Genomic DNA, 57,671 nt, shown 5'->3' with positions numbered 1-57,671 from the left:
GCATATTCCGCAGGGAAGAATTAAGTTGTTCCAAAAATTCATTTTTGTTCATAACAATCACTTTCCTTTATAGAATGATGGATTAAAGTTGAGAATGCTATATTTTGAAAGGGGGATACGAATTACAAAGTGCGTTCCAATTAATGGGTATTCCAATATTTACAAATATATCATTTACTAGTGTTCTTTGCAAGGTACTGTTATGTTTTTAATACTGTGACAAGATGGAAGTTTTTTGTACATTTTTAGAGAAGTTTTAAAAATATTATTTTAGGATAAATAAAGGGTTGTAAGCGCATTCCTTTGCGGTTGTCAAAATAATGTTAAATTCATATTGTTGGAAAAATAATGCATTTGTAATATAATGATAAATAATACTTCACCACGTTAATTAACTAGGTGAAATTAAAAATCTTTATTACACACATTATGAAATAAAGGGATGATTAGTTTGAGTACAGGTGTAAAAGCAAACGACGTGAAGACAAAAACAAAAGGAGCAGATCTTGTTGTTGATTGTTTAATTAAACAAGGTGTTACACATGTTTTTGGTATTCCAGGAGCGAAGATTGACTCTGTATTTGATGTATTGCAAGAAAGAGGACCAGAGTTAATTGTTTGTCGTCATGAACAAAACGCAGCATTTATGGCAGCTGCTATTGGTAGATTAACAGGGAAACCGGGCGTATGTCTTGTAACTTCAGGACCAGGGACATCGAATTTAGCGACAGGTCTTGTTACTGCGAATGCGGAGAGTGATCCCGTTGTTGCTTTAGCTGGTGCAGTTCCACGTACGGATCGATTAAAACGTACGCATCAATCTATGGATAATGCTGCACTATTCGAACCAATCACAAAATATAGCGTAGAAGTAGAGCATCCTGATAATGTCCCAGAAGCACTATCAAATGCATTCCGAAGTGCGACTTCCACTAATCCAGGAGCTACTTTAGTAAGTCTGCCGCAAGACGTTATGACAGCTGAAACGACTGTAGAGTCTATCGGTGCGCTTTCTAAGCCACAGCTTGGAATCGCTCCCACACATGAAATTACATATGTAGTAGAAAAAATAAAATCGGCGAAATTACCAGTTATTTTACTCGGTATGAGAGCGAGCACAAATGAAGTGACGAAAGCCGTTCGTGAATTAATTGCGGATACAGAACTTCCTGTCGTTGAAACATATCAAGCAGCTGGTGCAATTTCGCGTGAGTTAGAAGATCATTTCTTTGGCCGCGTTGGATTATTCCGTAACCAACCAGGTGATATTTTACTAGAAGAAGCAGACCTTGTTATTTCGATCGGTTATGACCCAATTGAGTATGATCCGAAATTCTGGAATAAACTTGGAGACAGAACGATTATCCATCTTGATGACCATCAAGCAGATATCGACCATGATTACCAACCAGAGCGCGAATTAATTGGCGATATCGCTTTAACTGTAAATAGCATTGCAGAAACATTACCGAAACTTGTATTAAGTTCGAAATCAGAAGCAGTGTTAGAACGATTACGTGCGAAATTATCAGAACAAGCAGAAGTTCCAAACCGTGCTTCAGAAGGTGTTACGCATCCGCTTCAAGTGATTCGTACACTTCGTTCTTTAATTAGTGACGATACAACCGTTACATGTGACATCGGTTCACATTCTATTTGGATGGCAAGATGTTTCCGTTCTTATGAACCACGTAGATTATTATTTAGTAACGGTATGCAAACGTTAGGTGTTGCACTTCCTTGGGCAATTGCTGCTACTTTAGTTGAACCGGGCAAGAAAGTTGTTTCCGTGTCAGGTGATGGTGGTTTCTTATTCTCTTCGATGGAATTAGAAACAGCGGTACGCTTAAACGCACCGATCGTACATCTTGTATGGAGAGATGGTACATATGATATGGTTGCGTTCCAACAAATGATGAAATACGGTAGAACATCAGCTACAGAGTTTGGCGATGTCGATCTTGTGAAATATGCAGAAAGTTTCGGTGCAAAGGGTCTTCGTGTTAACACGCCTGATGAATTAGAAGGTGTATTAAAAGAAGCATTAGCAGCAGACGGCCCTGTCATTATTGATGTTCCAATTGACTACCGTGACAACATTAAATTAAGCGAAAAATTATTACCAAACCAATTAAACTAATGGAGGCATGATTGAGATGACTGTTGCACAATTCATTGATATTGATGCAAAAAGAACGAAAACGAGTAATGAAGTATATCAAACATCTACAATGCTTGCGCTATTAGATGGTATATATGATGGTGTAATTAGCTTTGAGGAATTGAAAGAACGTGGTGATTTCGGCATCGGCACATTTGATCAATTAGATGGTGAAATGATTGCATTCGATAACGAATTTTATCATTTACGTTCAGACGGTTCAGCAGAAAAAGTAGAACCGGAAGAAACAACACCGTTTGCGACTGTAACGTTTTTTGAAAAAGAAATGAGTTATACGGTAGAGCGTCCGATGAATCGTGAAGAAGTTGAGGCATTATTACATGAATTAATGCCAAGTAAAAACTTATTTTACGCTATTAGAATGGACGGTACGTTCCGTGAAGTAAGAACGAGAACTGTTCCAAGACAAGAAAAACCGTATACACCGCTCGTTGAAGTGACGAAATCACAACCAATCTTTTCATTTAAACATACAGAAGGCACGCTTGCTGGATTTTGGACACCAGATTACGCGCAAGGTATTGGTGTAGCTGGTTTCCACTTACATTACATTGACGATGCAAGAAGCGGAGGCGGACATGTTTTCGATTATGTTGTTGAAAACTGTACGATCCAAATTTGCCAAAAAGCTCATATGCATTTAGCACTTCCAGAAACAGCTGATTTTATGGCGGCTGAATTATCAAGAGAAAACTTAGAGGATAATATTGCGACTGCGGAAGGCTCGGAGTAAAAAGGAGAGACTGTTCCATTATGGAACAGTCTTCTTTTATTAATATTCCTTGTTGATATCGTTTATTTCCTTGAAACAAACGGATTCCCCTCGTAATAAAAACGCCACGGATAATGTACAGCTTCTTCTGCATAGTCGATGTTAATACGAGGTCCTGCTGTTATTTTATATTGTGATGATAGGTGTTCTTCTTCTGGGACGAGTTCAATATGTAATGTATCACTTTGTAAGGATACACCTCGTTCTTCTAAAGTAATTCCGAGGGCACGGCATAGTTTGCCAGGGCCGTTCGTTAAATTTTTATATTGCGCCTTTGTAACGTCTGTTTTGTTGTAGCGTGCTAATTTTATTTCTTCGATCCCATCTACCGGCTCAAGAGCTCGGATGAGAACACCTTGCGGGGTGCCAACTGGCGCTGTAATGACGTTAAAACAATGATACATACCATAAATCAAATATATGTAAGCATGTCCCGGTGCACCAAACATGACTTCTGTACGGTCCGTTCGTCTACCTCCGTAACTATGCGCAGCTTTATCATCGGGACCTTTGTATGCTTCTACTTCTACAATGATTCCGCTTCGTTTTACTCCGTCTACAATATGTACAAGTTTCTGTCCGAGTAATTTCTTTGCGACTTCTAACGTATCGCCTTCATAAAAGGAAGGTGGTGCCTGCATTGTACTATCTCCTTTGCTAAGTGTATATGTATATAGTAAACCAAATTTTCAGTAGTAATTCTAACTCGTTCTATTTGCTACATTTATTTCATAAATTATGGATAGAGTACAACAGCGAAGAGGGGGAGTGCGACATGATTTATCGCTTACTAGCTCTTAATATAGATGGGACACTACTATACAACAACGGAAAAATTGCAAAAGGATTAAGAGAAACAATTGAATTTGTGAAAAGAAAAGATGTATACGTTACATTATTTACGAGCCGTAATTTTCAGTCCGCTCATAAAGTTGCAAAGGCGTTAAAATTAGATTCTATATTAGTGACACACGGCGGTGCTTTCGTTTCAGCAACGTTAGATAAGCCGTACGTTCAAAGAAGATTATCGGAAGAGAAGACGTTTAACATTGTGCAAGTATTAGAGCACTTTGATTGTAACGTCCGCATTTCTCATGAACGGTTTTCAATCGGAAATCGGGAGAGGAATACACCAAACTTAATTGCGCGTACTGTATTATCAAGTGCAGATCCGTTATTTTATCCGGTTCAGTTTGTAGACTCGTTAGGTGATGCGCTTCGTGATCATCCAGTAGCTGCACCAAAAATTGATGTGATTTTCCAAAGTAAAGGTGAAAAAGAACGAGGGTTAAATACATTACGAAAAGCATTCCAAGATATAGAGTATATTGAGTGTGATTCAAAACGAATAGAAATTTTGCCGCAAAATGTATCAAAATTACGCGGATTACAATTGCTTGGAGAGCATTTAAATATTTCGCTAAACGAAATGGTTGCGATTGGAGATAGTTTAGAAGATCTAGAAGTAATTGAAAATGTAGGGCTTGGTGTAGCGATGGGGAACTCGCCTGTAGAATTAAAGCAAGCAGCAGACTGGATTACACGTTCAAATAGTGAGAACGGTGTAGAGTATATGATTAAAGAACATTTCCGTAAGCAATTCCCGCTTCCGTTTTTGAAAAATCATAAAAATACACCGAAACGATGAAAGAAAAACGTAGCTTTTTGGCTACGTTTTTTTATTGGTTTTATTCGAAAGATGAAAACGTTTTACCAGATAAATTGTGTCTGAAGTTCATACAATTTACTTGAATCCTTTAGAAAACTGTTGTAAAGTGGGTGATGTTGCCAAAATAGTTACACCACATGAAATATTCTTCAGATTAATTTTGTTGAGCTCCATATGCAAAAAATACTTCCGCATGATAGTTTAGTTCACGTATTATCTCAAAAATGAATTGTAGTAATTTTATTAAGCAGTTGTAGAGTCTCTTGTTTTTATTTAAATGGATGATTTTAAGTTATTGTGAGTAAGGCTTGGTACATATGAAAGATGATTTTTTGTTTGGTTTTAGGAAGTTTAAAAGGGGGAATGAATTTTTTGAGGAAATCATTTAATCAAAAAATAAAAAAATTAAGTAGTAGTTTTATAGTTGTGTTACTAGTATGTATGAATTTTTTAATCCATTTACCATATAAAGCAGAGGCAGCTACAACAGAATTAAAAGGTTTAGGTGATGTATCTTATTACAATGCAATCATTTTTGGAGATCATAGTGCAACGAGTGCGGATATTGAGGGTGCGATGGCTGTTCAAAAAAATATGAATGCATCAAGTTATACAGTCTTAGCGGCTGCAACTGGAGCGAATAATTTAGCTGGAGCGACATGGGTAGATGAAGGATATCCGTCATTATTACTAGGCGGTCAATTTACGAAAGCGGGAACAGGACAAGTAATTATCCAAGATGGAACAGTGGCGATGACAAAAGATGGTGACCCAGAAGGTGCAATGAAATCATCATATGACCGTATCTCTTATAAAGAGCAAGCGGAGATTGATGCGAAATTTAAAGAGTTTAGAAAAGATGTTGATAGTGTAATTGAGGATGCGGGCCAATTACACACTGATAAACCAAAATCGGGTATGACCTTTGGGATCGGTGAAGATGTAAATAATCCTAATATTTATGTCTCTTCAGGATTAGAAGGGCAAGAACCATTCAATGTAAAGGATGTTTATCTTCCAAATGTAAATAACAAAGATTTTATTGTTATTCATTCAGATGCGGAAGAAGTTAATTTTGGTGGCGGTGCAATCCTGTATGATACGACAGATAAGGGTGGGTTCACATTAGTTAATACCTCTCAAGCATATGATCCTAATTCCTTTTTTACTGAGTTAGCTAGTAAAGTCATTTGGGTGTTCCCTAATGCTACAAAGATAACAACTAAAGGATATGGTGTAGTAGGAAGTGTATTTGCGCCTAATGCAGTTGTAGAGACAAAGGGTGGCTCTATTAACGGACAAGCCTTTGTTGGTGGATTACACCAAAGAGATGGATTTGAGGTTCATAATTTTAAATTTAACTGGCCAAAGTGGAAAAAGCCGGCAGCTGAAAAAGGAAATTTACAAATTAAAAAAGTTGATGAAAACGATGAAAACATTGTTTTAAAAGACGCAAAATTTGATGTTATAGACAAAGATAATAATGTTGTGGCTACTGTTACAACAAACGAAAAGGGTATCGCGGAAGTTAAAGATTTACCATTTGGTGATTATTTTGTAAAAGAAATTAGTGCACCAGAAGGATATATAAAAGTTGATACACCAGTAAAAGTAACAATTGATAATACAAACATAATTGAATTTGTTATGAAGAATACGAAAAAAGTAGAAAATGGTCAATTTAAATTATTGAAAAAAGATAGTGAATCTGGTCAACTTTTACCAGGTGCAAAATTTGATGTTATAGATAAAGATGGGAACGTTGTCGAAACAATTATTACAGATGGTAAAGGTGAAGCTTTATCAAAACAACTTCCAGTTGGAACATATACATTAAAAGAAGTTGAAGCACCAAAAGGTTACGAGTTATCATCTAGTTTAGTTCATGTTGATGTAGCTGCTAATAAAACAGTGACTGTAGATGTGTTGAATAAAAAAACTGTTGAAAAAGCTACAGGTCAATTTGAAATTGTAAAAGTAGATGCGAATGATAAAGCGAAAGTATTATCAGGTGCAGAATTTACAGTATATAAAGATGGTAAAAAGGTAGCGGAACTGAAAACAGATGAGAGTGGAAAAGTGATGTCACCAAAATTACCATTAGGTGAATATACAGTGAAAGAAACGAAAGCACCAGAAGGTTATAAGCTTTCAAATAAAGAATGGAAAGTAACAATACAAAACGAGAAAGAAGTAGTAAAAGTAGAGGCGGAAAACGAAAGAATCTTAGGTTCTCTACAAATTATTAAGACGGATGATAAAGATCAAGCGAAACGTTTAGCAGGCGCAGAATTTACATTGAAAGATGTGAAAGGAAATGTTGTAAAAGAAGGAATTACAACAGATAAATCTGGAATCGTTAAAGTAGACGGATTAGTGCCTGGTGAATATACGTTAGAAGAAACAAAAGCTCCAGAAGGTTATGAGTTAACAAAACAAGTAATTCATGTAACAGTTGATGGTGAAAAAGTTATTGATGTAAAAGTAACGAACAGTAAGAGCCTTGGTCAATTTGAAATCGTAAAAGTGGATGCAGAAGATAAAGCGAAAGTATTATCAGATGCAGAATTTGAAGTGTACAAAGATGGTAAAAAAGTAGAGACGTTACGAACAGATAAAACTGGTAAAGTAACCTCTAAGAAATTAGAAACAGGGACATACACATTAAAAGAAACGAAAGCACCACAAGGATATAAGTTGTTAAAAGAAGAAATTGAAGTCGTTGTGGAAGCAAACAAAGTAGTACAAGTACAAGTAGAAAACGCAAAAGAACTAGGAAGCTTACAAGTAATCAAAAAGGATGCAGAGAGCGGAAAAGTTCTAGAAGGTGCAGAATTTAAGCTGAAAAATGAAAATGGTCAAGTAGTTGGAGAAGCGAAAACAACGAATAAAGACGGCGTTGTGAAATTCGAAAACTTAGTGCCAGGTAAGTATACGTTAGAAGAAACGAAAGCGCCGGAAGGCTACAAAGCGTTAGAAGTGACGGTAGAAGTAAATGTTGTTGCAAATACAGTAGTAAAACAAGATGTATTAAATGAAAAAGTGAAAGAAAAAATTACTGGTCAAATAGAAATTATAAAAGTAGATGCTAATGATAAAGATAAAAAATTAGCGGGCGCAGTGTTTGAAATTTTGAAAGATGGAACAAAAATAGACACATTAACATCAGATGAAAATGGTAAAGCAACTTCGAAAGAACTAGAGCCAGGAGATTATGTTTTAAAAGAAGTTCAAGCACCAGAAGGATATAGTTTATCTGATAAGGAAATTGAATTTACGATTTCTAATCAAAAAATTGAAGTAGTAAAACATGAATTTACAAATGAAAAAGAAACAAGCAAAGGTCCAGAAAAACCAGGTGAAGAAACAGAAAAACCAGGTGAAGAAACAGAAAAACCAGGTGAAGAAACAGAAAAACCAGGTGAAGAAACAGAAAAACCAGGTGAAGAAACAGAAAAGCCAGGTGAAGAAACAGAAAAGCCAGGTGAAGAAACAGAAAAACCAGGTGAAGAAACAGAAAAGCCAGGTGAAGAAACAGAAAAGCCAGGTGAAGAAATAGAAAAACCAGGTGAAGAAAAAGCCAGGTGAAGAGACAGAGAAACCGGGTGAAGGAATGGTAAACGTAGATAAAGAACAACCTACCTCACCAGAAAAAGGACAAGGTGCGTCTCATGCACAACGCCTTCCAGCCACAGGACATGATATGAATTATCTTCCATTCGTTGGTTTTGCTCTTGTTTTATTAGGGATACGTCTTAGATTTATGATTAAAAATAGTTAATAGTTTTATAAAAGGCATAAGAGAAATGTTATCTCTTATGCCTTTTAGTTTTTCGTTTAAGCTTCAATAACCTTAAGCATTCGATTTAAAAATGCGGCTGATTCAGCACGTGTTGCTGTGCCTTTTGGTACGAATTCATTGCGCTCGTTCCCTTTTACGATGCCGTATGCGTAAACATTTTGTAATGCTTTCTTATCGTATGCTAAATTTTGGTCAGTGAATGGTAATTTCACTTCTTTTCTATAAATCCAGTTATATTCTAATGCACGGTCAATCATGATAACAGCTTCATCACGTGTTATTGTAGCAGTCGGATCAAATTTATTATTCCCACGACCATTAATGATACCTGCGCTAGCTGCACGATTAATTCCGTCTACTAAAGATGGATGTGCTTCGTTTAAGTCTGTAAATTTAGCGTTTCCAGCCGGTAATTTTAAAGCTCGCGACATTAAATTTGCAAACTCTGCTCGTGTTACGAGGCGGTTTGGCCAGTAAGAACCATTTCCATCACCGAACATGATTTTCCTAGCTGCTAATTGACGAATGTCTTGTTCATACCAACCACCTGTAATGTCGTCTTTTTCATGAGGGACTTCTGGCGGTGGCATAACCTCTTTACGATGTTCATTATAGTAAGCGTTCGTGCCTTTTAAGAAAGCATCCCATTGTCCGCGTTGAATCATAAATGCAGGGCAGTTTTTTCCGCTCCAAAATTGATGCTTTTGCACGTGATCTAGAGATATGTTTAATTCGTTCATTAAATAAGCAGCTAATTTTCGGGCATTTTCTACTGCTTTCGTATAATTTCCATCACTATTCACAGCAATTTCAATTCCGATAGATTCATAGTTTCCTGTCTTATTTCCAGCATGCCAACCAACTTCATTTAATGGAAGATGTTGATAAATTTCTTTGTCATCCACTGTAAAATGCCAAGATGCTGAACGATCAGTATTTCCGCGTGCTTGGCTATCTAAGTACTTCGCATGATTTAACGCGTTAGCACCTTTACTTGTATTAGCAGTTTCATGAATTGTAATGTATTTTGGTTCCATTGCGTAGCCAGGACGAATGTTTTCATTCCCTTTTGGAACGATCATTTCTTTAAATGTAACACCATAAACGTTATTTGTAGGCAAATTAGATGGTGTTTTGAAGAAAATTGCGCTTCTCTTTTCGATAGAACCTGCTTTTTCAAATAATGATGCTTTTGTACCTTCGAATGTAGCTGAAGGAGCATAAATCCATTTCTCAGTTCCGTTCAGTTGAATTTTAAACCAATTTCCAGCTTGTTCAGTAGGAGCTACTGTTTGTGGCTGTAATTTCGTTTCCTCTTTAAACGATTGGAAAGGGAATGAATATATTGATGTTTCGTCTTTCACAATTAGTTTTTGATTTGAAAGTTTATGAATCTCTTGTATTTCTAAACTATTATTTTCCTTATTAACCCAACCAGAACCGGATGTAGTTTGTACGTAATATGTATTACCTTTTTTCTTCGTTGCCTTTACTACTGGTTCAGCAATTTCAATATTTGTCTTGGTTTTTAAGTCGTTTGCATCGTATAGTGGAAGTTTTGTTGATAAGTGGAGAAGATATTCACCCGAGATTTCAAGGTCGTTTTCTTCGTCATGTCTATGCTGTTTTGCATGTTCTTCAATGCTTTTTAACGCTTGTTCATCAATAGACAATTCCGCAGTTTTCTCTATATTTTCTGCGAATGAATGGGTAGGTGCTACAAATGTTTGTAATGCCAAAGTTAGTGCCAAAATGTTGTAAAACCTTTTTTTCATAGTTGTTTTTTAACACGTTATAGTATATATGTCGTGTTAACAGTCCTCCTTTGGATATATTTAAATTAGTAGCAAGTACTAATACGTTCTAGATTGTAACAAGAGTATATTACAATGTCTATACAACTAAGAAAAGTTCGTGAAAAACCAATATTCAGTTTGTTTTAAATAGGATATATAAATAAGGTAAAACCTTCTGTATTGACCTACAAACGCCCTTCAAGTAAACTAAAGAGAGTTTGCAAATGAAAAGGTGATAATGTTGTTAATTTCAATTAAAACGTTACAAGATGATCGTTTTTTACGTCCGCTGCAAAATATTGGCGGCTTATTTTTTGAAGATAGTACGATTGGATTTGAACAAGAGGAAGCAAATCTTATCGTTGATATACACATTGAAGAGAATGTGAAAGCATCTGCTCGTTTAACAGATGTTGCTACTGGAAATGTGTATGAAGAAACATTCGCAAAAGATTTATCTGCTTTCACAGATGAAAAAGAGCGTATGAAGCAAGTGAAGCACGTTGTTTCTTATGTATATCTTTCTGTTCTTCAGCAGTTAACTGGTCTTGAACAAAGCTGGGGCATTTTAACAGGAGTTCGTCCGACGAAACTTCTTCATAAAATGCTTCAAAGTGGTATGTCAAAAGAAGAAGCACACCAAGAACTTCGTGAAAGCTATTTAATTCATGAAGAGAAAATTGAACTTCTTCAGCGTATTGTGGATTGCCAATTAGCGGTAGTTCCGGATTTATACCGTTTGAAAGAGGAAGTAAGTATTTATATCGGTATTCCATTCTGCCCAACAAAATGTGCATATTGTACATTCCCGGCGTATGCAATTAACGGACGCCAAGGCTCTGTTGATTCATTCTTAGGTGGTTTACATTATGAAGTTCGGGAAATTGGTAAGTTTTTAAAAGAAAAAGGTGTAACAGTTACGACGATTTATTACGGCGGGGGTACACCGACAAGTATTACAGCAGAAGAGATGGATATGCTGTATGAAGAAATGTATGAAGCGTTCCCAGATGTGAAAAATGTGCGTGAAGTAACAGTTGAGGCAGGTCGCCCAGATACAATTACGCCAGCAAAACTAGAAGTGTTAAATAAATGGAACATTGACCGTATTAGTATTAATCCGCAGTCATACCATCAAGAGACATTAAAAGCAATTGGGCGTCATCATACTGTAGAAGAAACAATTGAGAAGTATCACTTAGCTCGTGAAATGGGAATGAACAATATTAATATGGACTTAATTATTGGTCTTCCTGGTGAAGGGCTAGATATTTTCAAGCATACGTTAGATGAAACAGAAAAGTTAATGCCAGAATCGTTAACAGTTCATACGTTATCATTCAAACGTGCTTCTGAAATGACGCAAAACAAACGTAAATATAAAGTAGCTGGTCGCGAAGAAATTACAGCGATGATGCACGAAGCAGAAGAGTGGACGCAAAAGCATAATTACGTACCATATTACCTATATCGTCAAAAGAATATTTTAGGTAACTTAGAGAACGTTGGTTATGCAATGCCGACGCAAGAAAGTATTTATAACATTGTTATTATGGAAGAAGTTCAATCGATTATCGGACTTGGCTGTGGTGCATCAAGTAAATTTGTTCATCCGAAGACAGGCGCAATTACGCACTTCGCAAATCCGAAAGATCCAAAATCATATAACGATGGCTTCGTAAAATATACAGAAGACAAACTGAAAATTTTAGAAGAGCTATTTGTATAAGAAGAAAGAGGTTGTTCCGAGTTGGAATAGCCTCTTTTTTATATTGTTGTGAGTAAGTGGCTATAATTTCATTTATCAAGAGACCACACTGTTTGTAAAACTATGTCGATAATAATCAGAAAAATTAGTCAAATCATTAGAGGACAATGTCTACTTATAGACGAAATGATAGATTTATGAAAGAGAAAAGGGGGAAATTGTTGGCATGTACATGACGATAGGGAGAATATTTGATTTAGCTGTTGGTAAGTATCCGAATAAAGAGGCGTTAGTAGAGCCGGAAAAAAATATTCGCTGGACATATAAACAGTGGGATGAGCAAATAAATAAAACGGCGCAAGCTCTATTGAAAGAAGGGGTAAGAAAGGGAGATACTGTATCTGTTTACTTATATAATTGCCGTGAATTTGTAAACGTTTACTTAGCTTGTGCGAAAATTGGAGCGATCTTTAACCCGATTAATTTCCGCTTAAAAGCAAAAGAATTATCTTATATCCTCCAAGATGCAACCTCGAAAGTAGTAGTCTTTGAAAAAGCAGTTGAATCAACTGTTGCTATCATTGAACGAGATTTTCCAAATTCGTCTTTTTGGTACGTAGAAGACGATACACCTTCCTATGCTAGTTCTTACCATGAAAAAGTGAATGCAGCATCTTCTGACAAAGTAGATATCGAAATTGATGAAATGGATTATTGTTCTATGCTATATACGAGCGGTACGACAGGTCATCCGAAAGGCGTGCTACATCGCCATCGTGAAATGGCTGAGCATAGTATGATTTGTACGTATTTCTTAAAATATAATAGAGATAGTGCTGGGCTTGTAGTGGCGCCTTTATATCATTGCGGCGAGTTAAATGCTGGAATCATTCCGCGTATTCAAGTTGGTGGAAAGAATGTTATTTTACATCACTTTGATACGGATAGAGTATTACATACGATTCAAGAAGAGAAGATTACGACATTTTTTGCAGCACCGACGATGTGGAATATGTTACTGCAAAAAGATTTAACGCAGTACGATTTAACATCGATGAAGATTGGTATATATGGAGGAGCGGCAATGGCTCCAGCATTAGTGAAGGAATGTAAAGAACGTCTTTATATTGATCTCGTACAAATATACGGAATGACAGAAATGGGACCAGTTGTTGCGTTTCTTGTAGAAGAAGATCAAATTACGAAAGCAGGTTCAGCAGGAACACCGTGCTTTAGTCATGAAATCCGCATTGTAAAACCAAATGATGATGCACCAGCAGAACCAGATGATGTATTACCTCCTTATGAAGTAGGGGAGATTATTTTACGCGGCCCAACTATGATGGCTGGTTATCATAACCGAGAAGAAGCAAATGCAAAATCGATGTATAAAGGATGGTATCACTCTGGTGATTTAGGTTACTTCGATAAAGATGGCTATTTATTCGTCGCAGATCGTGTGGATGATATGGTAATTAGCGGAGGCGTTAATATTTATCCACGTGAAATTGAAGATTTTCTACATAGTCATCCTGGTATATTAGATGTTGCGGTGCTTGGTGAGCCAGATGAATTATGGGGAGAACGTGTTGTGGCTGTTGTTGTAAAGAAAGATGAAGCGATTACAGAAAAGGATTTGGAAATATATTGTAAAGAAAGTGATGAATTAGCAGATTATAAACGTCCACGTCACTATTTATTTGTGGATGAACTGCCTCGTAATGCGAGTGGGAAATTACAAAAATTTGTCCTGAGAGAGTCGTTGAAAGGCGCAAAACAATAGAAACCGATTTATACAAATAAGATTATCTTTTTTAATAAGGAAATAGTGTATATGTAAAAAAGCGGAGAGTATGTATCTCCGCTTTTTATTATTTTTGTAAGCATCAAGTGTACATATTAATTAGTTAAAGTTATAGCGGTACAAAAATACGTTGAAATCTTCTTCCTTTGGTCCAAAATTAACTGCTTTTTCTTGTATGCGTTGGAAGTTTTGTCTATCATAAAATTCATAGTTGCATTCGTTATCTGTATATAAATATAAAGATGTTACGTCTTCTTTTTTCATATATTGGAACAAATCGTTTAGTAAAGACTTCCCAACTCCAAGACCTCTAGATTCTTCGGATACGATGAATAATTGTATACAGCCTTGAAATTGATTTTCTTTTCCTTGAATGAGTTCTTTATATGTTTTTTGTACTTGTATAAATGCTTTTAGAAATTCTCTATTCTCTTTATTCGTTATGAATAGCTTTAGCGTGTTAAAGGCAAAGCTAACAGTGTTATGGAAGCTCTTTAAACGGTTTTTATCTTTTTCAGAATCGCCTAAAATGACACCAATCACTTTATTATCTTTTTCGGCTACTTTACTGAAGGAACTTCCTAAAATACAACTGTGTAGATAAAAGTTTAATACTGAGTTTAAAAATTTTTTATCTGTAATGAACTCATTAAATCCAAATGCTTCACCGATTAAATGTTTTATAGGCTCATAGTCTTCCTTAACAAGACTTCTATATTTTACTGTGTTCATAATTGTATACTCCCTTTATTAATGTAAATGACTTATTATAAATAGTAAGGTCTCCTCTAAGGGGAGAGTCAATGGTTGTATGCGAAAAAATATAAGGGAAGAGATGCAAATGAAAAAAATGTTTTCTATTGGAGAAGTTGCAAAAATAAAGGATATTACGATAAAAGCGCTAAGATACTATCATAAGATGGGGATTCTTATTCCAAAACATGTTGATGAATCAACGGGGTATAGATATTATTCTATAGATCAATTTATTCACATTGATATTATAAAAAGCTGTCGAGAGTTGAACACGAGCATAGTAGAGCTGCAAGAGATTTTTAAGGAACGTAATACGGATAAATTGCTACGATTTTTACAATTGAAGAGAGAAGAAGCGGAAGAGCATATAAAGAAAATGAAAGAGGTAATGGAAACGATTGATGACTTACATGCGAAAGTAGTGAGTTCACAGGAAATATTAAAGAATGATGAAATATCTATTGAATTTTTTGAACAGCGTTATGTCGTTGTTGCGCCTTGTAAAGAAGTAGGGAGTTTACAGGAGTTACTGTATTATTCCGATTTAGAGAAAATCGTGCAAGATTATGAAGAGAAAATGGAAATGGAGATGGGGATTCTCTACAATGTAAATGCAAATTGGGATGTAGAACCGAAGTATGTTTTTAATAAAGTACGAGATGATGTACATATGGAAGAGATGCAAAATATAAAAGTATTACCGGGCGGGAAATATATAACGTTAGCGTATAGTAAGGAGAATGAAGAGGAACGTAGAAATACTATGATTAAATATATGAAAGAAAATAGTATAGAAGTAGAGAGTTTTATTGAAGTGGAGTTAGTTAGTGATATTTTTAATGCGGAGACGTATAGTTGTCAAATTCAAATTTTGATAGGGGATAGTGAGAATAAGAAGTTTTGATGCTATAAATTTAGGGGGACAATCCAAAAAGCCTACTTATTAATAAGAGAGACCATCCCTAAAAAATGGGACGGCCTCCTTAAATCGTATTACTTACGTGAAAATCCTTCTTCATCAAGGTATTCCGCAGCTTCTGGATAAGAGTTGAATGTACCGTCTAAGTTTACACCAGCGTACACGTTCCACATATCGTCCTCTGAGATAAGAGTAAGGATATGACCGTCTTCGTTCTGCCATTCTTCTTCTTTCGCAGGTTCTGCAGGAACTACGATTTCTTCTTGAGATAATAGTTCAATTGATTGCTCAATTACTGAGCGTAATTCATCTGCTGAAAATTCGCGGATGTTAATCATACCTTTATCATCCGTTTTATAACCTTTAATACCATTTGCATATACAAAGCCGTTTCCGTTTGGATGTAAATGATATACAACGTTCTTTTTATCTAAACGACTTTCTTCAAAGTGAAAGTTCACGCGTTTTAATGATACGTTCTTTCTTTCTAATTCTGGGAAAGATTCAATAATCGATAATTTTTCTTCAAAAGTTAGCATAGTGCCTCCAAATATATAATAAAAGATTTAATTTGTTCATTATAACATAGTTATAATAGTTTCCAAAGATGCGGCGGAAGTTTACAATTGAATGCGTTTACGTCACGATACTGTAAAAAGTGGGCTAACGAATATATTCTTTTAGGTGTACAATGGAACGTGGACTTAATGTGAAGGTGGTTATTATATGTTTCAAAAAATAGCAAAGGAATGTTTAGCAGGTTTTACTGTTGCGATTGTTGCGTTGCCACTTGCCATTGCATTTGGTATTGCTGCAACGGGAACATCTGAGGGGGCACTAGTCGGATTGTATGGTGCGATTTTTGCAGGTTTATTTGCGGCGTTATTTGGTGGTACACCTGGGCAGGTAACGGGGCCAACTGGACCGATTACGGTTATTGCAACAGGAGTTATTGCGACGCACGGATTAGAGGCGAGTTTTATAGCCTTTATGATGGCGGGACTGTTTCAAATTTTATTTGGTGTATGTAAGCTTGGCTCTTACGTTCGATACATTCCGTATCCTGTCGTTTCAGGATTTATGAACGGTATCGCATTGATTATTATTTTAGGTGAAATAAAGCATGTGCAAAATAGTTTTCTACTCGTAGTATTAACGATTATTGTAATGATTGTTTCTGGAAAATGGATTAAGGCCATTCCGTCTAGTTTAGTTGCATTAGTCGGTGTAACGGCTTTGCTTCCTTTATTTTCTTCTGCGTTAGAAGGGCTTACAGTGAAGTTACCGATTATCGGAAACTTGTCATTAAATAAGGTGATTGAAAAAATTGGGACGATTCCAGAAGCGATGCCGACGCTTCATATTCCATCTTTAAGTGGAACAGGGATTGCAGAACTTATTTTACCAGCGCTTAGTATTGCTTTATTAGGATCGATTGACTCGTTGTTAACATCGGTCGTAATGGATAATGTGACAGGTACACGTCATAAAAGTAATAAAGAACTGGTCGGACAAGGTATCGGTAATATGATGAGCGGGTTGTTTGGCGGATTAGCAGGGGCAGGGGCGACTGTACGGTCTATCGTTAATATAAGAAGCGGTGGTAAAACGGCGCTTTCAGCAAGTATGCATAGTGTTATATTATTTATTTTCATTATGGGACTTGGATCGGTCGTACAATACATTCCGCTTGCTGTATTATCAGGTATTTTAATTTTAACTGGTATTGGAATGTTTGATTGGGAAAGCATGAAGAAAATGCATGTAGCACCAAAAGGTGATGTCATTGTTATGCTCGTAACGATGATTGTCACAGTGAAGTTCGATTTAATGATTGCTGTTGCGTTCGGTATTATTCTTTCGTTCATTATATACATGGTGAAATGTAAAGAACGTAAAGCTTCTATTGTAAAAGAAAAAGACGCGACATATAAAATTAAAGGCCCACTTTCATTTTTAACAGTGGATCGTATTTTTTATGCTTTACAAGACGTAAAGTCTCCGGTTGTTTTACGTATGAAAGATGTGCGCTATATGGATGTATCAGGCGCAATGGCGTTATTTAATTTCATTGAGCAGTCGGATAAGTCAGGAGTGAGTGTGACGCTAGAACAAGTGCCTACTCATATTGAAAAAACGTTAGTAACGCTGGCGAGTAATGAGCAGAAAGATAAATTACAGTTTGTAGAAGCTAGTGCTATGTAAGGAAATGCCCTCGTATGAGGGTGTTTTTTATTGTGTTTAATATCTTTATATCGTGATATTTTTATGTTATTGACATTTATTAATCTTAGCAGTATAGTAACATTCTAGATTAGGTATGTGCTATTATAAGAAGGTATATGAATTTTGAGATTCCTTTATATTCAGAAGGAAGAGCTGTAAGCTGGAGGGAATATTTGATGTACAAACAGTTACCACATGGAGTGAAGATCGGGATTACGCGATCAATTGTTGTTTCTTTTGAGAAGTATATGAAAGAAATTGAATGGCATGAAGAAAAATTTGATATGCAGCAATTTGTTGAACAGTGGAAACAGTATTTATACACAAAATCAACTTGGATTAATAAAGTAGACGAAGAGTTGAAAGGACATCCAGATTTCCATCAAGCATTAGCGATGAAAGTGAATGAAAAAATTAACGAGTTTATTAATGAAAAACCGACCGAAGAGCAAGTGGAGCAATTAAAGAGAAATAAAGTGAACCATGCAGATGAAATGTGCAAATTAGAAGCTGAATATCATATTGAACGTTTATTAGTAACGAAGTAAATTTTACATAAAGAATAAGCCTGTCCAAGGAGGTGTGATGACCATCTTTTTGAACAGGCTTTTTTGTACGAAAAAGAAGAAGAGAGGTAGCTTTGGAAGCAGCCTCTCTTTATTATTATTAGTCTTGTGGTACAAATGCTTTCCAAGAAGATAGATCCATATCTTCTTTTAATATAGATGAAGCAGGGAAGACAAATGACCACGGTTTTGTAGTGTTCGTTTTAATTTCAAGGTTCGGTAATGTGAAAGCACCTTTAACAACAACTGCACCTGCTGCATCTTCAATGTGAAGAGGAAGTTGCTCTAGTTGAATGTCGTCTTTGCAACCGTTACGAATAAGAAGCGTTGTATGTAAATCACCGTTTTCTTTTCTTGCAGCTTGCAGACCTAGGAAGTTAATTTCACCATCATTTGGAGGTGTTAAATTGTCTACGAAATTACGTAAAGCTTCTTTGCTTGCTTCAGGTAACTGAGCTTCCCAAGATGGGTCTAAATCTAATACATGCTTACTTTCAAGTTCAAACGCTAATTCCCAATCTGTTTGCGATAATTCGGCACCTGTAATTGTTTCTTGCTCAAATGTAAAGATGAATGGCATATTTACATTTGCAGGAATATCTCCTAATGCAGAAAGGTTAAATGTTTTGCGGGCACATAGTTTCTTCTCTTTATTTAGAAGGATTAATGTAACCTCTTCGAAAGAAATTGGTTTCGGAACAGTGCTACGAATAAATACAGCTACGTCATAACCATTATCACGTTTTTCAATCTCAATTCCAGATAAAGAAATTTGATATTCTTGTAAACGTGTTAGTTCTTTATGTAAAAATTGATAAATGTATTTTTGTTCTTGTGCTACTGCACCCCAGCTAGGGTGGAAGTAAAGCGTTGGTTTTACTGTTTTATTTTCAGTATTTGTTTCTTCTTGTCCGAATAATTGATTACTAGAGACAGTCGTATCTTTTCCGCTTTTCTTAGCTCTTTTTAGGAATGATAACATAATCTTTCACCTCGTTATTGTACGTTTTCAGGAACACCTAAATGTCTTGCAACATAGCGGCACATTTCTTTTTCGAAATTACCATATGTGTATAAAAAGATATCTAAGCCTTCTTTTTGATAAAGACGAGTAGGGTCTTCTTGTTGATATTGTCTTAGCCCGATGCCTTCTTTTAAGTGAGTCATTGCATCTAAGTGATTTACCCAGTTCTGATCTAGGAAATGAAGGGAAACATATCGTAGCGACTGCTGTAAATCAGTATGGCTATTTAGCTCATTTACACGCTCTTTATAAAGAGATAATGTTTCTTTCAAAACGGATTGTAAATCTTCCGGTGAATGTACATTATTCGCTGATAGTGATGGCATGTTTTCTACTGGTAAAAGTTCATTTATATTTGCTGTTAAACTAGCGAAATCCCATTCTTCTGGAAGCATACCTTCCAAAAGATATTGCTTAGAAATGGCTTCTACAGCATGATCAATCATTGGAATAATAATTTCAATCATATTTATATCTTCTTGTAACAAGTTATTACGTAATTTATAAATAACGTTACGTTGGTCATTTATTACATCATCTAACTTTAAATTGTACTCACGCATTGAGAAATGGCTACCTTCACAAATTAATTGTGTACGGTTCACGAAGTCATGAACTTTAGAAGTTAGAATAAGTCCTGTTTCATCTGACTTCAGTGATTTATTTAATTTCTCCATTTCTTCATGTGCGAAACGTTTTAACATTTCATCTTCTAAAGAAAGGAAGAACTGAGAACTACCTGGATCTCCTTGACGACCAGCACGACCCTTTAACTGATTGTCAACGCGTCTTGATTCATGGCGTTCTGTCCCGATTACATGTAATCCACCAAGTTCGTGAACACCCTCACCTAGTATAATATCAGTACCTCGTCCGGCCATATTCGTCGCAATTGTAACTTGTCCTTTTTGTCCAGCTGTTGCAATTAAATCGGCCTCTTGTTCTGCGCTTTTCGCATTCAATAATTGATATGTAATATGCGCTTCATCTAAGTAACGCGCAACGATTTCAGATTGTAAAATAGACATTGTCCCAATTAAAATCGGGCGTCCTTGTTTATTGTGCTTTAGAACATCTTCACGTACAGCTTTATATTTAGCATCGGCTGTTACGTACACGACGTCATTTTTGTCTTCACGAATGATAGGACGGTTTGTCGGAATTGGCATAACTTCCATGTTATATACACGGTTAAATTCTTTTTCTTCCGTTTTTGCTGTACCTGTCATACCAGATAATGCTGGATACATACGGAAGAAGTTTTGAATTGTAATGGATGCTTGCGTTTGGTTTTCTTCAGTGATTTCTAAACCTTCTTTTGCTTCAAGAGCTTGGTGTAAACCGTCACTTAAAGAGCGACCATCCATAACGCGGCCCGTGAAAATATCTACAAGTAGAATTTTTTCATCATGTACAATATAGTCAACATCACATTGGAAAGCGACATGAGCTCGTAATGCTTGGATCATATAATGATATAAAGTTTGATGTTCTAAATCATATAGGTTATCGATATCAAATAAATCTTCTATTTTTGTAATACCGTCTTCTGTAAAACTAGCAGATTTTGATTCTGCATCGTACGTGTAATGAAGAGTATCCTGGAATGATTTAATAACTTTTGCACATAAATAGTGTAAATCAGTGCTGCTTGATTTCTTACCCGCGATAATAAGAGGCGTCTTCGCTTCATCAATTAAAACGCTATCAATCTCATCGATAATAGCAAAATGATAGGGACGTTGTACCTGTTCATTTTTTGAAGAGGCCATATTATCACGTAGATAGTCAAAGCCAAATTCTGTTCCAATACCATATGTAATATCAGCTTCGTAAGCAAGTTTCTTTTCGGTAGGATCGATTTGAGGAATATTCAATCCAACCGTTAAACCTAGAAATTCATGAACTTGGCCAATTAATTCTTTATCTCGTTTTGCTAAATAGTCATTTACAGTAATAACGTGAACGCCTTTTCCTTCAAGAGCACGTACGTATGTTGGAAGAGAAGAAACTAATGTTTTTCCTTCGCCAGTTGGCATCTCTGCAATATTACCTTCTAATAGTACAAGGCCACCAATTAACTGCACATCGTAGTGTCGTAATCCAAGTACACGCTTTGCTGCTTCACGTACAACAGCGAACGCCTCTACTTTTATATCATCCACTGTTTTTCCATCATGTAGCATGTTTTTAAATATAATAGTTTTATGACGTAATTCTTCATCAGATAAATCAGATAGTTTTGCTTCTAGATTATTAATGTCTTGAACAAGTTGTTCATATTTTTTTAGTTTTCTCTTTTGAGAATCTCCTAACAGCTTTTTTACCGAATTCAGCATGTTGTAAACACTCCTCTTACTGACAATAGCTACATTATAGCACATGTTTATCTGGAATAAGTAGAAGTAGTAAATTGAAGAAAAAACTGGATATAAATAAGGTGTTATTGCACATGCTATATTTGAAGGGCATAAAGAAAGAGAGTATTCAATGTATAAGAAATTTGGTATGATAGCTAAATGAGATAAAGTGAAAATTTTCAAAAAAGAGAAGAATATAGCTATCTCGTTTTATGATGTAATAAGTATTTAAATTATATATTGAAAGAAAAGAGCTAGAAGATGAATAATAAGTTTGTGAAAGGCGCTGCGATTTTAACGATTACAACGTTTCTATCGAAAGTGTTGGGAAGTTTTTTTCAAATCCCATTACAAAATATAGCAGGAGATGAAGTGCTTGGGATTTTCCGCCTTGTTTTTCCTGTATATATGATAGCTTTAACTTTATCAGTAGCGGGAGTACCGCTAGCTATATCACAGTTAATCGCTGAACTTCATGAGAAGAATGACCAGGGCGGGATTGCCAAACTATTTACGTCAGCATCTATTATTGGAGTAATATTTGGGGTGCTTGGATTTTCGATTATTATGATTGGATCAAGTATGTTTGCAAATATGCTTGGTGGACAAGATACGAGACTCCCATTAATTGTCACTTCGTTTGCTTTATTAATCGCACCATATATGGCGGTATATCGAGGGTATTTCCAAGGTTTTGGAGATATGATTCCTACCGGGGTGTCACAAGTGATTGAGCAGTTCATTCGTGTTTTCTTTATGTTAGCAATTGCATTCTTATTCGTATCTTGGAATAAAGATAGTGATGTTGTAACAGGCGGCGCAATGATTGGTTCTTGCCTTGGGGTAATTACGTCACTTATCTATTTGAGATTGAAGTATGTAAAAAGTATATATCGTTATAAAAGTAATACATATTCACTGCAAGACTTTAAAGAAAATGCAAAAAAGATACTTCAGGTTTCGATTCCAATTGCGATTGGAGCATTATCGATGCCGTTGTTAAATTTAGTTGATTCTGTAACGATTCCACATATGTTGCATGAATCCACTACAACGATTCAAGAACAATTTGGTATATATAGTCGTGGCTTTGCGTTTACACAATTAATTGTCGTGTTTGCAAGCGCGATGGTATTTCCGTTAATCCCGTTGTTAACTGCTGCATTAACAAAGAAAGATATAGCGTTAGCAAAACACACAATTGAACGAACAAATGAGCTTGCTCATGTTTTAACAACGCCGATAACAATCTGGCTCATGGCACTTACAGTCCCGTTAAATGTTGGGTTGTTTACAGATGCTAAAGGGAGCGGCATGTTAGCTATTTTAATTGGTAGTTCGTATTTCACATCACTTATGGTATTATCAATAGGAATTTTGCAAGGAATTAACCGTTCTAAGCAAGCGGCGTGGATAGTTGTTGGAGCGAGTTTTGTAAAAGTCATATTAAATATAGTACTCGTAAGTCAATTTGGCATAACTGGTGCGGCTTATAGTACACTGATCATATATATCATAATTTGTATCGTAAATTATATATACATTCGAAAAGAATTGGCTTATTCAATTCGCATGGGGAGATTTTTTGCTGTAATCGGAGTATCTAGTATAGTAGGTATAGGATTATATTTCACATCTACTGTAATAAATGTGGTAGATTCTAGATTTATTGCAATGATGTATAGTGGTTTAGCATTTTGTGTGGCCTTGTTCATATATGGCATATGCGCATTAAAGTTGAACTGGATATCCAAAAAGCAAATTCCATTTTTAAGTAAGTAAATTTGTCTATAAATGAGTATGGCTATGTATATGTTTGTGAAAGAAATCAATTTGAAGTTATCCAACTTTTCTTATTAAAGAGTTGATAGCAATTTGTTGAATGACAAAAAGTTGATTGCGAAATGTTGGAGGAGATTAAGAGTGCGGTTAGTTTTATCAGGATATTATGGTTTTTATAATGTTGGGGACGAAGCAATTTTGCAATCAATTATTAAAGCGCTACATGAAGAGAATCCTACTCTTGAGCTTGTTGTACTTTCGAATGACCCCGACTATACAAGAAAAATGTACGGTGTAGAGGCAGTAAATCGCTGGGATATAAGAGCAATTTATAAGGAAATAAAGAGAAGTAACGGTTTAATTAGCGGAGGGGGAAGTCTCCTTCAAGATAAAACGAGTATTAAAAGCATTTTGTACTATACAGGTATTATGCGGATTGCTCGTTTTTTGAAGAAGCCGTATTATATTTACGCGCAAGGAATTGGTCCAATTACGAAAAGACAAAATCGTTTATTAGTGAAATGGCAAGTATCAAAAGCGGCATATATATCAGTTCGTGATGAAGATTCATTTTTGTATTTAAAAGAAATGGGTATTAAGAAAGAGATCGAACTAGTTCCAGATCCAGTATTGGCATGTCAACCAGAAGGAATGAAGTCGGATTGGCTGCAAAAACATTCGATTCAAGGGAAAGTAATTGCAGTTAGTGTGAGGTATTGGGACGCGAAAGAAGATTATATGAAGAAGCTAGCAGATACGCTGAAAAAATTTAAGCGTGAAGGATACCATATTTTATTCGTACCAATGCACGGACCATTTGATCAAAATGCATCACGCGATATTATTAACTTAATGGGAGAAGAAGCTCATATGCTTCCGTATAAGCTGGATATTCATGAGAAAATTTCAATTTTGTCGGAATGTTCGCTTCTAATAGGTATGAGACTTCATGCGCTTATATTATCAGCGGTTGCTAATATTCCTATGGTCGGTATTTCATATGATCCAAAGATCGATTCATTTTTACAACAAGTAAATCAGCCGATTATCGGAAACGTAGATGGTGACTGGACGGCTGAAACTTTGTATAACGTGGCAACGAAACAACTGGAACAAAAAGAATATGTACAAGAAACATTGGAACAAAGAGTAGAAGAATTGAGAGAACAAATTTCAACAGCGTCTCGCTACATCATAAGTGACTTGAATTCAAAAGAGTTCGAAAAAAGGGGAATGTAATCTTAATTTAAGAGGACATCCTCTTTTTTTATTAGTTGAAAAATATAAAATGTCGAAAGAAAATAAATATTTGCAGAAAAATGTCGAATTGTATAAATGATTTTAAATGTATGCTCATAAAAAAGAAGTTTGAGAGATAAGATGTATGTTTGATAATCCTAACATTCTTATATAAAGAATGTTAGGATTTTACGTTTTACTTGGTAAATTATAAGAAAATAGGTTTGGTAATTTTGAGAGATGAGAAGGTAATAAAAATGTCGAAGTATATAAAAATAAGCTGTCGATTAATGTCGTAATATCTTTATAGTTAAATATTGAAATTGAAAACGTTTTTCTGTTATAGTTGTAAATGGTTATAAGAAGATTGTTAAAAATGTAATTCTGACGTGTTTTTCTGTTTATTTTAAATATTATGATTTTATAATCTGGATATTTTAAAATGAAAGTCGAAAAACGACCATTCAGAATTTCGAAAATTCACTTTTTTGTCGAATTTGAGATTTTAAATTGGACGAAAAGGGTGTATGATTTCTTTGTGCTTCCGTAGTACATAATATTCTATTATTATGTACAAAGAATACGTTAACCACATTTATATCTACTAGTTTCAAAAATAAATAGAACATCTATTTAAAAACTTATGGAACTAGTATTACATTCCTAAGGAGGAAATATATAAAATGGCAAAGACTAACTCTTACAAAAAAGTAATCGCAGGTACAATGACAGCAGCAATGGTAGCAGGTGTTGTTTCTCCAGTAGCAGCAGCAGGAAAATCATTCCCAGACGTTCAACCTGGTTCTTGGAGTGCAGAGTACATTGATTATTTAGTAGCAAAAAAAGCAATCGAAGGTAAGCCAGACGGAACATTCGCTCCAACTGAAGCAATTGACCGTGCTTCTGCAGCGAAAATTATGGCAATTACATTAGGTTTAGAAGTTAAAGAGGGTGCAAAACCATCTTTCAAAGATGCTCAAGATTCATGGGCTGCTAAATATATCGCAGCTGTTGAAAAAGCTGGTGTGATTCAAGGGGATGAAACTGGTAAGTTTAATCCAAACAACCAAATTAATCGTGCTTCTATGGCAACAATGATCGTAAAAGCATACAAATTAGACAGCAAAGTAAGCGGAGAATTAGAAACTAAATTCTCTGATTTAGAAAAGCACTGGGGTAAAAAAGCTGCTAACATTTTAGTTGCTTTAGGTATCACTAATGGTACTGGTAATGGTTGGGAGCCAGATAAATCTGTAACTCGTGCAGAAGCTGCTAAATTCATTGCTAAGACTGACAAAGAGTTCGGTAACGAAGCAGTAACAGTTGAATCTGCTAAAGCAGTTACAACTCAAAAAGTAGAAGTTAAATTCAGCAAAGCTGTTGAAAAATTAACTAAAGAAGAAGTTAAAGTAGCTAACAAAGCTAACAACGATAAAGTATTAGTTAAAGATGTAAAATTATCAGATGATAAAAAATCTGCTACAGTTGAATTATATAGCAACTTAGCAGCTAAACAAACTTACACTGTAGATGTAAACAAAGTTGGTAAAACAGAAGTAGCTGTAGGTTCTTTAGAAGCAAAAACGATCGAAATGACTAACCAAACAGTTGTAGCTGGCGTAGACAGCGAACTAAAATACACAGTTAAAGATGAAAACGGTACTGAAGTTGTTTCACCATCAGGTATTGAATTTGTATCTCCAGCTAAAATTACAGATGGTAAAATCAAGTTAGAAAAAGGTACTTCAACTACTGTAAAAGCTATTTACAAAAAAGACGGTAAAGTAGTAGCTGAAAGTAAAGAAGTAAAAGTTTCTGCTGAAGGTACTGCAGTAGCTTCAATTTCTAATTGGACAGTAGCAGCAGATAAAGCTGATTTCACTTCTAAAGATTTCAAACAAAACACTAAAGTTTATGAAGGTGATAACGTTTCTGTTCAGGTAGAATTAAAAGACCAATTCAATAACGTGGTGAAAAACGTTCAAGCTGAATATGAGTCATTAAATACAGAGGTAGCTGTAGTAGATAAAGCTACTGGCAAAGTGACTGTACTAGCTGCAGGAAAAGCGCCAGTAAAAGTAACTGTTAAAGATGAAAATGGTAAAGAGCTTGTTTCAAAAACAGTTGAAATCGAAGCTTTCGCTCAAAAAGCATTAAAAGAGATTAAGTTAGAAAAAACTAATTTAGTGCTTTCTACAAATGATGTAACTGACTTAGCTGTAAAAGCTCCAGTTTTAGATCAATACGGCAAAGAGTTCACAGCTCCTGTAGAAGTGAAAGTACTTGATAAAGATGGTAAAGCAGTTCAAGACCAAAAATTAAAAGCAACTCATGCTAATAAAGAGTTAGTTTTAAATGCAAATGGTCAAGCGGCTGGTAAATATACTGTAGAATTAACAGCTAAATCTGGTAAAACAGAAGTAAAATCTACATTAGCTTTAGAATTAAAAGCTCCAGGCGTATTCTCTAAATTTGAGGTTCGTGGATTAGAAACTGAATTAGATAAATATGTTACTGAAGAAAACAAAAAGAATGAAATGGTAGTTTCTGTTCTTCCAGTAGATGCTAATGGTTTAGTTTTAAAAGAGAAAGAAGCAGCTACAATTACAGTTACTACTACAGATAAAGATGGTAAAGTAGTAGATGCAACTCCAGGTCAAGTAGCTGTAAATAATACTACTGGCACAATTACTGTAGGAAATGAAGCAAAAGCCGGTGAAACATATAAAGCAACTGTAGTAGCAGACGGTAAGCTAATCACAACTCACTCATTCAAAGTTGTTGATACAGCACCTGCAGCTGAAAAATTAGCAGTAGATTTCACAAGCACATCTCTTAATGAGGTTGCTCAAGGTAGCGAATTAAAAACTGCACTTCTAAATATCTTATCAGTTGATGGTGTTCCAGCAACAACTGCGGGTGCAACTGTAACTGACGTGAAATTCGTTTCTGCAGATACAAATGTTGTAAATGAAGAAACTGCTAAGTTTGGTACAAAAGGTTCTACTTCAATCTTTGTAAAAGAACTTACTGTTAAAAAAGGTGAGCAAACACAAAAAGTTGAGCTTGATAAGCCAGTACGAGTAGATGTTTCTATTAAAGAAGCAGCAAAAAACTAATTTAAAATCATTTGATACATGAAATGATTAATAAAAGCCTATGAGAAAATAGACAAAAGTCTATGAGTATCATAGGCTTTTTATTTTGATTTTATTTCATGTGCATTTGAGGTTGAAAAGAATAGTTTTATTGAGAAATAAATAGAGAACGCTTTCAAAAATAGAAGGATACCTCACCGATATGTAAATTATTTGTAAATTCACACCTTTTTTTGTTAAAAAAACATTCGAAAAGAAGAATAAAATGTCGAAATTCAATAATTTTAGTCGAATGCAGTCTGAAAATTGTATTTATTGTAAAAAACATTTAAGTGATGAAGTGGAAATATGTGCTATAATTCCAATTGTGTATTCGATATGAAAAATATACGAAGCGCAGTGAGAGTGGTTTATAGGAAAACAGTTTGTTCATTTCTATATTTGAGTATTATTAATATACTAATAATACAATGAAAAGACTGAATTATCAGAATGTGTCGAATCTTCTTTTGATAAAGTTCTTGATAACGAATGGTTTTGTATAGTATGATGAACTTGTTTCAAAAAATGGTATTTAAACCTTATATTTACATTTAACGGTTTGTATCATTTTATTATATGAACTACTTTTCATTATAGTATTTTTGTTTGTGCTTTTATTGTTTTATGGTTTTTCTAACTAGCTAGTTTTCAAATTTAATATGATATGAAACTAGTAGCATATTCCTGAAGGAGGAAATTTATAAAATGGCAAAGACTAACTCTTACAAAAAAGTAATCGCAGGTACAATGACAGCAGCAATGGTAGCAGGTGTTGTATCTCCAGTAGCAGCAGCAGGAAAATCATTCCCAGACGTTCCAGCTGGTCATTGGGGATTAGATTCTATCAATTACTTAGTAGATAAAGGTGCAATCGAAGGTAAGCCAGATGGTACATACGCTCCAGCTGAAGAAATTGATCGTGCTTCTGCTGCGAAAATTATGGCAATTACATTAGGTTTAAAAGTTGAAGAGGGTGCACAACCATCTTTCAAAGATGCTAAAAATCATTGGGCTTCTAAATACATTGCAGCTGTTGAAAAAGCGGGTGTTGTTAGAGGTGATGGTAAAGAAAACTTCTCTCCAGATAAAAAGATTGACCGTGCTTCTTTCGCTTCTATGATAGTAGGTGCTTATAACTTAAAAGATAAAGTTAACGGCGAGTTAGTTACAAAATTTGAAGATTTATTAGATCATTGGGGTGAAGAAAAAGCAAACATCCTAATCAATCTTGGACTTTCTGAAGGAACAGGCGGAAACAAATGGGAGCCAAATAAATCTGTATCTCGTGCAGAAGCAGCTAAATTTATCGCAGTAGCAGATAAAAAATATGGCAAAAAAGATAATGCACAAGCATATGTAACTGATGTGAAAATTTCTGAACCAACGAAATTAACATTAACAGGTACTGGTTTAGATAAGCTTGCTGCTGATGATGTAACTCTTGAAGGAGACAAAGCTGTAGCAATCGAAGCAAGTGCCGATGGTAATTCTGCAGTTGTAACACTTGGTGGTAAAGTGGCTCCAAATAAAGATCTTACTGTAAAAGTGAAAAATCAATCATTCGTAACGAAATTCGTATACGAAGTGAAAAAATTAGCAGTAGAAAAACTTACATTTGATGATGATCGTGCTGGTCAAGCAATTGTCTTCAAATTAAATGAGGAAAAAGGTAACGCTGATGTTGAGTACTTAAACTTAGCAAACCATGACGTCAAATTTGTAGCAAATAACTTAGACGGTTCACCAGCAAACATCTTTGAGGGTGGAAACTCTACTTCTTCTACAGGTAAACTTGGTGTTGGTCTTTCACACGGTGACTATAAAGTAGAAGTACAAGTTACAAAACGAGGTGGTTTAACAGTTTCTAACACTGGTATTATTACAGTGAAAAACCTTGATACACCAGCTTCTGCAATTAAAAACACTGTATTTGCGGTAGATGCTGATAAAAACGGTGTAGTATACGGTAATAAACTGACTGGAAAAGACTTCAAGCTAAATAGCCAAACGTTAGTTGTTGGTGAAAAAGCACAAATTCATAACGTAGTTGCTACAATTGCTGGAGAAGATAAAGTTGTTGATCCAAACTCAATCAGCATTAAATCTTCAAACCACGGTATTATTTCTGTAGTAAACAACTATATTACAGCTGAAGCTGCTGGTGAAGCTACACTTACTATTAAAGTAGGCGACGTTACAAAAGATGTTAAATTTAAAGTAACGACTGATTCTCGTACATTAAAATCAGTAAAAGCTAACCCAGATAAATTACAAGTTGTTCAAAATAAAACATTACCTGTTACATTCGTAACAACTGACCAATATGGCGATCCATTTGGTGCTAACGTAGCTGCAATTAAAGAAGTTCTTCCAAAAACTGGTGTAGTTGCAGAAGGTGGATTAGAAGTAGTAACAACTGAGTCCGGTTCAATTGGTACAAAAACTATTGGTATTACAGGTAACGAAGTAGGAGAAGGTACAGTTCACTTCCAAAATGCTAACGGTGACACTCTAGGTTCATTATATGTAAACGTAACAGAAGGTAACGTTGCATTCAAAAACTTCGAACTTGTATCTAAAGTAGGTCAATACGGCCAATCACCTGATACAAAACTTGACCTAAATGTTTCTAACACAGTTGCATATCAATTATCTAAGTACACTTCAGATCGCGTATACTCTGATCCTGAAAACTTAGAAGGTTATGTAGTTGAATCTAAAAATCCAGCTGTAGCTGAAGCTAAAATTGTTGGAAATAAAGTTGTTGTTAAAGGTTTAAAACCAGGTAAAGTTGATATCCACTTAACGAAAAATGGTGCAACTGCTGGTAAAGCGACAATCGAAATCGTTCAAGAGAAAATCGCTATTAAATCTGTAAACTTCAAACCAGTTCAAACAGAAAACTTCGTTGAGAAGAAAATCAACATCGGTACTGTATTAGAACTTGAGAAGAGTAACCAAGATGATATCGTAAAAGGTATTAACTTAACGAAAGATACACAACATAAAGTACGCGTTGTGAAATCTGGTGACGACCAAGGTAAACTTTACCTTGATACAAATGGAAATGCTCACTTCGATTTATTCGATCAAGAGCTTGGTCATGTAACAGTATCTCAAACAAGTGATTCTGCACTTCCAAACTTCAGTGCAGACATCTACAATACTTTAACTACTAAGTACACTGACAAAGGTACATTAGTATTCAAAGTATTAGGTGAGAAAGATGTTCTAACAAGCGAAATCGGTTCACAAGCTGTACACGTGAATGTGCTTAACAACCCAAATCTATAAGTTGATTATAGATAAAATGAAAAATCAGTGGGGATTTATCCCGCTGATTTTTTTCGTAAATATCGAAAAGAAGCCTCTTGTAAAAATTACAAGAGGCTTCTTTTATTGCTTAAACTTAAACATATCCCCACTCAAATTTGAATCACTATACACGAACAATACCATGTTAATATTGTTGTCTTTAATGTATTGATATACATCTTTTTCGTGATAGTGACGCAGGTCGAGGATAGATGTGTGTTTGAAGCTTTGTGCTAAGTGTGGCACGATTGCGTTTGCGAATGAGTCTTTTAGGACTAAGGCGCGTACTTCATTTGGTGCATTGTTATTTTCGGTGACGATTTCTGGATAGTCGTCCGTGTAATATCCTGCGTATGATGTTGTATCTTTTTGTTTTTCCACGCCGTATATGTCATCTAAGTTTTGATGAACAGTACCTTTCACATCTTTTGCGGTTACGCTTGTGAAGTTGAAACCGTCTTTCGGTGTGTAGTAGCACAATTTTTCACCAGTTGCATCGATGAGTTGGTATAGTTGGTTGTTGAAGCTTCCGACTAAATGTTTATTTTGCGCACATGTACGAGTGTAGGCTTCTTTTTTTATTTCTTTTCCTTTATATATAGAAGACTGTTGCCCGATTGTGTTCATTATATATTGGTAGCCTAAGAAGGCGCCGTCCATATTCCAATGATGATCTGTTTTGAAATACATGTCCTGTATTTCTTCGTTCGTATAGTTCTGTTTATAGTGTTCCATAAGTTTTATTGGCTTTACGTCAGCTGGAAGTTTTGTTAGAAAGTAATTTAAATTGTCCTGTGCATAAGTGTGAATATGAGAAGGTAATTTAAATGATAATGCATTCGTTTTTGACGGTGGTAAAGCAAAGTAAAACTCGACGTTTTGTTCTTTTAAAAACTGAGATAAGTCGTTTATAGCAGGCATGGATTGGTCAATTTCGTTATATTTTGTCGTCCACGCCGGGTTTTTTAGGAGCCATTTATCATCAGTTAAAATAATGTCGTTAATGAGAGACTTGCCCATATTAATTTGGGCAATCGTATAGTTTTTAATAAGCTCATCTCGTCCGATTAATTGATCATTTGTGTATGTTTCAAAATCTTTAAAGAAGCTACCAGTTAGGAGAGCTTCTTTCGTAAGTGCTGGTTTTTGAGCGAGCGGCCGATTTTCAACTGGTGAAATGTCTCGGTCTGTTTTGAGTAACGATAATATGCCAAATGAAAAGATAATGGTGAGAAAACCGATAAACAGGATGAGGTTCCCCAATTTTTTCATAATAACTTTTCCTTCCTACATCAGTTAAAACCTGAAATAAATAAATGGATTATATGTTGAGTTAATCAAGTACATAACCGAAATCATAAATAATGTTAGTAATAATATAGGACGTACAAATTGCGTCGTGAACATATACGTTTTTGGCGCAAGTTCTAGTATGTTTTTCATTCGTTTTAAAATTGGTGTCGCTGCGATAAAGGCAATGAGAAATACGATAATGTATTCATGTACGTATAACATTGTATTGTCATCGATGAAAGAGTGCCCACCTATGCCGAACATCGCTTTTAAATATTGGAACGAGTAAGCGAAGTTGTCAGCTCGGAAGAAGACCCAACCGATCATAACGATTAATAATACGTATGCATGTTGCAGCGGTTTCCATAGTTTGTTTAATATTTTTTCGAATCCAGCTTTTTCAATTGAAATAATAAAGCCGTAATATAAGCCCCAGGCGATAAATGTCCAGCTCGCCCCGTGCCATAAACCAGTTAATCCCCATACGATGAAGAGGTTACGATAATTCACTAGTTTTGAAACGCGGTTTCCACCGAGCGGGATATATATGTAATCGCGGAACCAAGAACCAAGTGTAATATGCCATCTTCTCCAAAACTCTGAAATAGATTTAGAGATGTACGGGTAGTTGAAGTTTTTCGGGAAATCAAATCCGAACATTTTTCCAATTCCGATTGCCATATCAGAGTACCCTGAGAAATCGAAATAAATTTGGAGAGTGTAGGCGATAATACCAATCCATGCCGTTCCAACACTTATTTCAGATGGTGGTAAGGCAAATATTTTATCGGCGACAAATCCTACTTGGTTGGCGATTAATATTTTTTTTGCTAGTCCGAGAACGAAAATTTGAATACCTTCTGTGAATCGTTCAAAAGAATGGATGCGCGTTTTAATTTGCTCAGCGACGATATTGTAACGAACAATTGGTCCGGCAATAAGCTGAGGGAAAATAGATATATATAGCGCTAAATTAAGTGGATTTTTTTGAACATCCCCATCTTTACGGTATATATCGATGACATAGGACATCGCTTGGAATGTATAAAATGAAATTCCGATTGGTAGTGGAATAGGTTCCACATGAATAGATAAATGCAATGATTTGTTTAAAATGTCTGTGAAAAATGAAATATATTTAAAATAAGAAAGTAATAAAATATTTCCGACCACAGCCATAACTAAAAATGTGACTTTCATATTTTTTCGTTTATCATAATGATGCACAAGTAGGCCAAAGCAGTAGTTTAATACGATGGAAAAGAGCATTAAAAGAACGAAACGCGGTTCGCCCCATGCATAGAAAATTAAACTAAATGCAAGTAATACGAAATTACGTAGCTCGGCACGCACTATAAAATAGAGAAATAATACGAGAGGTAAAAAGATAAATAAGAAAATCGAACTACTAAATACCAAAGGACTCTCCTCACTTTTTTCGAAATACATTTCGTGCAAAAAAAACCGACATATCTATTATATATTCTTTTATATAATAGTGCCTTTAATATTTTATCATGTTAATAATTTGATTAAAATAATTATTCTATATAAGTAGTTTCTCATTTCATACATAAGAAAGGTGTGACATTAAGTGTTTTTTTTATGGAAATTATTAATTTTGAGATAAGAGAAGTGGCATAATTAGGGGGAGAAGAATGAGTAAATTCGGATTGTATGGTAAGTTTATTGTGGAAGAACGTAATCGGGAAGAATTAACGAATATTTTGCTAGAGGCTGCGGAATCGATGAAAGCACTTCATAGTTGTGAGGTATATATTGTAAGTACTTCTGATGACGAGCCAAATGCTGTATATGTTTTTGAAGTATGGAGTAATGAAGAAGCACATAAAGCATCTTTAACGTTAGAGTCTACACAAAATTTAATAAAGCGAGCAAAACCAATGATTACTGGAGCAGAAAGAATTAGCACTTTGAATGCTAGAGGCGGTAAAGGGTTGGAATAGAAAGAAGCAGCATCCAGATGGATGCTGCTTCTTTCTATTCTATTTCTAAATCAACAATTAAGTAAGCGAGTATCACAACAAAGAAAATGCTAACGGCTGGTGCTGTTAATACGTGTCCAGACATAAAGCCGATACCGAGCGATAAGACGAGTGTGCTAGCTAGTAGCATATGTTTTACGCTAAATAGTTTCTTGAAGTTTGTGATGATGCGAATGAATATTTTTATACCGAAATAAAGAAGTGGCAGTAAGTACATAAGGAAGCCAACAATTCCGAATGCGAAGAATAGGTCGTGGAAATCCATTTCGACTAACTTCATTTTCGTTGTATAGTTACCAGCGTACCCCATTCCAAATAGTTTTTGAGATAGTGGTGCTTCTTTATAGTATTGTTTATATACTTTTAAAAACTTGTCGCGATCACTGTAAATTAAACTTTTCATTTCAGAGTCTGTTAGTTCGCCTTGCTCATGTTCTTCTTCTGTAACTACTTTTCCTTCTTTTCGGTCTTTTTCTTCTTGTACTGATTTTTTGTATTCATATATTTGTAAATGGATGGTCATGTTTTTTGCGATAGGAGTTTGCGGTGTAAGTACGAGTAACCCTCCTAATACGACAGCAGCAACAACTGTATTTACAAGATATGTGAATCCTTTTCCTTCTTTTTTACGATGTATCATATATTCAATGAATAAGAAGAAAAGGGCGATACCAAGTGTAATAACGATGGCACCATAGCCTACTTTCGTTCCGATCATAATGCTTGCATACATTGCAACTACAGTTGGAATCCAGTAATACGCTTTTGAGAAAGAAGTTGTTTTATGAACTGAGTATAAGACAACGATTGGGAACATAATTGCAAAAATGGAACTTAAATCATTTCCAGCAAAGAACCATCCTCTTGAACCGATCTTTGAGTTCGGATAGCTTGGGAAATCTGTACCAGTTGCCATAGCCGCGATGATTGAAATACTTAAAATTAACGTTGCATATAAGAAATACGTAATGATTTTATGAAACGCGTAGTCGTTATTTTTTAATTCTTTTAGTGCGATAATATATCCAAACAGTAGTACTATTGGATATACACTTTTCAAAATAAATTTCACTTCTTCTCCAAATGAAACTGGAGATTTGACCATTAAATTATTCACAAGGCCAATTGCGAGTACAATGCCAAATAGACATAAATAAAGAATATACTTTTTCGCGCCTTGTTGTTTATGATGAAGAAGTAGATAACCTAATGCAAGAAGCATAAAGGCGAAACGGACTACGATTCCGACTGTTGCGCTCATGTGTAATACATAGATTGAAAAAGACGTTAACAAATCTAAAATTGGTTGAAACACAATGAATAGCAGTAGGAAATGCGGGAAGTAGTTATCCGTCTGTTTGAACTTAGTAACCATATGTTCCTCCATTTCTTCATTCCTTTATTTCAGAACCTCTATATAAATAGGAAGGAGAATGAATTTCTATATTTAATTTTTATATCAGACTTAAGAATACACCATTTCATTGTAATGGTAAATAGATGAAGAGAGGTGATAAACCGACTTTAATTTCTATATTTTTCAACGGAATTGTTTGTTTTATACAAGGTCATATACAAATTACGAGATTATTAGACAGAAAATTGAGAAAAAAGAAGGGTTTTTCACCACCTTTCTATAATTATATAAGTATAATCTTTATGTAGAAAAGAGGGGTATATATAATGGAAGTAACAAGTAAAACAGAATCTGTCGTTGTGAAATATGAAGGGCACGTTGCAACCGTTATGGTCAATCGCCCAGAGGTGTTAAATGCATTAGATGAGCCAACATTAAAAGAGTTATTACAAAAATTGAAAGAAGTAGCGGAGAGTTCTGCACACATTGTTGTGTTATGCGGAAGTGGTCGTGGTTTTTCTGCGGGTGGAGATATTAAATCGATGCTTTCAAGTAATGATGAAAGCAAGTTTGATGGCATTATGAATACCATTTCTGAAGTTGTTGTAACTTTATATACGATGCCGAAGCTTGTTATTAGTGCGATTCATGGACCAACTGCTGGTCTTGGGTTAAGTATTGCGTTAACAGCTGACTATGTGATGGCAGATATATCATCCGTTATTGCGATGAACTTTATTGGAATCGCTTTAATTCCAGATGGTGGCGGCCATTTCTTCCTTCAAAAGCGTGTCGGTGAAAATATGACGAAGCAAATTATTTGGGAAGGAAAGAAATTATCAGCAACAGAAGCGCTTGATATCGGTTTAATTGATGAAGTAATCGGTGAGGATTTCCAAACGGCTGTGAAGCAAAAAATTAGTGAATGGTCACAAAAGCCGATTAAAGCGATGATTCAAACGAAGCAAATTTTATGTGAAGTAAATCGCTCCAATTTAGAACAAACGCTGCAACTTGAAAAGCGCGGCCAATATGCGATGAGACAAACAGCGGATCATAAAGAAGGCATTGCTGCATTTTTAGAAAAACGTTTGCCTGCATTTAAAGGGGAATAAAGTGAAATTTGAATTAATAGTAGTTTTACTGCCGGTTAATTTAAGGTAAAGGGGAGAAAGTGCTAACACATTTTAGTATAATTGTGTTAGCACTTTTTTTTAGGAGTAATATATGAAGAAAATTATTGGTGTTATCGGCATGATTGTAATAGCATATTATACTTTGCATAGTACACCATCTATGGCTGTGCGAACTGCGTTGTTTTTTGAAGGACATCCAAGCGTTGCGTTTTCTGGCGAAGTGACGAAAGAAAAAGATGTGAAAAAAGAAGCAATTCCAGCTGAGTACCAAACTCTATATGGTAAGGAAGAAGAATCAGAGCACTATTTCTTTCCTCACGTAAGGGCACATGGATCAGGAATTGATATGCTTAGTGCGTGCGTGAAGAAAAAATGGTTTTTCTATAAAGCAGAGCTCGGATGTTATTAAACATAGGAGGATGAATGATGTCAGCATATAACAAGTTAGTAAGAGATCGTGTTCCAGAGAAGATTTTAAGGTCTGGAAAAACATATACAGCACAAAAATTAACAGGACAAGCATACATACAAGCTTTAGCGAAAATTGGAACGGAAGAAATTCGTGAATTTGCTTCTATGAAAGAGCGTGAACATGCGCTAGATTCTCTTGCGGATGCACTGGAAGTGATCATTTCATTAGCGCGTGCAGAAGGTGCAACAATTGAAGATGTAGAACGTCTTCGTAAGAAAAAAGAAATAGAGCGCGGTGGATTTGAAAGAGGCATTTATTTGTTGGATGTTTCAGAAGAATAGTTTCGTAGGGAAAGCATAGCGTTAGTGAGTAACGCTATGCTTTTTTGTTGCAATTAAACTAATAATGAAGAAGATAACTGTTAATACCCAGCCAATTGTAATAGAAGTAGTAGTGTGAACTGCATAAGAAACTTGTAAACAAAATAATGATGCTAAAAACCAAATGAGTGCAATGTGTATATATTTTTTTGATATATTCATATTTTATAACTCCTTTTGTATACTAAAAAGAATTTTACCGCAATTTAGAAAATTAAGCTATATGAGTAGAGGATTTATAGTAAATTCGGTATACTAAATAATAGAGAAAATGAGGAGGGAACGACAATGGCACATCATGCGAAAGAAACGATGGAACTTATTAAGGAGCTTGTCTCTATTCCAAGTCCATCTGGAAATACAGAGAAAATCATTCGTTTTATTGAAAACTATGTAAGTGAGTGGAATGTAGAAACGAAGCGTAACAATAAAGGCGCTCTCATTTTAACGGTAAAAGGGAAAAATGATGCACAGCACCGTTTATTAACGGCACACGTTGATACGTTAGGGGCGATGGTGAAAGAAATTAAGCCTGACGGTCGTCTAAGTCTTTCTATGATTGGCGGATTTCGCTGGAACTCTGTAGAAGGAGAATATTGCGAAATTGAAACATCAAGCGGTAAGACGTATACAGGAACGATTTTAATGCATCAAACATCTGTGCATGTATATAAAGATGCAGGTGAAGCGAAACGCGACGAGAAAAATATTGAGGTTCGTATTGATGAGCGTGTCTTTTCAGCTGATGAAGTACGCGAATTAGGAATTGAAGTAGGAGATTTCGTTTCATTCGATCCGCGCGTTCAAATTACAGAAAGTGGATACATAAAATCACGTCATTTAGATGACAAAGTAAGTGTTGCGATTCTATTAAAATTAATTAAGAGATTACAAGATGAAAACATAACATTACCATATACAACTCATTTCTTAATTTCTAATAATGAAGAGATTGGATACGGTGGTAACTCTAACATTCCAGAAGAAACGGTTGAATATTTAGCAGTTGATATGGGAGCGCTAGGTGATGGACAAGCATCTGACGAGTATACTGTATCTATTTGTGCAAAAGACTCTAGTGGTCCGTATCATTATGCACTGCGTAAACATTTAGTAGAGCTTGCGAAAACGAATCATATTGAATATAAAGTAGATATTTATCCGTACTATGGATCGGATGCATCAGCTGCGATTCACGCTGGATTTGATGTGAAACATGCATTAATTGGAGCAGGTATTGATTCTTCTCATGCATTTGAGCGTACACATGAAAGTTCGATTGCTCATACAGAAGCACTTGTTTATGCATATGTATTATCAGAGATGATTGCAGAATAAGAAAAGAAATAGGCTACCTTTAGTGGCCTATTTTTTGTTTGCAGAGAAATCGACTTTATTTAACAAAAAGTAAATTAATTATATTTTATTTTACAATATTAAGAAAGTAGGTTTACTACATAATTCGAGTATTATAAAATGATAGAGGCGCATTAATTTTTTTTGTTCGGATTTATTGAAATTTATATATTAAGATTACGCGTTATTAAAAGGTGATTGTCGAGAGGAGTATTATTTTTTATGAAGTATCGTGCAGTCGCGGCAGGTATTTTAGCCGCAAGTTTATTATCGTCTCCAGTAAGTAGTTTCGCAGCAGCGAAGAAGTTTTCGGATGTTCCTACATGGGCGCAAGAATCAGTTAATTATTTAGTAGGAAAAAAAGCGCTTGATGGAAAGCCAGATGGAACGTTTTCTCCATCTGAAGCAGTAGATAGAGGATCAGCTGCAAAAATCATAGCAGTCGTTCTTGGTTTACCGATTGATCCAAAAGCAAAACCATCTTTTAAAGACGCACAAAGCCATTGGGCAGCACCGTACATTGCTGCAGTGGAAAAAGCAGGTGTAATTAATGGAGATGGTACTGGTAAATTTAATCCATTCAATAAAATGAACCGTGCATCTATGGCATCTATGTTAGTACAAGCGTACTCATTAGATAAGAAAATTATTGGAGAACTTCCAACACAGTTTAAAGATTTGGAACCTCATTGGGGTAAGAAACAAGCTAATATTTTAGTAGCCTTAGAGATTTCTAATGGTACGGGAAATGGCTGGAATCCTGAAGGAACTGTAACTCGTGCAGAAGCAGCTCAGTTCATTGCGATGGCTGATAAAAATAAAACAAATACATCAAAAAGAATGTATATGAACAGAAACTTTATTACATATCATCAACCATCATTATCATCTGGTATTACTGACGTTCAGCATAAGCCACAAATGGTTGAAGTGAAAGAGCAAAGAGCAGACGGCTGGTTGAAAATTGTAACAAGTAAAGGTGAGAAGTGGACACCTTTACAAGAAAAAACAGAAACAATTAATGAAGGATTTACTGCTTATGAAAAAGCTTCACATAGTTCTCAAGTGCTAGGTACATATAATGCACAAACAGTAACGATTATGGAAGAGAGCGGCAGCTGGATTCGTATTCGCGTAGGCGCTGGATTCCAGTGGGTTGATAAAAATCAATTAAACCCAGTAAAACAAGAGAACTTCTTAGAAGGTAAAGCGATTATTATTGATCCAGGTCATGGTGGAATGGACTCTGGTAATCCTGGTTATTATGAGAAAGAAAGTGAAACTGTATTAGATGTATCATTACGATTAAAGAAAATATTTGAGCAAAGAGCACCATTTACTGTGATGTTCACTCGTACAGATGATACACGCCCAGGAACAAGTGGTCCTGATTCATTAAAGAAACGTGTAGAATTTGCACAGGAACATAATGGAGATATTTTTGTAAGTATCCATGCTAATGGTTCTGAAAAGAAAAATGGACAAGGTACAGAAACATTATATTATCAGTCAGCAAGAGCAAAAGTAACGAATCCACATGTAGAAGACAGTATTTTATTAGCACAAAAAATTCAAGATCGTCTTGTAGCAGCACTTGGAACAAAAGATCGTGGTGTGAAACATCAGGACTTATACGTAACTAGAGAAAATACAATGCCAGCTGTATTAACAGAATTAGCATTTGTAGATAATAAAAGTGATGCAGATAAAATTGCTACACCAAAACAGAGACAAGCTGCAGCAGAAGCGATTTATCAAGGTATTTTAGATTATTACGAAGCAAAGGGTAAGAAAGTATCTTCTTTCCGTTAATAAATAAAAAGAGATTGCCAATAGGCAGTCTCTTTTATTTATTAACGTTTCTCTTTATTTCCGGCATGTGATATCATTTAATTTTACGTAAAAAAGATATTCGAATAATTGTAATCATAATAATTTTAAACGATAAAGGATGATAATAGATTGAGTAATCATAGTACAACACCTGCATGTATATATACGTATGCGTTTCGTGAGGAGGAGCGTGCTTTATGTTACTTGGAAATGCGCTCGTTCTTTGGAAGGGAGTCTCACGTTAATATTTTGAAAAGTGATGTCAAAATTGAACCGAGTAGAAGTGCATTTATTAAAGAGCGCGTTGAAGTGATGTATGAAGGAGACGACTTAGAAAGCATTTTAAAACAAGTGGAACAAATTGATTTGGCCGGGGCGTCATTTAAAGTTATCTTCGTTAAAATCAATGATCTTGGGAAAGAAAATAAAATTGAATATGGGGAAAGACGTCTCATTGAACGCGACCTCGGTATGCATATTGAAGGAGAAGCTGATGTTCGTAATCCAGAGCGCGTATTCGGGATTGTTCCTCTTGGAGGACGCTGGTACTTCGGACACTATGTAGAAAGTGAGCCAGTTTGGTATCATCACATAAAAAAACCGCATAGTTATTCGACATCTCTTAGCACACGTGTTGCGAGATCAGTTGCAAATATTGCTGTACCAAATCCAGAGGGAGTACGAGCAATTGACCCGTGCTGCGGTATTGGAACAGTAGTAGTAGAAGCACTTTCTATGGGGATTAACATCGTTGGTAGAGATATTAATCCACTTGTGGTGCTTGGAACGAGAAAAAACATCGCACATTTCGGTTTTGAAGGAACAGTAACAAAAGGTCCAATCGAGGAAATTACTGAGAACTACGACGTTGCGATTATCGATATGCCGTACGACTTATTTACGCATGCAACACCAGAAGACCAGTTCTCCATTCTTTCAAGTGCGCGCCGCATCGCTAAAAAGGTAGTCGTTGTCACGATGGAAACAATGGACGACATGATTCATGAAGCAGGATTTGAAATTACAGATCGCTGTATTACAAGAAAAGGATCATTTTCTAGACAAATTCTTGTTTGTGAATAAGAAAGGAAGGTCACCCGTTTGGGTGACCTTTTTTGTTTGTATTGATGTGTGATTGGTTGGTAGTGTAGATAGATGAATTAGGGGGATTTGTCGGTAAGTCGATATCCTATGTCGAATCGCCGATATCGTTAAATTAGCATATTACTGTTCTTTTAATTTCTCTTGTTGTGCAAGTAATAAATTGCGTAAGACGTGCCCGCGGTAACTTTCTAGTTTTCGTCCTTCAAGATAGCGCACGCCTAATTTTTTTAGTTCGGCTACGTACCAGCCTTTCGTTCCGTAATACATTAGATCACTTCCTTTTTGCTTTTGAACAGTATATGTGGCGGGGGGAGAGAATTTTCTTTTTTATTCAGTATTAGGGCTACAAAATTGAAAAAACATGTAAGAAGAATACGGTATCACTTCTATTTCTAGTTTATTAAAATAGGCTTTATAGTAAGAATTTCTAAAAATATAAAGGGGGAATATGCTTTGTTTCCAGGTACTTTATATGAAACACATGTTAAAACAAGAAATTTAGAAGTAGCAAAAGAATTTTATACTAAACTTGGATTATTTCATGCTCGCACAATTGAAGAACGTCGTGTAGCATTCTTTTGGTTTGATAAAGATAATAAGAAGGAACAAATGCTGGGCATTTGGGAGGTATCAGAAGAAGTATTTCATACAAGTCACTTTGCATTCAAGGTTAACTATGAAGAAATTATTCATGCAAGAGAATGGCTTCTTAATAAAGGAATAAACCCAAGGGCCGCTTTCGGTCTTGAACCGTCTGAGCCTATGGTTCAGACGTGGACACCTACTACAAATCTTTATTTTTATGATCCTGACGGCAATTCTTTAGAATTTCTATGTTTACTTCCTGAAAAGAAAAACGTAAAACAAGATGTCATGCATTTAAGTGAGTGGGAAAAATTTCCGAGTGAAATATAAATTTGATTTTGGCTCAAATCCCGCAAACCTATTTGAAAAGGAACTATAACCTTGCCTATGCGGCATCCCACCCTGAGTTTTCGGGGTTTTTTGTTTTTGATTTGGTGAGTGCGGGACTGATTGGAAATTAATACTTACCGACTGTCTGTTGTATAAAAAAATAGACAGTAGTGTATGCTTTTTTAAACAATGTATACAAATTTATCCCCTATGCGTTGGCATGATATTTGCAATAAAAATAGTATCAACATATAGGGGAGAGATAGAAATGAAGGTTAGTAAAGTGTACACGACAATTGATGCTCACGTAGCTGGGGAACCGCTTCGAATTATTACAGGCGGCGTGCCAGAAATAAAAGGGGAAACGCAACTAGAAAGACGCGCGTACTGTATGGAGCATTTGGATCATCTTCGCAAAGTTCTTATGTATGAACCGAGAGGACATCACGGTATGTACGGTTGTATTATTACTCCACCTGCAAGTGCACACGCTGATTTTGGTGTATTATTTATGCACAATGAAGGCTGGAGTACGATGTGTGGGCACGGCATTATCGCTGTTATTACAGTCGGAATTGAAACAGGTATGTTTGAAGTGACAGGTGAGAAACAAAAGTTCATTATTGATAGCCCTGCTGGGGAAGTAATTGCATACGCAAAATATAAGGGGAGCGAAGTAGAGTCCGTATCATTTGAAAATGTTCCTTCATTTGTATATAAGAAAGACGTTCCTATTAAAATAGATGACTATGAATTTCAAGTAGATATCGCGTTTGGCGGGGCTTTTTATGCAGTAGTAGATAGTAAAGAATTTGGTTTGAAAGTCGATTTCAAAGACTTAGCTGCTATTCAAACGTGGGGTAGTAAAATTAAGCACTACATTGAGAGCCAAATGGAAGTGAAGCACCCACTTGAAGAAGGATTAAAAGGAATATATGGCGTTATTTTCTCAGATGAACCGAAAGGGGAAGACGCTACGTTACGAAATGTAACGATTTTCGCTGATGGGCAAGTAGATCGTTCTCCTTGCGGCACAGGAACTTCCGCAAGAATCGCAACTCTTTTTGAAAAAGATGCTTTACAAAAGGGAGAAATTTTCATCCACGAATGCATTACTGACGGGAAATTCGAGGGGGAAGTATTGTCGCTAACCGCAGTAGATACATATGAAGCTGTCGTTCCGAAAGTAACGGGGAATGCATTTATTACAGGATTTCATCAGTTTGTTGTAGACCCGAGAGATGATTTGAATAGGGGATTTTTGTTAGAGTAGAAGGAGGAGGTGGAAAGATATGCTAGTCATAAGCGCGAACGAACAACGAAACTTAGTAAATATGAACGAAGTCATTAAATATGCGGCGTTTGCTTTAAAAGAGTTTTCCGCAGAAAGAACAATCACACCAATTCGCGGCTCATTACCATTTGCGAACGAGCAAAATACGGCATTAATTATGCCTTCAGTAGCGGAAGGACTTGAGGCACTTGGCTTAAAAGTAGTAACAGTAGTCCCCGAGAACAAAAAGATAGGAAAGAAAACGATAAACGGGATTGTGATGCTATCAGACTTTCAAACGGGAGAACCGCTGGCGCTTTTAGAAGGATCCTACTTAACAATGATTCGAACAGGCGCCCTATCTGGAGTAGCGACAAAACATTTAGCTCGACATAACGCAAAAACGTTATCCATTATTGGGACAGGAGAACAGGCGAAGGGAATCGCCGAAGCTGTATTTGCAGTAAGAGACATCGAAAAAGTCATTTTATACAATCGAACAGAAGAAAAAGCGTATGCATTCTCGCAATATATACAAGAGAAATTCAATAAACCTGCATATGTTCACACAAATGCAAATGAAGCAATAAGCGAAGCAGACATCATCGTCACAACTACGAACGCCTCCACACCAGTCTTCTCAGAAATCTTGCAAAAAGGCGTCCACGTAAACGCCGTCGGCTCATTTAGACCGAACATGCAAGAACTACCATCCCACGCCATCGCGGGCGCAAACAAAGTAGTAGTCGAATCAAAAGAAGCAGCATTAGAAGAAACGGGGGACCTTCAAGTTCCAATACAGGAAGGTTTATTTGAAGCAAACAGCATCCACGCCGAACTCGGTCAAATTATAAGCGGAGAAAAAGCCGGCCGCGAAAACGATGAAGAGATTACCATTTTCAAATCAGTTGGTTTGGCGGTGGTAGACATTATTGTTGCGAAGTATTTGTATGAGAAAGCGGTGGAGCGCGGCGTGGGGAATAAGATTGAGTTTTGAGGGGCTGCCTTTTTGGTGGTCTTTTTTTGTTGCGTGTAAGGTGCGAGATTCATTGGTAGAAGGGGGATTACGAGTGTGCGATACAGTGGGAGTAGCTCGTAAGCAAGGGAGTAAAAGCATTAATTGTATAAACGTTATTCAATTAATAGATGATATTCATGACTATTCTTTTTGAGTATCTGTTAAATGTGATGCAGTACTTTTAAGATCTATACTAATAAATGTTATTTGGATTTCTTTCCCTATTCCTAATGTTAATAAAAAAGCACAACAACGATTGAGGGATATAGTAGTATATTAGTTTATTGGATGTATTAAAATAACTTGGGTACGTATAGTGAATTAGGAATATTATGGGGATTTCAAAGGGAGTACGGAACTACTAAAATTAAGTTTTTATAAATAATAAACCGTTCATTAGGTATTAACGATATTTTGTATGTGATTTACTTTTAAAGTAACTATTGATTTATCAAAAAACTTTCATGCTTAAATTTTATTAAATTTAATTAGATTTTCTGCGCCTAAAAGTAGAACATTAGTTCTGTTTTGTGGTAAAATATTCATATAGGGATTGAAAAATGGAAATATTAATTTGATAGGTAAAATGATAATTTATTATTAGAATACGAGTGTAATACATAATAGTAAGAGCTCCTTTTTAAAAACAAATTTATAGAGTGAAAGATAAATTTGTTTTTAAAAATTGATATTAACTAGTCAAAGCGAAAGAAGAAAATTGAGGTCGATTAATAATTTTAGTGGTTCTATTAGGCGAGTCCATATTTATATTGAATGAGCCAAATACAGATGATACAACACAATAGAAGATGAAGTGTTTAGCTCCAATAGCTCATCCAAATGGTGGCTAGCAATGCGCGGAATATTATTAGCATTTAGAATGACATCGTTTTGAATAGAGCGGTGTCATTCCTACTTTTAAGAAGAATTTCCTATTTATATTTAACCAAAAAGTAAAACTATATGAAAAGATTTATAAGTAATATGTTGAATATGGGGGATTGAGATGAATAAACAAGAATTAGCTAAGGAAGTAGTCAAACTATGGTTAAAAGAGGGAAGAAAAATTAATACAGAGGATATTCTAAAGGCGTGTCTATCTAGAGTATATATAGAAAAAAAACAATAGGTAGCTTTTTTCGTCTAGGTTTAATCGATCTGTAGAATTAATACATAGTCCATAAAAAATATAGGGAATTTATATAAAAAAGACTTGAAATAAACCTTAGGTTTATTTAAAATTAGAGTATGGATAACGGAAGGGGGAAATGATTTGGAAAAATTAAAACAAAGAAGAGTGGAAACGGGACGGACTTGTGAAGAGGTTGCTAATAAAGTTGGGATAACAAAGTTGCATTAGCGGTATATAGAAAATAGTAAAAGCAATCTAAAAATAGATCTGGTAGTAAAAATTGCAAAAGCGTTTGAAGATGATCCGAAAGATCTTTTTTTTAAAAAGAATTAGTAAACTTAAGGTTTATCAAAGCGGAGGTATATATGGCTAGCACTAAAAGAAGAGAAGGTATAGTTAATGATTTGGTATCGAAGGAAGGAAATACAATCGTAACGGATAGCTTGATTGTTGCTGACATGTATAAGGAGAATCAAAATTCTGTAATAAGTACTATTATAAATCCGATTCAAAACTTAAATGTAATTAATAAGGTTAATTTTTTATCAGATAAATTTATTAAGTCAACTTATTCAATGAAAGGCATAGACTACCCTAAGTTTAAACTGAGAGAAAGTACATTTGCATATAGAAAAATGGGAAATATAAATGCTTTAAAGGTGAAGGATGGATTCTTAAACGATTTTAAACATGTAACAAAAAAACATCAGAATCTAGACAAAATACAAATCAAGGTTTTATTTAGAATTCCACAATTGGAGAAAGAGGTAAGAACTATAGAACATTGTAGTAATACTCTTGTTAATCTAAATACAGAAAGTTGTCTGCAGCAACGTTTAAATAAAATGATTCGGCTTTTAGCTTTTAGCAAAGATGTTAGCTTTCAAAAGGCATGGAGAATATTTAGATCGATGTATAACAGAACATATAGGACAAATTTAAAATTAAAAATGTATCACTATAAAAAAAAGAATAAATTGAAGCGAATAACAGCTCCGCAATATTTAGCGGTTAAAAATCAATTAGAAAATGCAATAAGGGTAGCTGATGTACTGTTACATAAAAAGAATATGACAGCATAAAAAAGAAATTTACAAAGGATTTCTTTCAGTATGTATATATAAGAAGAGAATTCAATTGTTAAAGTGCGTGTATATTATATGGATTTTAATAAGTTACTAGATATTTTAATGAATGGGGGAAATTGTAGTTGATAGAAAATCCAATGATAGATAGTAAATGTATGGATTCCGGAGAGAAGGATTACTTGGAATATTGCGAAGCTTGTCAGGGTGAAATTTATTTTGGTGAGCATTATTATGACTTTGATGGAGATTATCTTCATTGTGAAACACAATGTATAAAACAATTTATTGAAAGTTATTCTATAAAGAAAGTAGCAGGTGAATAAAATGAGCTTAGATGACAAATTTAACTTAGAAAAAAGGATTTTTATACGATTAATTGAAAACCATAAACAAAAGCGGGATATTTTTTCAACAACAATGGTTCTTGCATATGAACATGGTTTACAAGTATTAGAAGAAATATATGAATTAAGCAAACAAGAAAAAGAAGAGGAGTACCCTTTTTAAATGAAATAAATAGATTGGCAGATGCCTAAAGTTTTATGAATTTTAATATTCGGTAATTACCGAATATTAACGAAATGAATATCTTTATAAGGTTTAATAATATAAGGGAGGGAAGGAGAATCAATGGAATTTATTGATAAACGAGGCGGCTTTTTTATGATAGATAATGAAGTTATAGATAATGGTGAATTGGATGTTTATGCGTTTAAAACTTATGCTGTAATTGTTAGATATGCAAATAAAAAAACAAAATCAGCTTTTCCATCACTGAATACACTAGCTAAAAGGGTTGGATGTGGCAAGAAAAAGGTTATTGAGTGTATCAAGATTTTGGTGGAAAAGGGATATGTATCAAAAACTTTAAGGAAAGATAATAAGGGCGATCACCTTTCTAACTTATATCATCTTTTACCTACATCTAATATTTCAAAAAAGCAAGGTACGATATCAGAAAGAGAGAAAGAGAGTGCTTTAGAGAAAAAAGAGGTAGTAACTGGAGGAAGCACAAATAAAGTTAACTTTAACAAGGTTGAGATGAAGAATATTCAAAATTTAAGTGCAGGGTATTCAGAAGAATTTGAACATGTATGGGCGTTATATCCTAAAAAAATTGATAAGAAATCAGCTTATAAATCATTTAATATGGCTACTAAAAAACATTCTTTTGAATTGATAAATTTGGGAACACAAAGATATGCTGAATATATTAAAGGAAATTGTGTAGAAACAAGATATATAAAACATGCCACTAATTTTTTCAACAATGAATGCTATCTAGAATATGCTGAAATGAAAAAAGAGAAAGAAACTTCAAAGGTATTTAGCACACGTAATTTCTCTATAGATCGTTTATTAGATTGAGGTGAATTTAGTGAATAAGTATCAGGTGCATTATGAAAATGAATGTTATATTCTTGGAATGATGATTCATGATAATAGTTTAATATATGAAACAAAGTTAAAGACTAAACATTATTTAAATAAATATAATAGAAATTTATTTAAAATTATGAAAGAACTTCAAAGTAATGATAAACCTGTTGATATGATGTCACTTTCTCAAATTGGCGAAGATAAGATGGCTACATTTGGTGGAGTTAGTACGTTAAGCAATCTATATGAATTAGGGATTTTAACTCATAATTTTAAATATATAGAAGATAAAATGATTGAATTTATTGCAGTAAATGAAGCTCTCCTTACATTCGAAGGTTTTAAAGAAAAATCGAAATTCACACATAGCTACCAACAACTTAACAAACTTTTATCTGAAATAAATAATATTCCAGGTACTACAATGAAATCACAACCCTCGTTTAAAGAAAAATTAGAGAACCGTATTTTAATGCATAGTCAAATGCCTTTAAATGGAATAAGTGGAACCCCTACGGGTTTTAATATCCTTGATAAAGGTTTAGATGGTTGGCAACCATCAGATTTAATAGTAGTAGCAGCTCGTCCATCTGTGGGGAAAACAGCATTTGTATTGGAAAGTATGCGACGTGGAGCACATCAAAGCCAGGAATATATGGGAACATTTTTCTCATGTGAAATGGATGAAAATAAGATTATAGATAGATGGATTGCTGCAGAAGGAAAAATTCCAGTTGCGACAATGAATAACCCAAATAAATTTTTTCATGAAAAACAAAAATATTGGGAGAAATATCACAAAGCATGTGGTAAATTAGCGGAGCTCTCCATTAATGTTCGTCCAGAAAAAAATATTGATCAAATTCGAACAGTAATTCGCCAAGTAGTAAAAGAAAACCCAGATAGAAAACACTTCTTTGCTATAGATCATTTAGGACATATTGATGTAAATGAGTCGTTTCAAAATAATCACCTTAAATTTACATACATCATGAAACAACTAAAAGAAATACAAAAAGAACATAGTGTGCCAATTATGCTTGTAGCACAATTAAATCGTAGTGTAGAGGGAAAGCAAGACAAAGCACCTACAATGGCTGATATTCGTGAATCGGGAAGTATTGAGGAGATTGCTGATCTTATTATTTTTCCCCACCGTCCAGCATATTTTAATAGAGAGCAACAAGAAGAGGAAATTCATGATGTTGAATTAATTATTGCGAAAAATCGAAATGGATTTGTGGGAACACTCCCTTTCCAGTTCGTTAAAAAAACAAATTTATACCTTGAAAAAGGAATTTAGTACTATGACAATATTAGAACTTTATACAGAGGCAAAGAAAGATGGGGTAGTAAGTGTTTGGTTATTAATTGAATATCTTGTGTTTGAGCGGAAGGTATTGACTTTTGAAGATCGGGTTAACGGTCTCGATTACTATTTTGAATTTAGATTTAGACACTCTATGAATCAATATTTAAAGAAATATATGAGAAAGCGGAATATTGCTATGTATAAGCAATTTTTAGATGTTGAAAGTTATATGAAATAACGGATATATAAACTAGCTTTAATATAGTAATAGGTTAAATAGTAAATCTCTATATAAATATATTGTAATTTTAATATTTTTGGGTTTAGGTGAACAAATGACAAGAAAAGACGAGTTAATTTTGTATTTAATTAAGAATGGAATATACAAGTTTAATAAATATCAACTATGGGAACTTAGTAAAAAACAATTAGAAAAATTAATAAAGAAGGTAGATGAACGAGATCAAGGACTCGAAGAGAGAAAATGATTATAAAATTATTTTCTAATCATTTTGATTGAGTATATTTTAGTGCTAAAAATACTGTTTATGGATTAAAAAAGGTTAATAGGAGGAGTAATAATGGAACAACTTTTACTTAAGGACTTAGCACAGGAAATAGATATGTTGAAGATTCAAATACGAGACTTAGAGATAGAACATAAATTTTTGATGAAAAATATGACTATGAACGCTCCGAAATTTAATGGTGTGGTGGATTATACAAAAGAACGTGTTCAAGGTGGAGAAATACCGTTAGATTTAGTAGACATTTATACTAGGCATAATAAGATTGCTGGTAAAATTAATGTATTAACGGAGATGGTACAGGAGAAACAACAGGTAATGAATCAAGTTAAAGACGTAATGGCAAGTATGAAAGACTTAGAAAAACGTATTATGTATTATCGAGATGTAAAAGGAATGAATTTGAAACAAATTGCTGTAGTACTAAATTATAGCCATAGTCATATTAGAAGAGTAAGTAGTAAAATGAAACGATATGATATGAAAAATGTGGTTCATTAATTATATGTAACAATACAGGTTGTTAGAGAGAATGAAAAAATATTTATACAGATTTATCCCGCTTTAATGGGCAGTAAGACCCCCACCTCAAAATTCAGCGAAAGCAAAGAATTTAGGTGGGGGATCAACTGCCCATAAGAGTCCGATTGGTGAGGGCTAATAATCAGTGGGGATGAAGAAAACCCCCACTGATTAAAGTTTCACTTTATTACAACAGTGGTATTTTTAAATTTTTATTACTTCCGGAATGTTTTTTCTCATGTTTAAGAGGTAACGATTTTAGCGTAAAAGGTTCTGTTGCAAAGTTTAACAAAACATAAACAGGTTGATAAATGCAGAACAATGTTTAGAAAATAACTAGTGATTTTTGAATTTCATATTACGTTGAAAAGGCGGGGTCTCTTTAGGGATTTCGCCTTTATATGTTTTATTGTACGTGAAACAGATAAAGAGATATTGGATTGTACAATGGGTGTAGTTTTGTAAAATACTTGTTTTCTTAAATTGTACATAGCATTAACAAAGGTTATGATATGTTTCTGGAATAGGCAGTTTGGCTCTTTTGAATGTTTAATTTTACTTAGTAATTTTTGGTGAATATTTCTTGTTAAGTTATTTTTATTAAAATTAGTATTGTTATCGTTTCCTTCAGAAACTACCTCTAGTTTTTCTGAGATACTCACCCAGTTTTTCTCAGACAATATATGGTTATTCTAAGATGCTAGAGAAATCATTTATTTTCTCTCTTTCTTTCTTTCTTTCTTCATACTGATTACACACCTTTTATAGATTAATACTATTGGTACGTCCCCGCTAGATATATTACTTTCATATATTTCAAAGCCCTTACAACTGCAACCCTTATTGTATGTTTTTTTTATGTAATGGGGCAAACACTCATTATCTAAATCTTTCCTTGTATAGTTTATAGAGAAATTACATTAGTTATTTATTAAAACCATCATTAAAAAATTCCTAATTATTTGATTTATTCTACTTTTGTTTCACTTAATAAAGTAAGGAGCTAAATTACTAGATAACTTGATTAAGTAAAGATTTCCCAAAGTTATGTTAATAATTAAGTTCCATTAATACAAAGAAAAACTATAACATTTCAAGGAGGAAACAAAATGGCAAGTTATATTCACGGTGGTTACGATAATTACACTTCAGGCGTATCTGGATGGACAGATGCAAGTTATTATGGATCGGGAGCTACAACAGTAGATTTCAAACAAATTAACAATGTTCCGGGTGCTACATGGAATTATAAAATTGAATTGCAGCGTCTTGTTGATGGAACCCCTGTAACAACTGATACTTTATCAGGCAGCTTTAAAAATAACGTGACACGCTCTTTCAATATCACAGATAATCTACCGGGCGATTACCGCGTATTGGGTACATTATGGGTTGGATCTGGAAGCCGCTCTAAAAATCGTACAGACATCTTCAAGATTTACCGATAAAAATAAAAGAGAGAACCTCGTTTTCTACCAAATGGGGTTCTCTCTTATGCCTATCAAGCAGTTGTCATCGTAGGATTAACTACAGATCAATGTGTTTCGACTACAACTAGAAAGGCTGGCAATCTTGGATTTAAAACGTATGTTGTTTTAGACGCAACAGCTACATTTAAGTGTACTGGATATAACGGAAAATATTAAAGTGCAGAGGATATTCATGAAATTGCTTTAGTTAGTCTGCATGAGATATTTGCTACTGTAGTTAAAACTGAAGATTTACTTGGAGATACTTAGTGTTATATTTGATAATTAGTTTAGTAAAGTTTTTGGTTATTAAGGGTGATAGAAAATGGTAGTGTATAAATTAAATTATGAGTAATAGAAAAAAGAATCAACTCTTGATAGAGTTGATTCTTTTTTGTTTCATAAATAACATTTGAAAGTAAATATTTGAAATATTATTTATTTACACGGATATAATTTGTTAATTCGCCTTTTCGGTGATCGTTGCCCCAATCTGATGCTACTTTTACATCGTATAAACCTGCTGGAATATCATATGTATAGAAGTGAACAGTGAATCGTCCCCCATCGTTTACATCGATACGTCTATAAAAGCCATTATCTTTGCCGTATAATTCAACAACACCACCATCACTAAAAGGCATATTTCCACTTACATCGATAGATGTAGCGCCTCTACCGTAAACATTAGCATCCGTAGAGAAGCTAATACTACCTTTTGAACCCATTGCAAATGCATCAGAAGTACCAAAAAGAAGTCCACTTGAAATAATAATACCAGCTAAAAGAGTTTGTACAAATTTCTTCATTTTTTTCATCCTTTCAAAATTAAAATGTGATATTAACATGTAAAACTATACCATATATTTTAGTATTTCCCATAGTTAAATACCGGAATATGTATAATTGCATATTTTGGTAAAAAACTAATTTCTTTCAAATATATTTTAATTGATTTTTGGAATAGAAGTTTATTGAGTGTATGGGAGCGAAACCCTACGGTTTGAAACGTATCAACATGTTTGATAAGAACTATTTTTGAACGAATAATCGAAGCGGTTCAGTTTGTATACTTGCTTATCTAATCCGAAAACCATTGCATTACTTTTTATCTATTTTAAAATGTTTTTTTGTTTTTTATTTTTATTTATTCTACTTTCCTCTCACTTAATAAAGTAAGAGCTTAATTTAAGTAGACTTTGAACTACATCGTTAAATTAAACCCTACTAATAAAAATAATAAAAAGAGAGGTAATTAAGATGGATCAAATGGTAAAAGAAGCACAAGAATGGGTAAACAAAACCTATACAGGTAGAGCTGGTTATCAAGAAATTAAAGTAACTGGAACAACAGGTTGGTCTACAATGTGGGCTTTAACACGAGCATTACAATTAGAACTTGGAATTACTGAAACATCTACAACCTTTGGCGATGGTACATTAGCAGAAATTACAAAAAAATGTCCAATTAGTACAACATCTAATACAAATGCAAATATCGTAAAAATTATTCAAGCTGCTTTATACTGTAAGGGGTATGGGCCTGGTGGTATTACAGGCACATATGGATCTGGTACACAGGCTGCTATTGCTTCTATGCAAAAAAATTTAGGCTCTACATCAGCTGATGGTGTAGTAACTCCTAAATTATTCAAAGCACTTTTAACAATGGATGCGTACGTATTAGTTAATAACGGAAGTGAAAAAATTAGAAAGATCCAACAATGGTTAAACAACAAATATATCAATCGTGCTGACTTTTTCTATATGCCTTGTGATGGTCATTATTCACGTGATGTACAAAAAGCTTTAATGTTTGCTATTCAATATGAAGAAGGACTAAAAGATGGTACAGCTAATGGGTACTTTGGCCCAACAACACAAGAAAAAATTAAACCAGTCGTATTAAAAGAAGGTTCAACAGGTGCTTTTGTGTACCTATTCCAAGCGGCCCTTATTTTCAATGGTTACGATGTACCGTTTGATGGTACTTTTTCAACATTTATGACTACACAATTAAAGCAATTCCAAAACTTCGCATTATTGAAAGCGACTGGCGTTTCAGATTTTCAAACATGGGCTTCTCTATTAGTAAGTACAGGGGATCCAGAACGTCAAGGTAAAGCTTGTGATTGTATTACAGAAATTACTCCTGAACGAGCAAAAACATTAGTCGCAGCCGGTTATGAAACAGTAGGACGTTATTTAACAAACGCTAAAGTAACAAATGCTAAAAATAAAAAAATTCAAGGCGGAGAAATGCATAACATTTTCAGAGCTGGACTTAGTATTTTCCCTATCTACCAAACAAACGGTGGAGATAAAAACTATTTTAATGCTTCCCAAGGTAAAGGAGATGCAATTGATGCTTTTCAAGCCGCTTTAAATTATGGATTCCCATATGGAACAACCATCTATTTCGCAGTAGATTTTGATGCAACAGGTGACGATATTAAGGACAAAATTTTACCACACTTCCAAGCAATCAACGAACAAATGAAAGAATTAGGAAGTTATTACAAAATTGGCGTATATGGTTCACGAAACGTATGTATTCAAGTATCAGACCAAAAATACGCAACATACAGCTTCGTCTCTGGTATGTCTACTGGTTTTAGTGGAAACCTAGGATTCCCATTACCAAAAAATTGGGCATTTGATCAAATTAAAGAATACGCAATTGGAAGCGGAAATGGTTCTATTGCAATTGATAAAGATATTAAGTCAGGAAGAGATTTAGGTTATAAAATTTCAGAAAAAGAATTCAATCAATATGAATGTATTGTAGTTTCAGCAAAAGAAGGACCAGAAAGAGGATTTAGATATAACTTTATTGAACCAGCAATCAAAAAAATTCGAGATCTTAAACAAAAATACGATAATCATAAAACCCACGTAACTTGGATTATTGAAAGAAACCTATATTCAAATGAAGAAATTTTCAATTTTGCAGAAACCGCAACACATTGGTCAGTAGATGTTGTATTTGTTGATAATAAAGATCAGTTAATTAATTATATTAATACACAATCTACTAGTGGTACTGGAAAACGTTTAAATAAAATTATAGATTTTTCATGGTTTGGTCATGGTCATAGAGGATATCTTGATTTTGGAGCTCAATATCAAGCTGACGCAAAATATAAAGGGCATTTCCATAAAGAAGATATTCAACGTTTACAAACAGACGCCTTTGCACCAGGAAATATAGCAGATTCTTATGCTTGTAATACAGGAACAAACGTCGAAGGTATCAGCTTTGCACAACTTTGGGCCAATAAAACTAAAGGGATTATGACCGCTTGTGCAGACGGTCAAACTGTTTATAATTACATTACAATTTGTGATAAAACATCTCCTATCCAATGGTTAAAAGAACGTGATGCAGCAGAAAAAAATAGAGCTAGAACAGGATATTCAGAATATGGTTCCCTTAGATATCCTGAAACTGGAGATATAAGTGAAGAAAATCCGAATCCACATTGGGTAGTATTTAAACCAAAAGCATAATAAACCAATACATTAGTAATAAATAAAAAAAGTAACCTTTGAACTGCACCCCAATTGTTAGACACAGTCTAACAATTGGAGGTGCAGTTTTTCTATGGCTAAATTTACAGCTGATGAAAAAATACAAATCGTTCTACGTTATTTGAACGGAAATGAAAGTTATCGAGAAATGGGTAGATCGATTGGTATAAGTGACACAATTATTTTGAATTGGGTAAACCAATATAAACAGAATGGTGTGGAAGCTTTTCTAAAACGATGTACAAATTACACACAACAATTTAAACTAGACGTACTAAACTTTATGATTGAAAACGGTATGTCCTTATTTGAGACGACAGCTATCTTTAACATTCCTGCCCCTTCAACGATTTCTGTTTGGAAAAAACAGCTCGAAACACAAGGAATTGATGCCCTTCAATCTAAGAAAAAGGGGCGTCCATCCATGAAAAAAGATTCAAATAAACAATCAAAACAAACACCAGTTGAAGGTTCAGTCGAAGCACTTGAAGCACGTATTCAACAGCTTGAAATGGAAAATGAATACTTAAAAAAGTTGAATGCCTTAGTTCAAAATAAGGAAAAATCACGAAACAAGACAAAGCACAAGTAGTCTATGAATTAAGGCATAAATATTCGGTGAAGGCACTCGTGGAGCTAGCTACTATTCCTCGAAGCATGTATTATGATTTAGTAAAGAAAATGAATCGTCCAGATGTAGATGTCGATTTGAAAGCAGAGATTAAAGCGATTTATGAGGAAAATGAAGGTCGTTATGGTTACCGTCGCATTCGTGATGAATTAACGAATCGTGGTCAGAAAGTGAATCACAAGAAGGTTCAGCGCATTATGAAAGAGCTTGGATTAAAGTGTGTTGTGCGTATGAAGAAATATAAATCCTATAAAGGAAAAGTCGGTAGAATTGCACCTAATATTTTAGAGCGTAATTTTCATACAGATGCACCGAATCAAAAATGGGTAACAGACATCACAGAGTTTAAATTGTTTGGAGAAAAACTGTATGTATCGCCTGTATTAGATTTGTATAATGGTGAAATTATTACCTATACAATTGGTTCTAGACCGACGTATTCACTTGTTTCAGAGATGTTAGAGAAAGCATTGGAACGTTTACTTGAAATCCACCAGCTACTGATGCATTCGGATCAAGGATGGCATTATCAAATGAGACAATACGTCCGTACACTTGAATCAAGAGCTATTGTACAGAGTATGTCTCGAAAAGGTAACTGTTACGACAACGCAGTAATAGAGAATTTCTTTGGGATTATGAAGTCGGAGTTCCTCTACATAAAAGAATTTGAAAGTGTAGAGCATTTTAAAATAGAATTAGAAAAATATATAGATTATTATAATACGAAACGGATTAAGGCAAAATTAAAAATGAGCCCGGTACAATACCGGACTCATTTTGATCAAGCTACCTAATGAAATAACCGTGTCTAACTTTTAGGGGTCACTTCACCTTTTAATAAAAAGTTACTCTTTTTTATTTTCTTATTCAAATTCATTTAATTACTTAAAATCTCTAAATTTTTAAAACCAAAAGAATAACAAGGGAATGCTT

Annotated in this window: 48 protein-coding genes and 3 pseudogenes (1 of these 51 running past the window's edge); 38 read left to right on the top strand and 13 right to left on the bottom strand. The window is 34.7% G+C overall.

Annotation, left to right across the window (positions count from 1 at the left end):
* Positions 1–52: the beginning of an HAAS signaling domain-containing protein gene (locus tag DM800_RS00245; RefSeq protein WP_147786171.1), read on the bottom strand. It extends 509 nt beyond the left edge of the window; the window shows 52 of its 561 coding nt (coding positions 1–52); its start codon is at positions 50–52; its stop codon lies beyond the left edge, outside the window.
* A 399-nt stretch (positions 53–451) separates the two neighbouring features.
* Between DM800_RS00245 and alsS the strand changes: the two genes are divergently transcribed.
* Positions 452–2,140, top strand: a complete 1,689-nt coding sequence (alsS, locus tag DM800_RS00240) for an acetolactate synthase AlsS (protein WP_147786170.1) — start codon at positions 452–454, stop codon at positions 2,138–2,140.
* A 16-nt stretch (positions 2,141–2,156) separates the two neighbouring features.
* Positions 2,157–2,915 carry an alpha-acetolactate decarboxylase gene (gene alsD, locus DM800_RS00235; protein WP_147786169.1) on the top strand — a complete coding sequence of 253 codons (759 nt, stop codon included), beginning with the start codon at positions 2,157–2,159 and terminating at the stop codon, positions 2,913–2,915.
* A gap of 62 nt (positions 2,916–2,977) precedes the next feature.
* Here alsD and DM800_RS00230 read toward each other — a convergent pair whose 3' ends face one another.
* A complete protein-coding gene (locus DM800_RS00230) occupies positions 2,978–3,595 on the bottom strand; it encodes a DNA-3-methyladenine glycosylase (RefSeq protein ID WP_147786168.1) in 618 nt (205 codons plus the stop codon).
* Positions 3,596–3,729: 134 nt separating this feature from the next.
* Here DM800_RS00230 and DM800_RS00225 point away from each other — a divergent pair, with 134 nt between their 5' ends.
* From DM800_RS00225 to DM800_RS29490, 3 genes are all read left to right on the top strand, one after another.
* Positions 3,730–4,602, top strand: a complete 873-nt coding sequence (locus DM800_RS00225; RefSeq protein ID WP_147786167.1) for a Cof-type HAD-IIB family hydrolase — start codon at positions 3,730–3,732, stop codon at positions 4,600–4,602.
* Positions 4,603–4,995: 393 nt separating this feature from the next.
* Positions 4,996–8,211, top strand: coding sequence for a SpaA isopeptide-forming pilin-related protein (locus tag DM800_RS00220; protein WP_370512857.1), 3,216 nt, complete (start codon positions 4,996–4,998; stop codon positions 8,209–8,211).
* Positions 8,192–8,404: an LPXTG cell wall anchor domain-containing protein gene (locus DM800_RS29490; RefSeq protein ID WP_255446919.1), complete on the top strand. Its 213-nt coding sequence runs from the start codon at positions 8,192–8,194 to the stop codon at positions 8,402–8,404. Before DM800_RS00220 ends, DM800_RS29490 begins: the two co-directional genes overlap by 20 nt.
* Positions 8,405–8,460: 56 nt before the next feature.
* Here DM800_RS29490 and DM800_RS00215 read toward each other — a convergent pair whose 3' ends face one another.
* Positions 8,461–10,200 carry an S-layer homology domain-containing protein gene (locus DM800_RS00215; protein WP_147786166.1) on the bottom strand — a complete coding sequence of 580 codons (1,740 nt, stop codon included), beginning with the start codon at positions 10,198–10,200 and terminating at the stop codon, positions 8,461–8,463.
* Positions 10,201–10,459: 259 nt separating this feature from the next.
* Here DM800_RS00215 and DM800_RS00210 point away from each other — a divergent pair, with 259 nt between their 5' ends.
* Positions 10,460–11,950 carry a coproporphyrinogen III oxidase gene (locus tag DM800_RS00210; protein ID WP_002007015.1) on the top strand — a complete coding sequence of 497 codons (1,491 nt, stop codon included), beginning with the start codon at positions 10,460–10,462 and terminating at the stop codon, positions 11,948–11,950.
* Positions 11,951–12,155: 205 nt separating this feature from the next.
* Entirely contained in the window at positions 12,156–13,712 is a 1,557-nt protein-coding gene (locus tag DM800_RS00205) for a fatty acid--CoA ligase (RefSeq protein WP_088062120.1), read from the top strand.
* Positions 13,713–13,832: 120 nt separating this feature from the next.
* On the opposite strand, the gene DM800_RS00200 is transcribed toward DM800_RS00205, so the two are convergent.
* Positions 13,833–14,465: a GNAT family N-acetyltransferase gene (locus DM800_RS00200; protein ID WP_088062123.1), complete on the bottom strand. Its 633-nt coding sequence runs from the start codon at positions 14,463–14,465 to the stop codon at positions 13,833–13,835.
* A 79-nt stretch (positions 14,466–14,544) separates the two neighbouring features.
* Here DM800_RS00200 and DM800_RS00195 point away from each other — a divergent pair, with 79 nt between their 5' ends.
* Positions 14,545–15,393, top strand: a complete 849-nt coding sequence (locus tag DM800_RS00195) for a MerR family transcriptional regulator (RefSeq protein WP_147786165.1) — start codon at positions 14,545–14,547, stop codon at positions 15,391–15,393.
* An 89-nt stretch (positions 15,394–15,482) separates the two neighbouring features.
* On the opposite strand, the gene DM800_RS00190 is transcribed toward DM800_RS00195, so the two are convergent.
* Entirely contained in the window at positions 15,483–15,947 is a 465-nt protein-coding gene (locus DM800_RS00190; protein ID WP_147786164.1) for a hypothetical protein, read from the bottom strand.
* 187 nt (positions 15,948–16,134) lie between these two features.
* Between DM800_RS00190 and DM800_RS00185 the strand changes: the two genes are divergently transcribed.
* The gene (locus DM800_RS00185) at positions 16,135–17,613 is read left to right on the top strand and encodes a SulP family inorganic anion transporter (protein WP_098201055.1); all 1,479 of its coding nucleotides are present in this window, start codon (positions 16,135–16,137) and stop codon (positions 17,611–17,613) included.
* 197 nt (positions 17,614–17,810) lie between these two features.
* Positions 17,811–18,182 (top strand): hypothetical protein, encoded by a 372-nt coding sequence (locus DM800_RS00180; RefSeq protein ID WP_087985747.1) that lies wholly within the window; start codon positions 17,811–17,813, stop codon positions 18,180–18,182.
* A 118-nt stretch (positions 18,183–18,300) separates the two neighbouring features.
* On the opposite strand, the gene DM800_RS00175 is transcribed toward DM800_RS00180, so the two are convergent.
* On the bottom strand, positions 18,301–19,182 hold the full coding sequence (locus tag DM800_RS00175) for an accessory Sec system S-layer assembly protein (protein ID WP_088062128.1): 882 nt from the start codon (positions 19,180–19,182) through the stop codon (positions 18,301–18,303).
* 14 nt (positions 19,183–19,196) lie between these two features.
* Positions 19,197–21,563: an accessory Sec system translocase SecA2 gene (secA2, locus tag DM800_RS00170; protein WP_147786163.1), complete on the bottom strand. Its 2,367-nt coding sequence runs from the start codon at positions 21,561–21,563 to the stop codon at positions 19,197–19,199.
* Between the two features lie 282 nt (positions 21,564–21,845).
* Here secA2 and DM800_RS00165 point away from each other — a divergent pair, with 282 nt between their 5' ends.
* From DM800_RS00165 to DM800_RS00150, 4 genes are all read left to right on the top strand, one after another.
* Positions 21,846–23,366, top strand: coding sequence for a putative polysaccharide biosynthesis protein (locus tag DM800_RS00165; RefSeq protein ID WP_147786162.1), 1,521 nt, complete (start codon positions 21,846–21,848; stop codon positions 23,364–23,366).
* A 141-nt stretch (positions 23,367–23,507) separates the two neighbouring features.
* On the top strand, positions 23,508–24,605 hold the full coding sequence (gene csaB / locus DM800_RS00160) for a polysaccharide pyruvyl transferase CsaB (RefSeq protein ID WP_088062132.1): 1,098 nt from the start codon (positions 23,508–23,510) through the stop codon (positions 24,603–24,605).
* 683 nt (positions 24,606–25,288) lie between these two features.
* Complete coding sequence (locus DM800_RS00155; protein ID WP_147786161.1) at positions 25,289–27,724, top strand: S-layer homology domain-containing protein; 2,436 nt, start codon at positions 25,289–25,291, stop codon at positions 27,722–27,724.
* Between the two features lie 726 nt (positions 27,725–28,450).
* Positions 28,451–31,039: an S-layer homology domain-containing protein gene (locus tag DM800_RS00150; RefSeq protein WP_147786160.1), complete on the top strand. Its 2,589-nt coding sequence runs from the start codon at positions 28,451–28,453 to the stop codon at positions 31,037–31,039.
* A 102-nt stretch (positions 31,040–31,141) separates the two neighbouring features.
* Here the strand turns inward: DM800_RS00150 and patB1 are convergent, their stop codons facing one another.
* Both patB1 and DM800_RS00140 read right to left on the bottom strand, forming a co-directional pair.
* Entirely contained in the window at positions 31,142–32,332 is a 1,191-nt protein-coding gene (gene patB1, locus DM800_RS00145; protein ID WP_147786159.1) for a secondary cell wall polysaccharide O-acetyltransferase PatB1, read from the bottom strand.
* 24 nt (positions 32,333–32,356) lie between these two features.
* Entirely contained in the window at positions 32,357–33,772 is a 1,416-nt protein-coding gene (locus DM800_RS00140; protein WP_147786158.1) for an MBOAT family O-acyltransferase, read from the bottom strand.
* Between the two features lie 239 nt (positions 33,773–34,011).
* On the opposite strand from DM800_RS00140, the gene DM800_RS00135 reads away from it, so the two are divergent.
* Positions 34,012–34,320 carry a putative quinol monooxygenase gene (locus tag DM800_RS00135; RefSeq protein ID WP_098082467.1) on the top strand — a complete coding sequence of 103 codons (309 nt, stop codon included), beginning with the start codon at positions 34,012–34,014 and terminating at the stop codon, positions 34,318–34,320.
* Positions 34,321–34,354: 34 nt separating this feature from the next.
* Here the strand turns inward: DM800_RS00135 and DM800_RS00130 are convergent, their stop codons facing one another.
* Entirely contained in the window at positions 34,355–35,734 is a 1,380-nt protein-coding gene (locus tag DM800_RS00130) for an O-antigen ligase family protein (protein ID WP_088608470.1), read from the bottom strand.
* A gap of 308 nt (positions 35,735–36,042) precedes the next feature.
* Here DM800_RS00130 and DM800_RS00125 point away from each other — a divergent pair, with 308 nt between their 5' ends.
* The 3 genes from DM800_RS00125 to DM800_RS00115 all read left to right on the top strand — a co-directional run bounded on the left by DM800_RS00125 (position 36,043) and on the right by DM800_RS00115 (position 37,605).
* Positions 36,043–36,831 carry an enoyl-CoA hydratase gene (locus DM800_RS00125; protein WP_088047934.1) on the top strand — a complete coding sequence of 263 codons (789 nt, stop codon included), beginning with the start codon at positions 36,043–36,045 and terminating at the stop codon, positions 36,829–36,831.
* A gap of 112 nt (positions 36,832–36,943) precedes the next feature.
* Positions 36,944–37,261 (top strand): hypothetical protein, encoded by a 318-nt coding sequence (locus tag DM800_RS00120; RefSeq protein ID WP_087985737.1) that lies wholly within the window; start codon positions 36,944–36,946, stop codon positions 37,259–37,261.
* A 17-nt stretch (positions 37,262–37,278) separates the two neighbouring features.
* Positions 37,279–37,605 carry a nucleoside triphosphate pyrophosphohydrolase gene (locus DM800_RS00115; RefSeq protein ID WP_087985736.1) on the top strand — a complete coding sequence of 109 codons (327 nt, stop codon included), beginning with the start codon at positions 37,279–37,281 and terminating at the stop codon, positions 37,603–37,605.
* Positions 37,606–37,626: 21 nt separating this feature from the next.
* On the opposite strand, the gene DM800_RS00110 is transcribed toward DM800_RS00115, so the two are convergent.
* Complete coding sequence (locus tag DM800_RS00110; RefSeq protein WP_087985735.1) at positions 37,627–37,806, bottom strand: hypothetical protein; 180 nt, start codon at positions 37,804–37,806, stop codon at positions 37,627–37,629.
* Positions 37,807–37,932: 126 nt separating this feature from the next.
* On the opposite strand from DM800_RS00110, the gene DM800_RS00105 reads away from it, so the two are divergent.
* The 3 genes from DM800_RS00105 (at position 37,933) to DM800_RS00095 (ending at position 41,916) form a co-directional block, all read left to right on the top strand.
* Positions 37,933–38,982, top strand: coding sequence for a M42 family metallopeptidase (locus tag DM800_RS00105; protein ID WP_098857240.1), 1,050 nt, complete (start codon positions 37,933–37,935; stop codon positions 38,980–38,982).
* A 240-nt stretch (positions 38,983–39,222) separates the two neighbouring features.
* Complete coding sequence (locus tag DM800_RS00100; RefSeq protein ID WP_147786157.1) at positions 39,223–40,812, top strand: N-acetylmuramoyl-L-alanine amidase; 1,590 nt, start codon at positions 39,223–39,225, stop codon at positions 40,810–40,812.
* Between the two features lie 150 nt (positions 40,813–40,962).
* Complete coding sequence (locus tag DM800_RS00095) at positions 40,963–41,916, top strand: TRM11 family SAM-dependent methyltransferase (RefSeq protein WP_147786156.1); 954 nt, start codon at positions 40,963–40,965, stop codon at positions 41,914–41,916.
* A 141-nt stretch (positions 41,917–42,057) separates the two neighbouring features.
* Here DM800_RS00095 and DM800_RS00090 read toward each other — a convergent pair whose 3' ends face one another.
* Positions 42,058–42,204, bottom strand: coding sequence for a YflJ family protein (locus DM800_RS00090; RefSeq protein ID WP_064473831.1), 147 nt, complete (start codon positions 42,202–42,204; stop codon positions 42,058–42,060).
* 186 nt (positions 42,205–42,390) lie between these two features.
* On the opposite strand from DM800_RS00090, the gene DM800_RS00085 reads away from it, so the two are divergent.
* The 15 genes and pseudogenes from DM800_RS00085 to DM800_RS00025 form a co-directional block, all read left to right on the top strand.
* Positions 42,391–42,852, top strand: coding sequence for a VOC family protein (locus DM800_RS00085; protein ID WP_147786155.1), 462 nt, complete (start codon positions 42,391–42,393; stop codon positions 42,850–42,852).
* 268 nt (positions 42,853–43,120) lie between these two features.
* Positions 43,121–44,125 carry a proline racemase family protein gene (locus DM800_RS00080; RefSeq protein ID WP_370512856.1) on the top strand — a complete coding sequence of 335 codons (1,005 nt, stop codon included), beginning with the start codon at positions 43,121–43,123 and terminating at the stop codon, positions 44,123–44,125.
* 19 nt (positions 44,126–44,144) lie between these two features.
* Complete coding sequence (locus DM800_RS00075; protein WP_147786153.1) at positions 44,145–45,122, top strand: ornithine cyclodeaminase family protein; 978 nt, start codon at positions 44,145–44,147, stop codon at positions 45,120–45,122.
* A gap of 1,027 nt (positions 45,123–46,149) precedes the next feature.
* Positions 46,150–46,272, top strand: coding sequence for a hypothetical protein (locus DM800_RS29485; RefSeq protein WP_001041146.1), 123 nt, complete (start codon positions 46,150–46,152; stop codon positions 46,270–46,272).
* A gap of 123 nt (positions 46,273–46,395) precedes the next feature.
* Positions 46,396–46,608, top strand: a pseudogene (locus DM800_RS29480) (helix-turn-helix transcriptional regulator).
* Between the two features lie 32 nt (positions 46,609–46,640).
* Positions 46,641–47,357: a Rha family transcriptional regulator gene (locus DM800_RS00065; protein ID WP_147786152.1), complete on the top strand. Its 717-nt coding sequence runs from the start codon at positions 46,641–46,643 to the stop codon at positions 47,355–47,357.
* Positions 47,358–47,485: 128 nt separating this feature from the next.
* Positions 47,486–47,686, top strand: coding sequence for a hypothetical protein (locus DM800_RS00060; protein WP_147786151.1), 201 nt, complete (start codon positions 47,486–47,488; stop codon positions 47,684–47,686).
* A 1-nt stretch (position 47,687) separates the two neighbouring features.
* The gene (locus DM800_RS00055; protein WP_029437635.1) at positions 47,688–47,870 is read left to right on the top strand and encodes a hypothetical protein; all 183 of its coding nucleotides are present in this window, start codon (positions 47,688–47,690) and stop codon (positions 47,868–47,870) included.
* Between the two features lie 123 nt (positions 47,871–47,993).
* A complete protein-coding gene (locus DM800_RS00050) occupies positions 47,994–48,731 on the top strand; it encodes a helix-turn-helix domain-containing protein (RefSeq protein WP_147786150.1) in 738 nt (245 codons plus the stop codon).
* A 10-nt stretch (positions 48,732–48,741) separates the two neighbouring features.
* Positions 48,742–50,046 carry a replicative DNA helicase gene (locus DM800_RS00045; protein ID WP_147786149.1) on the top strand — a complete coding sequence of 435 codons (1,305 nt, stop codon included), beginning with the start codon at positions 48,742–48,744 and terminating at the stop codon, positions 50,044–50,046.
* A 4-nt stretch (positions 50,047–50,050) separates the two neighbouring features.
* Complete coding sequence (locus tag DM800_RS00040; protein WP_097857468.1) at positions 50,051–50,293, top strand: hypothetical protein; 243 nt, start codon at positions 50,051–50,053, stop codon at positions 50,291–50,293.
* Positions 50,294–50,390: 97 nt separating this feature from the next.
* Positions 50,391–50,543: a Fur-regulated basic protein FbpA gene (fbpA, locus tag DM800_RS29040; protein ID WP_179955657.1), complete on the top strand. Its 153-nt coding sequence runs from the start codon at positions 50,391–50,393 to the stop codon at positions 50,541–50,543.
* Between the two features lie 93 nt (positions 50,544–50,636).
* Entirely contained in the window at positions 50,637–51,083 is a 447-nt protein-coding gene (locus DM800_RS00035; RefSeq protein WP_147786148.1) for a sigma factor-like helix-turn-helix DNA-binding protein, read from the top strand.
* 1,130 nt (positions 51,084–52,213) lie between these two features.
* Positions 52,214–52,552, top strand: coding sequence for a hypothetical protein (locus DM800_RS00030; RefSeq protein WP_071726483.1), 339 nt, complete (start codon positions 52,214–52,216; stop codon positions 52,550–52,552).
* A 57-nt stretch (positions 52,553–52,609) separates the two neighbouring features.
* Positions 52,610–52,843: pseudogene (locus DM800_RS00025) on the top strand (cysteine hydrolase family protein); the annotation flags it as partial.
* 164 nt (positions 52,844–53,007) lie between these two features.
* Here the strand turns inward: DM800_RS00025 and DM800_RS00020 are convergent.
* Positions 53,008–53,382 (bottom strand): hypothetical protein, encoded by a 375-nt coding sequence (locus DM800_RS00020; RefSeq protein WP_147786147.1) that lies wholly within the window; start codon positions 53,380–53,382, stop codon positions 53,008–53,010.
* A 451-nt stretch (positions 53,383–53,833) separates the two neighbouring features.
* Here DM800_RS00020 and DM800_RS00015 point away from each other — a divergent pair, with 451 nt between their 5' ends.
* Together DM800_RS00015 and DM800_RS00005 are read left to right on the top strand one after the other, a co-directional pair.
* Positions 53,834–56,083 (top strand): glycoside hydrolase domain-containing protein, encoded by a 2,250-nt coding sequence (locus DM800_RS00015; RefSeq protein ID WP_255446917.1) that lies wholly within the window; start codon positions 53,834–53,836, stop codon positions 56,081–56,083.
* Between the two features lie 94 nt (positions 56,084–56,177).
* A pseudogene (locus DM800_RS00005) lies at positions 56,178–57,532 on the top strand (IS3 family transposase).
* Positions 57,533–57,671: the final 139 nt, after the last annotated feature.

The sequence above is a fragment of the Bacillus sp. AY18-3 genome (assembly GCF_008042305.1).
In the GTDB taxonomy this organism is placed as follows: Bacteria; Bacillota; Bacilli; order Bacillales; family Bacillaceae_G; genus Bacillus_A; species Bacillus_A wiedmannii.
Note: the sequence above shows the minus strand (reverse complement) of the source record. Positions and strands in the feature narration are given on the sequence as shown.

Coding starts and splice junctions, on each gene's coding strand:
- alsD (WP_147786169.1), top strand. CDS start 2,157: ATGACTGTTGCACAATTCATTGATATTGATGCAAAAAGAACGAAAACG.
- DM800_RS00230 (WP_147786168.1), bottom strand. CDS start 3,595: ATGCAGGCACCACCTTCCTTTTATGAAGGCGATACGTTAGAAGTCGCA.
- DM800_RS00225 (WP_147786167.1), top strand. CDS start 3,730: ATGATTTATCGCTTACTAGCTCTTAATATAGATGGGACACTACTATAC.
- DM800_RS00215 (WP_147786166.1), bottom strand. CDS start 10,200: ATGAAAAAAAGGTTTTACAACATTTTGGCACTAACTTTGGCATTACAA.
- DM800_RS00210 (WP_002007015.1), top strand. CDS start 10,460: ATGTTGTTAATTTCAATTAAAACGTTACAAGATGATCGTTTTTTACGT.
- DM800_RS00205 (WP_088062120.1), top strand. CDS start 12,156: ATGTACATGACGATAGGGAGAATATTTGATTTAGCTGTTGGTAAGTAT.
- DM800_RS00200 (WP_088062123.1), bottom strand. CDS start 14,465: ATGAACACAGTAAAATATAGAAGTCTTGTTAAGGAAGACTATGAGCCT.
- DM800_RS00195 (WP_147786165.1), top strand. CDS start 14,545: ATGCGAAAAAATATAAGGGAAGAGATGCAAATGAAAAAAATGTTTTCT.
- DM800_RS00190 (WP_147786164.1), bottom strand. CDS start 15,947: ATGCTAACTTTTGAAGAAAAATTATCGATTATTGAATCTTTCCCAGAA.
- DM800_RS00185 (WP_098201055.1), top strand. CDS start 16,135: ATGTTTCAAAAAATAGCAAAGGAATGTTTAGCAGGTTTTACTGTTGCG.
- DM800_RS00180 (WP_087985747.1), top strand. CDS start 17,811: ATGTACAAACAGTTACCACATGGAGTGAAGATCGGGATTACGCGATCA.
- DM800_RS00175 (WP_088062128.1), bottom strand. CDS start 19,182: ATGTTATCATTCCTAAAAAGAGCTAAGAAAAGCGGAAAAGATACGACT.
- secA2 (WP_147786163.1), bottom strand. CDS start 21,563: ATGCTGAATTCGGTAAAAAAGCTGTTAGGAGATTCTCAAAAGAGAAAA.
- DM800_RS00165 (WP_147786162.1), top strand. CDS start 21,846: ATGAATAATAAGTTTGTGAAAGGCGCTGCGATTTTAACGATTACAACG.
- DM800_RS00155 (WP_147786161.1), top strand. CDS start 25,289: ATGGCAAAGACTAACTCTTACAAAAAAGTAATCGCAGGTACAATGACA.
- DM800_RS00150 (WP_147786160.1), top strand. CDS start 28,451: ATGGCAAAGACTAACTCTTACAAAAAAGTAATCGCAGGTACAATGACA.
- patB1 (WP_147786159.1), bottom strand. CDS start 32,332: ATGAAAAAATTGGGGAACCTCATCCTGTTTATCGGTTTTCTCACCATT.
- DM800_RS00135 (WP_098082467.1), top strand. CDS start 34,012: ATGAGTAAATTCGGATTGTATGGTAAGTTTATTGTGGAAGAACGTAAT.
- DM800_RS00130 (WP_088608470.1), bottom strand. CDS start 35,734: ATGGTTACTAAGTTCAAACAGACGGATAACTACTTCCCGCATTTCCTA.
- DM800_RS00125 (WP_088047934.1), top strand. CDS start 36,043: ATGGAAGTAACAAGTAAAACAGAATCTGTCGTTGTGAAATATGAAGGG.
- DM800_RS00120 (WP_087985737.1), top strand. CDS start 36,944: ATGAAGAAAATTATTGGTGTTATCGGCATGATTGTAATAGCATATTAT.
- DM800_RS00115 (WP_087985736.1), top strand. CDS start 37,279: ATGTCAGCATATAACAAGTTAGTAAGAGATCGTGTTCCAGAGAAGATT.
- DM800_RS00110 (WP_087985735.1), bottom strand. CDS start 37,806: ATGAATATATCAAAAAAATATATACACATTGCACTCATTTGGTTTTTA.
- DM800_RS00105 (WP_098857240.1), top strand. CDS start 37,933: ATGGCACATCATGCGAAAGAAACGATGGAACTTATTAAGGAGCTTGTC.
- DM800_RS00100 (WP_147786157.1), top strand. CDS start 39,223: ATGAAGTATCGTGCAGTCGCGGCAGGTATTTTAGCCGCAAGTTTATTA.
- DM800_RS00090 (WP_064473831.1), bottom strand. CDS start 42,204: ATGTATTACGGAACGAAAGGCTGGTACGTAGCCGAACTAAAAAAATTA.
- DM800_RS00080 (WP_370512856.1), top strand. CDS start 43,121: ATGAAGGTTAGTAAAGTGTACACGACAATTGATGCTCACGTAGCTGGG.
- DM800_RS00075 (WP_147786153.1), top strand. CDS start 44,145: ATGCTAGTCATAAGCGCGAACGAACAACGAAACTTAGTAAATATGAAC.
- DM800_RS29485 (WP_001041146.1), top strand. CDS start 46,150: ATGAATAAACAAGAATTAGCTAAGGAAGTAGTCAAACTATGGTTAAAA.
- DM800_RS00065 (WP_147786152.1), top strand. CDS start 46,641: ATGGCTAGCACTAAAAGAAGAGAAGGTATAGTTAATGATTTGGTATCG.
- DM800_RS00055 (WP_029437635.1), top strand. CDS start 47,688: ATGAGCTTAGATGACAAATTTAACTTAGAAAAAAGGATTTTTATACGA.
- DM800_RS00050 (WP_147786150.1), top strand. CDS start 47,994: ATGGAATTTATTGATAAACGAGGCGGCTTTTTTATGATAGATAATGAA.
- DM800_RS00040 (WP_097857468.1), top strand. CDS start 50,051: ATGACAATATTAGAACTTTATACAGAGGCAAAGAAAGATGGGGTAGTA.
- fbpA (WP_179955657.1), top strand. CDS start 50,391: ATGACAAGAAAAGACGAGTTAATTTTGTATTTAATTAAGAATGGAATA.
- DM800_RS00035 (WP_147786148.1), top strand. CDS start 50,637: ATGGAACAACTTTTACTTAAGGACTTAGCACAGGAAATAGATATGTTG.
- DM800_RS00030 (WP_071726483.1), top strand. CDS start 52,214: ATGGCAAGTTATATTCACGGTGGTTACGATAATTACACTTCAGGCGTA.
- DM800_RS00020 (WP_147786147.1), bottom strand. CDS start 53,382: ATGAAGAAATTTGTACAAACTCTTTTAGCTGGTATTATTATTTCAAGT.
- DM800_RS00015 (WP_255446917.1), top strand. CDS start 53,834: ATGGATCAAATGGTAAAAGAAGCACAAGAATGGGTAAACAAAACCTAT.